The sequence below is a fragment of the Zhongshania aliphaticivorans genome (assembly GCF_902705855.1).
GTDB lineage: Bacteria > Pseudomonadota > Gammaproteobacteria > Pseudomonadales > Spongiibacteraceae > Spongiibacter > Spongiibacter aliphaticivorans_B.
Window position 1 is genome coordinate 1 of the sequence record NZ_CACSIJ010000017.1, and the last position, 57465, is coordinate 57465.

At 47.5% G+C, this 57465-nt stretch carries 55 protein-coding genes and 2 tRNA genes (1 of these 57 only partly in view); 33 read left to right on the forward strand and 24 right to left on the reverse strand.

Translation table 11 applies throughout. The annotated features are described in order from the left end of the window. Positions 1-61 precede the first annotated feature (61 nt). Together GVJ32_RS16775 and GVJ32_RS16780 are read right to left on the reverse strand one after the other, a co-directional pair. The gene (locus GVJ32_RS16775; protein WP_159241236.1) at positions 62-445 is read right to left on the reverse strand and encodes a hypothetical protein; all 384 of its coding nucleotides are present in this window, start codon (positions 443-445) and stop codon (positions 62-64) included. 11 nt (positions 446-456) lie between these two features. Then, complete coding sequence (locus tag GVJ32_RS16780) at positions 457-1842, reverse strand: site-specific integrase (protein WP_159241237.1); 1386 nt, start codon at positions 1840-1842, stop codon at positions 457-459. Between the two features lie 128 nt (positions 1843-1970). Between GVJ32_RS16780 and GVJ32_RS16785 the strand changes: the two genes are divergently transcribed. Together GVJ32_RS16785 and GVJ32_RS16790 are read left to right on the forward strand one after the other, a co-directional pair. Then, positions 1971-2189, forward strand: a complete 219-nt coding sequence (locus GVJ32_RS16785; RefSeq protein WP_435808093.1) for a hypothetical protein — start codon at positions 1971-1973, stop codon at positions 2187-2189. Positions 2190-2199: 10 nt separating this feature from the next. Continuing rightward, complete coding sequence (locus GVJ32_RS16790; RefSeq protein WP_159241238.1) at positions 2200-3057, forward strand: hypothetical protein; 858 nt, start codon at positions 2200-2202, stop codon at positions 3055-3057. A 22-nt stretch (positions 3058-3079) separates the two neighbouring features. Here the strand turns inward: GVJ32_RS16790 and GVJ32_RS16795 are convergent, their stop codons facing one another. The 10 genes from GVJ32_RS16795 to rne form a co-directional block, all read right to left on the reverse strand. Next, positions 3080-3367: a 4a-hydroxytetrahydrobiopterin dehydratase gene (locus GVJ32_RS16795; RefSeq protein WP_159241239.1), complete on the reverse strand. Its 288-nt coding sequence runs from the start codon at positions 3365-3367 to the stop codon at positions 3080-3082. Then, the gene (gene trmA / locus GVJ32_RS16800; protein ID WP_159241240.1) at positions 3364-4464 is read right to left on the reverse strand and encodes a tRNA (uridine(54)-C5)-methyltransferase TrmA; all 1101 of its coding nucleotides are present in this window, start codon (positions 4462-4464) and stop codon (positions 3364-3366) included. The genes GVJ32_RS16795 and trmA overlap by 4 nt, the downstream gene beginning before the upstream one ends. A gap of 24 nt (positions 4465-4488) precedes the next feature. Further along, positions 4489-5481 (reverse strand): glycosyl transferase family protein, encoded by a 993-nt coding sequence (locus GVJ32_RS16805; RefSeq protein ID WP_159241241.1) that lies wholly within the window; start codon positions 5479-5481, stop codon positions 4489-4491. Between the two features lie 17 nt (positions 5482-5498). Next, positions 5499-5834, reverse strand: a complete 336-nt coding sequence (locus GVJ32_RS16810) for a TusE/DsrC/DsvC family sulfur relay protein (RefSeq protein ID WP_159241242.1) — start codon at positions 5832-5834, stop codon at positions 5499-5501. Between the two features lies 1 nt (position 5835). Next, positions 5836-6099, reverse strand: coding sequence for a sulfurtransferase complex subunit TusB (gene tusB / locus GVJ32_RS18515; RefSeq protein WP_159241243.1), 264 nt, complete (start codon positions 6097-6099; stop codon positions 5836-5838). Next, positions 6099-6452: a sulfurtransferase complex subunit TusC gene (gene tusC, locus GVJ32_RS16820; protein WP_159241244.1), complete on the reverse strand. Its 354-nt coding sequence runs from the start codon at positions 6450-6452 to the stop codon at positions 6099-6101. Before tusC ends, tusB begins: the two co-directional genes overlap by 1 nt. After that, entirely contained in the window at positions 6453-6851 is a 399-nt protein-coding gene (tusD, locus tag GVJ32_RS16825) for a sulfurtransferase complex subunit TusD (protein ID WP_159241245.1), read from the reverse strand. Between the two features lie 45 nt (positions 6852-6896). After that, positions 6897-7568 carry a Bax inhibitor-1/YccA family protein gene (locus GVJ32_RS16830; protein ID WP_159241246.1) on the reverse strand — a complete coding sequence of 224 codons (672 nt, stop codon included), beginning with the start codon at positions 7566-7568 and terminating at the stop codon, positions 6897-6899. Positions 7569-7676: 108 nt separating this feature from the next. After that, positions 7677-7766, reverse strand: a tRNA-Ser gene (locus GVJ32_RS16835). Between the two features lie 158 nt (positions 7767-7924). Next, positions 7925-10684, reverse strand: coding sequence for a ribonuclease E (rne, locus tag GVJ32_RS16840; RefSeq protein WP_159241247.1), 2760 nt, complete (start codon positions 10682-10684; stop codon positions 7925-7927). Positions 10685-11217: 533 nt separating this feature from the next. Between rne and rluC the strand changes: the two genes are divergently transcribed. Both rluC and GVJ32_RS16850 read left to right on the forward strand, forming a co-directional pair. Next, the gene (gene rluC / locus GVJ32_RS16845) at positions 11218-12171 is read left to right on the forward strand and encodes a 23S rRNA pseudouridine(955/2504/2580) synthase RluC (protein ID WP_159241248.1); all 954 of its coding nucleotides are present in this window, start codon (positions 11218-11220) and stop codon (positions 12169-12171) included. Further along, on the forward strand, positions 12171-12827 hold the full coding sequence (locus GVJ32_RS16850; protein ID WP_159241249.1) for an HAD-IA family hydrolase: 657 nt from the start codon (positions 12171-12173) through the stop codon (positions 12825-12827). Before rluC ends, GVJ32_RS16850 begins: the two co-directional genes overlap by 1 nt. An 8-nt stretch (positions 12828-12835) precedes the next feature. Here GVJ32_RS16850 and GVJ32_RS16855 read toward each other — a convergent pair whose 3' ends face one another. Then, on the reverse strand, positions 12836-13435 hold the full coding sequence (locus GVJ32_RS16855; RefSeq protein WP_159241250.1) for a Maf family protein: 600 nt from the start codon (positions 13433-13435) through the stop codon (positions 12836-12838). Between the two features lie 172 nt (positions 13436-13607). Here GVJ32_RS16855 and GVJ32_RS16860 point away from each other — a divergent pair, with 172 nt between their 5' ends. From GVJ32_RS16860 to GVJ32_RS16990, 27 genes are all read left to right on the forward strand, one after another. Next, positions 13608-14129: a YceD family protein gene (locus GVJ32_RS16860; protein WP_159241251.1), complete on the forward strand. Its 522-nt coding sequence runs from the start codon at positions 13608-13610 to the stop codon at positions 14127-14129. 26 nt (positions 14130-14155) lie between these two features. Then, complete coding sequence (rpmF, locus tag GVJ32_RS16865; RefSeq protein ID WP_103684678.1) at positions 14156-14335, forward strand: 50S ribosomal protein L32; 180 nt, start codon at positions 14156-14158, stop codon at positions 14333-14335. Between the two features lie 8 nt (positions 14336-14343). After that, complete coding sequence (gene plsX / locus GVJ32_RS16870) at positions 14344-15357, forward strand: phosphate acyltransferase PlsX (RefSeq protein ID WP_286187623.1); 1014 nt, start codon at positions 14344-14346, stop codon at positions 15355-15357. A 27-nt stretch (positions 15358-15384) separates the two neighbouring features. Continuing rightward, positions 15385-16326: an ACP S-malonyltransferase gene (fabD, locus tag GVJ32_RS16875; RefSeq protein ID WP_159241253.1), complete on the forward strand. Its 942-nt coding sequence runs from the start codon at positions 15385-15387 to the stop codon at positions 16324-16326. A 36-nt stretch (positions 16327-16362) separates the two neighbouring features. Then, positions 16363-17100, forward strand: a complete 738-nt coding sequence (fabG, locus tag GVJ32_RS16880) for a 3-oxoacyl-ACP reductase FabG (RefSeq protein WP_159241254.1) — start codon at positions 16363-16365, stop codon at positions 17098-17100. A 212-nt stretch (positions 17101-17312) separates the two neighbouring features. Beyond that, positions 17313-17549 carry an acyl carrier protein gene (acpP, locus tag GVJ32_RS16885; RefSeq protein WP_103684682.1) on the forward strand — a complete coding sequence of 79 codons (237 nt, stop codon included), beginning with the start codon at positions 17313-17315 and terminating at the stop codon, positions 17547-17549. A gap of 135 nt (positions 17550-17684) precedes the next feature. Beyond that, a complete protein-coding gene (gene fabF / locus GVJ32_RS16890) occupies positions 17685-18929 on the forward strand; it encodes a beta-ketoacyl-ACP synthase II (RefSeq protein WP_159241255.1) in 1245 nt (414 codons plus the stop codon). After that, positions 18929-19756, forward strand: a complete 828-nt coding sequence (pabC, locus tag GVJ32_RS16895; protein ID WP_159241256.1) for an aminodeoxychorismate lyase — start codon at positions 18929-18931, stop codon at positions 19754-19756. Before fabF ends, pabC begins: the two co-directional genes overlap by 1 nt. Then, the gene (gene mltG / locus GVJ32_RS16900) at positions 19749-20804 is read left to right on the forward strand and encodes an endolytic transglycosylase MltG (protein WP_159241257.1); all 1056 of its coding nucleotides are present in this window, start codon (positions 19749-19751) and stop codon (positions 20802-20804) included. Before pabC ends, mltG begins: the two co-directional genes overlap by 8 nt. Further along, positions 20805-21461: a dTMP kinase gene (tmk, locus tag GVJ32_RS16905; protein WP_159241258.1), complete on the forward strand. Its 657-nt coding sequence runs from the start codon at positions 20805-20807 to the stop codon at positions 21459-21461. It begins immediately after the preceding gene. Next, positions 21454-22443 carry a DNA polymerase III subunit delta' gene (locus GVJ32_RS16910; protein WP_159241259.1) on the forward strand — a complete coding sequence of 330 codons (990 nt, stop codon included), beginning with the start codon at positions 21454-21456 and terminating at the stop codon, positions 22441-22443. Before tmk ends, GVJ32_RS16910 begins: the two co-directional genes overlap by 8 nt. A 53-nt stretch (positions 22444-22496) precedes the next feature. After that, on the forward strand, positions 22497-22847 hold the full coding sequence (locus GVJ32_RS16915; protein WP_159241260.1) for a PilZ domain-containing protein: 351 nt from the start codon (positions 22497-22499) through the stop codon (positions 22845-22847). Between the two features lie 45 nt (positions 22848-22892). Continuing rightward, positions 22893-23669 (forward strand): TatD family hydrolase, encoded by a 777-nt coding sequence (locus GVJ32_RS16920; RefSeq protein ID WP_159241261.1) that lies wholly within the window; start codon positions 22893-22895, stop codon positions 23667-23669. A 47-nt stretch (positions 23670-23716) separates the two neighbouring features. Next, positions 23717-24835 (forward strand): glycine cleavage system aminomethyltransferase GcvT, encoded by a 1119-nt coding sequence (gcvT, locus tag GVJ32_RS16925; RefSeq protein ID WP_159241262.1) that lies wholly within the window; start codon positions 23717-23719, stop codon positions 24833-24835. 24 nt (positions 24836-24859) lie between these two features. Further along, positions 24860-25927, forward strand: a complete 1068-nt coding sequence (locus GVJ32_RS16930; protein WP_159241263.1) for a beta-N-acetylglucosaminidase domain-containing protein — start codon at positions 24860-24862, stop codon at positions 25925-25927. A gap of 117 nt (positions 25928-26044) precedes the next feature. Beyond that, entirely contained in the window at positions 26045-28192 is a 2148-nt protein-coding gene (gene fadB, locus GVJ32_RS16935) for a fatty acid oxidation complex subunit alpha FadB (protein WP_159241264.1), read from the forward strand. Positions 28193-28210: 18 nt separating this feature from the next. Further along, positions 28211-29386 carry an acetyl-CoA C-acyltransferase FadA gene (gene fadA, locus GVJ32_RS16940; protein WP_159241265.1) on the forward strand — a complete coding sequence of 392 codons (1176 nt, stop codon included), beginning with the start codon at positions 28211-28213 and terminating at the stop codon, positions 29384-29386. Between the two features lie 185 nt (positions 29387-29571). After that, a tRNA-Leu gene (locus tag GVJ32_RS16945) sits at positions 29572-29656 on the forward strand. Between the two features lie 80 nt (positions 29657-29736). After that, positions 29737-31065, forward strand: a complete 1329-nt coding sequence (gene tig, locus GVJ32_RS16950) for a trigger factor (protein WP_159241266.1) — start codon at positions 29737-29739, stop codon at positions 31063-31065. A gap of 118 nt (positions 31066-31183) precedes the next feature. Beyond that, a complete protein-coding gene (clpP, locus tag GVJ32_RS16955; protein ID WP_159241267.1) occupies positions 31184-31813 on the forward strand; it encodes an ATP-dependent Clp endopeptidase proteolytic subunit ClpP in 630 nt (209 codons plus the stop codon). Between the two features lie 128 nt (positions 31814-31941). Beyond that, entirely contained in the window at positions 31942-33222 is a 1281-nt protein-coding gene (gene clpX / locus GVJ32_RS16960; RefSeq protein ID WP_159241268.1) for an ATP-dependent Clp protease ATP-binding subunit ClpX, read from the forward strand. A gap of 182 nt (positions 33223-33404) precedes the next feature. Further along, a complete protein-coding gene (gene lon / locus GVJ32_RS16965) occupies positions 33405-35831 on the forward strand; it encodes an endopeptidase La (RefSeq protein ID WP_159241269.1) in 2427 nt (808 codons plus the stop codon). A gap of 150 nt (positions 35832-35981) precedes the next feature. Then, entirely contained in the window at positions 35982-36254 is a 273-nt protein-coding gene (locus tag GVJ32_RS16970) for an HU family DNA-binding protein (protein WP_103684697.1), read from the forward strand. A gap of 72 nt (positions 36255-36326) precedes the next feature. Then, on the forward strand, positions 36327-38243 hold the full coding sequence (locus GVJ32_RS16975) for a SurA N-terminal domain-containing protein (protein ID WP_159241270.1): 1917 nt from the start codon (positions 36327-36329) through the stop codon (positions 38241-38243). 63 nt (positions 38244-38306) lie between these two features. Then, a complete protein-coding gene (locus GVJ32_RS16980; RefSeq protein WP_159241271.1) occupies positions 38307-39116 on the forward strand; it encodes a 4'-phosphopantetheinyl transferase family protein in 810 nt (269 codons plus the stop codon). Positions 39117-39135: 19 nt separating this feature from the next. Continuing rightward, positions 39136-40308 (forward strand): phosphoglycerate dehydrogenase, encoded by a 1173-nt coding sequence (locus GVJ32_RS16985; protein WP_159241272.1) that lies wholly within the window; start codon positions 39136-39138, stop codon positions 40306-40308. 40 nt (positions 40309-40348) lie between these two features. Then, positions 40349-40888 carry a DUF1285 domain-containing protein gene (locus GVJ32_RS16990; protein ID WP_159241273.1) on the forward strand — a complete coding sequence of 180 codons (540 nt, stop codon included), beginning with the start codon at positions 40349-40351 and terminating at the stop codon, positions 40886-40888. 53 nt (positions 40889-40941) lie between these two features. On the opposite strand, the gene lpxD is transcribed toward GVJ32_RS16990, so the two are convergent. From lpxD to GVJ32_RS17010, 4 genes are all read right to left on the reverse strand, one after another. Beyond that, on the reverse strand, positions 40942-41994 hold the full coding sequence (gene lpxD / locus GVJ32_RS16995) for a UDP-3-O-(3-hydroxymyristoyl)glucosamine N-acyltransferase (protein ID WP_159241274.1): 1053 nt from the start codon (positions 41992-41994) through the stop codon (positions 40942-40944). A 239-nt stretch (positions 41995-42233) separates the two neighbouring features. Then, positions 42234-43139 (reverse strand): DUF808 domain-containing protein, encoded by a 906-nt coding sequence (locus GVJ32_RS17000; protein ID WP_159241275.1) that lies wholly within the window; start codon positions 43137-43139, stop codon positions 42234-42236. A 253-nt stretch (positions 43140-43392) separates the two neighbouring features. Next, entirely contained in the window at positions 43393-45945 is a 2553-nt protein-coding gene (locus GVJ32_RS17005; protein ID WP_159241276.1) for a TonB-dependent receptor, read from the reverse strand. A 63-nt stretch (positions 45946-46008) separates the two neighbouring features. Continuing rightward, positions 46009-47175: an alkane 1-monooxygenase gene (locus GVJ32_RS17010; protein ID WP_159241277.1), complete on the reverse strand. Its 1167-nt coding sequence runs from the start codon at positions 47173-47175 to the stop codon at positions 46009-46011. 176 nt (positions 47176-47351) lie between these two features. On the opposite strand from GVJ32_RS17010, the gene GVJ32_RS17015 reads away from it, so the two are divergent. Beyond that, on the forward strand, positions 47352-47954 hold the full coding sequence (locus tag GVJ32_RS17015; RefSeq protein ID WP_159241278.1) for a TetR family transcriptional regulator: 603 nt from the start codon (positions 47352-47354) through the stop codon (positions 47952-47954). 39 nt (positions 47955-47993) lie between these two features. Here the strand turns inward: GVJ32_RS17015 and GVJ32_RS17020 are convergent, their stop codons facing one another. Next, entirely contained in the window at positions 47994-48737 is a 744-nt protein-coding gene (locus GVJ32_RS17020) for a class I SAM-dependent DNA methyltransferase (protein WP_159241279.1), read from the reverse strand. A gap of 89 nt (positions 48738-48826) precedes the next feature. Continuing rightward, entirely contained in the window at positions 48827-50857 is a 2031-nt protein-coding gene (locus GVJ32_RS17025) for a beta-propeller domain-containing protein (RefSeq protein ID WP_159241280.1), read from the reverse strand. A gap of 196 nt (positions 50858-51053) precedes the next feature. Here GVJ32_RS17025 and GVJ32_RS17030 point away from each other — a divergent pair, with 196 nt between their 5' ends. After that, positions 51054-51371, forward strand: a complete 318-nt coding sequence (locus GVJ32_RS17030) for a Rieske (2Fe-2S) protein (RefSeq protein WP_103684709.1) — start codon at positions 51054-51056, stop codon at positions 51369-51371. Positions 51372-51447: 76 nt separating this feature from the next. On the opposite strand, the gene fusA is transcribed toward GVJ32_RS17030, so the two are convergent. The 5 genes from fusA to hflD all read right to left on the reverse strand — a co-directional run. Then, positions 51448-53538 (reverse strand): elongation factor G, encoded by a 2091-nt coding sequence (fusA, locus tag GVJ32_RS17035; protein WP_159241281.1) that lies wholly within the window; start codon positions 53536-53538, stop codon positions 51448-51450. Positions 53539-53779: 241 nt separating this feature from the next. Then, entirely contained in the window at positions 53780-54685 is a 906-nt protein-coding gene (locus GVJ32_RS17040; RefSeq protein ID WP_159241282.1) for a GNAT family N-acetyltransferase, read from the reverse strand. Then, on the reverse strand, positions 54666-55796 hold the full coding sequence (locus GVJ32_RS17045; RefSeq protein ID WP_159241283.1) for a cupin domain-containing protein: 1131 nt from the start codon (positions 55794-55796) through the stop codon (positions 54666-54668). The genes GVJ32_RS17040 and GVJ32_RS17045 overlap by 20 nt, the downstream gene beginning before the upstream one ends. A 4-nt stretch (positions 55797-55800) precedes the next feature. Next, positions 55801-57165, reverse strand: a complete 1365-nt coding sequence (gene purB, locus GVJ32_RS17050; RefSeq protein WP_159241284.1) for an adenylosuccinate lyase — start codon at positions 57163-57165, stop codon at positions 55801-55803. 59 nt (positions 57166-57224) lie between these two features. Then, a protein-coding gene (gene hflD, locus GVJ32_RS17055; RefSeq protein WP_159241285.1) for a high frequency lysogenization protein HflD crosses the window boundary here: on the reverse strand, positions 57225-57465 show its 3' end. Its footprint extends 425 nt past the window's final position; 241 of the gene's 666 nt are visible here — the last part of the coding sequence; its start codon lies off the right edge, out of view; it ends in the stop codon at positions 57225-57227.

Here is a 57465-nt window from a genome sequence, read left to right on the forward strand (position 1 = left end):
GTCCCATGATGACACTCCAATAATTGACGGCTATTGTCTCTTATTAAAGCGTCCGGTTCATTCAACCAGAACACCGATCCCAATACGCGAGAATTGCGTCAGATGAAATTTGATCTCCATTGATGAAAATAATCCCATCTACTTCCATTTTAATAAGTGCGGAAAAAATGTTTTTTTTGTATATGAGAAAGGTTTCAGGCACTACTTTCATGGCAATTGCAGTCAAAATTGACTTTAGCTTTGATCGCAAATCATGAGAGACGAACGGGATTTCATCGAAGTTGATCTGAAACTCTTCCCATTGCCTTCTTCTAGAGGTAGGCGCGGATTTAAGTCGGTTAGATTTTTCTCGTTCATACCGAACTACCCAGATATCGGCCCCATTCTGCTCGTCTTTGTAAACTTGTGTCTGATAGTCTGAGTGACCATTAAAAATATGCTTCATACTTGAATCCGTCATGTTAAATCAGGCCTGTGAGCAAAAAAGGCATCAATTTTTTTGGCGAAATTGGCGTTCATTCCATCCTGTCTCCACTCGGTAAAGAGGCTGCCGTAGTGCTCTGGCATATCACTTGTAAGCGACCAGCCACCAAAAGATCGCAAGTTAGAAAGAACCATTTGTAGGTCAAATTTTTCTCCTTTACTTTCAGCGTATTCGAAAGCCTCAAATAGGTATAAAGTTGCTCTCGAGTGGCGGAACGTATAAGGAATGAAGTCATGTGTTGCCCCAACTGCTGTTAGCTCTGAAGATGACCTGTCAAGTAAGACGAGAAAGTGTTCTTTTATGCTAGAAAACAGTGTTGAGGGGTAATCTCTAGATCCGAGGGGGGCACCGCTTTCTTTTACAAACAGGAATCCTTTTGAGAGATTGCATCCACTCTTTGAAATAGCGGCCGCGATGGCTATCCGATAGAACCCGTTAAGATACTGCTCTCTCAGGTCGAAAAGTGCTTTTGGAACTGGTACGACTCGATTGTGGCGCCCGACAGATTTGTTTCTGGCGCGCTTACCTGGAGCTACTTCTTCACGGCTAAATTGCTTGTTATCACGGCTATCTTTGAATTCGACATAATAGTGTTCGCCGTCGCTTCGAAAATCCCTCAATCTCAAATTCATAACTTCTGATGGCCGACCGCCTGTCATTGCCAAACACAAAAGGTAGAGGCGATCTCTTTGTGCAGATGTTGAAGGTCTATTAGATTTTGTTTTGAATAAGTCAGCAGGGTCACGCTGGATCAGTTCTTTGACAACTGCCATAAACTGATCAGGTGGCAATGCTTTGACTTGATACTTCGTTTGTATGTTTCTTGCGGGAGGTATTGTGTTGCTTAGGCTTTTTTGGAAGCTAGCAAGCTGGTTATCGTAACTCTGGATCACTTTTAATGGAATTTCACGTCGAACTTTGGATGCCAAAAAGTCTAGGTAGCATGAAATCTGTCGCCAGGATGCATATTGTTCAGCCCTGGATCGTTGCATGAGTTGCTCGCTACCTTTTTGCAGTACTACTTTACTGAATTTCTTGTGCCGCGTAGTGCCTAAAAATAACCTTCCCTGAATGTAAGCCTTTCGAGACTCGGAGCTGAATGATAAGTAATTCTTCAAGTCGATGAGTTCGCTTGGGTCTAAAGGCGGTAATGCAGCCCTGAGCCTATGAAATACCGAGATTTTTTTGCAGTCCAAAAATCTCTCGAAGGCTAGAATTTCCCGCATTGCTTTGAGCTGGGTGTTGTAAGCATGTCTCGTAAGCACCTCCAGCAGATAGAGGTTCGGGTAGGCGTGAGGAAGTCCTGCCACATTAACCGCGAAAGGAGCGGAGCTTCTAGTGTTGATTACATAATCCATACTTTACACAATATTGCTTTCCGACATGTTCATTTTTAAGGTACTATTCATAAAATGCAGTGTAAAGAAAAGTTTTCATATTCCAAATCCTTAGGAGTAATATTATGTGAGGTAATGGGAGGGGTAAAGTGGTCTTATCTTTACAGTTAAAGAATGATCAGGCAGATAACGTGTTAAATTTCTTCCGGCAGGATCATGGTTACAAAGACGGAAGTTATATAAAAATATGGCAGGGCGAGGAGGATAATGTGCATTTAGTCGATATTTTGGCTAAAGCAGATGCTCAATCTAGTCAATTTGCCGACGAGGTGTACCAAGGTTTAGCTGCGCGCTATCCCAAGGCTTAGGTGCTAGGGAATGTCCTCCGACAAAATATCTACGTCTGCGTTAGCTAAACAGGGTGAAATTCCTGTTCAGCAGCTTTTCTCAGTTCTCAAGGATTACGGCTGGATACGCAAAGTTGATGATGGCTGGGCGCTGACTACCAAGGGGGAGTTTGAGGGGGGCAGCTACCTGAGTAGTAAACGATACGGGCGCTATATTGTCTGGCCGCAGGACTTACTTGAGCATCAACTTTTTAAGGCGATGGAAAGCAATAAGCTGCTGTCTGCTACAGCGCTTGGACGCCCTGAAGGTTTTAGTGGTCGTGAATTAAATCGACTATTTGTCGAGCTGGGCTGGTTAAAGCCCAGTCCTCGAGGTTGGGAGCTGACCGCAACAGGCAGTGCGCTTGGCGGTCAGGTATTTGAAAATCAACAAAGCAGTTTAAGCTATGTGCTATGGCCTGAGGATATCCGCGAGCGAGAAGCATTTATCCGCCTAATTCAGGAGTGCAAAATTGAGCCACAGGCCACCGGTGATTTATTTGGGGATAAGTCTTCCTGCTGGACGGCCATAGATGGCGTGGCCTGTAAGTCTCGGGAGCACTGTTGTATCGCGCAGTGGCTCTATTTAGCAGGGGTCCGTTATAGCATTTATCGACCTTTACCCGTCGACGAATTACAAGTCAGTGACTTTTATTTGCCGGATAGTGCAGTGTGTCTTGAATTTTGGGCTGCCACTGAGCATTCAGATGCAATATCAGCGCGGATGCGTCGCGCTGAAATCTGTAAGGAATTGAATTTGTCGGTACTGGATATTCATCCGGATGATATGCCGAGCTTAGATGATTATCTAAGTCGGCATTTACAGCAACTTGGCGTGGTGTTTTATTAACTCCTTTTTGATGCCAAGGCGTTTAACGTCCAAACTCAATTTTTATTGCCTCGGCTAAGGCGAGGTCTTTTGCAGTGAGGCCACCGGCATCATGAGTGGTTAAGGCAATAGTGACGGTTTTGTATACATTGCTCCACTCGGGGTGGTGATCAATTTTCTCAGCGCGAATTGCTACTCTCGTCATAAACGCGAAGGCGCTAATAAAATCGTCAAACTCAAATACACGGTATAGTTTGCCGTCTTTTAATTCCCAGTCTGGTAGATCATTAAGTGCATTGCTAATTTCTAAATCGGTTAGCTTCACTGTCATGGCTGGCCCCTTCTTTTTAAAAATACTCCGCATTCCATATGGTGAGTGTACGGGAACTGGTCGAACAGGGCGAAGGCATCTGCGGTATGAGTTTTGGTTAATATTTGCAAATCGCGATGTAGCGTTTCTGGGTTGCAGGATATATAGACAATATGTTCAAACGTTGAGATGAGCTCTCGAGTATTGTTGTCTAGGCCTGCACGCGGTGGATCGACCAGCACAGTATTTATATTGTAACTGTCTAAATCAATGTGCTCCAAGCGGCGGAAACTACGCTCTTTGTTAAGTGCTGAGGTAAGCTCTTCGCTAGACATGCGCAATACGTCGATATTGTTTACGTTGTTTAATGCAAAATTTTCGTGCGCGGCTTTAACGGAGGTCTTTGATATTTCTGTTGCGAGCACTTTTCTAAATTGCTTAGACAGCGGGATGGTAAAATTTCCGTTACCGCAATAAAGCTCTAATAAATCGCTGTTTGGGTTTTCTTTAACTTGGCTTTTAGCCCAGCTAATCATTGTTGCGTTTAGCACTCCGTTGGGCTGAGTAAAGCCACCTTCATATTGGTTGTAAATATAAAGCTCGCCGTCTACCGGTAATTTTTCGACGACATAATCGCGGTCTAATACTAATTTTTGCTTTTTGCTGCGACCAATAATTTGAATGTTAAGCTCACTCGCCAAAGTCCTTGCTAAAGCTTCCCACTCTTCATCTAGGCGTCGGTGATAAATCAGGCTAACCAGCATATCGCCACTTAAGGTGCTGAGGAACTCTACTTGGAATAGGCGTTTGCTCAATATTGTTTGGCAAATAATTTTATTTAATAGTACCGGCATCAAGTCATCTATGGATTTCGATGCGGTTGGAAATTTGTCGATCCGGACTGGGGTTTTCGGTTCAGCGGGGTCGAACATTGCGTAGTAGGCGTCGCCATTGTCATGCCATAAACGAAACTCTGCCCGTAGTCGGTAGTGCGCGGGATGAGATGGAAAAACAGTAGGTGCTGGCAGTGCTAAGTCCGTAAAAATCGACCCGACCTTCTGCGCTTTGTCTTGCAAAATCGCGGGGTAATTGTCGATGTCGATAGGGTTAATACTCATAGTGTGTCCGTGGTGTGGCGCTTTTCAGCGTGGTGAGAGGCGCGCGCGATTTCGGCTCTGCCAGATGTTAGCTGCCTGGTCTAGGCATTGCTGCTGATCTAGTTCGGGCGAGCGTAGCTGTATGACAATGGCGATAGTGCCAAGAATAGCCAAGCGGCCATATTCGTCGACGGCGTCGTCCCGCCAAGCCTTAATAAGATCGTCGATATTGAGTGTTTCTTGCTTTTCTTGGCGGCCATCGACTAGTTTTGGCCATTCAGATTCCGACAACTCTTTGTTGTGAACCATCTTAACTTTGCATACGGCTTCTGGTTTGCGCTCCGCTTCACCGGCTTCGCCTTTAAAGACCGCTGCATGTGCTTGGCCCAGCAGCGCCGCAGCCCGTTGATGATTTTCAGCATAGGCGGGATGAAAAATACTCTGTAGGGAGTAGGGCGCCGATAACGGATTTAATAAGCGAGATAAGGTGTGAACAGGTGAGCGGAGACCAAAATGACTACGCAAATCTATCATTCGCTGTAGCACGGGTGAAAAATTGGCTAAGGGCAGATAGGCAAAATTTGATTGATCAAGTTTGTCGCTAAGCTCCTGCCAGTTTGATGCTGGTGCCTCACCTAGTGTCGCAAGCACATGCTCACTGTAAATACGATCTTGGGTATGGCCTGCGGCACCGTGCATGAAGACGCGCAAACCGCTATCGGCAAGAGCCAGCGCTGCGAGTAAGTACCACGGCAATTGTCGGCGTTTGCCTGCGTAGCTTGCCCAATCTATATCTACCGCTATTGTGGGCGCTGAAATATCATCTCTCGCCGCTTTTACAAATCCAGCAAGCTCTTCGTGGCTTTCTTCTTTTACGCGGAGCAGCATAAGAAATGCGCCGAGCTGAACGTCTTCGACTTCACCGCGTAAAATCATGCCCATAGCTTGCTGAGCTTCGATTTCGCTCAGAGATCGCGAACCGGTTTTTCCTTTACCTAGAATCCGCACATACTGCGCGAAGGGGTGTTCTACCGACATGATGTACTCATTGAGGTTTAGAGGCAGTTATCGGGCCGAGGTAGGCCCGCAATTTTGCTGAGACTTTTTGCGGGACTGTCAGGAAAGCACGTTAAAAAGTAGAGACTATTTCCTTTCTCAGAACCCAGCTCAAGTTTCGCGTATTTTATCAGCGGGCGCATAGCGGGTGATAGGCCAAACTCTTGATAAAAACGCTGTACCAGCAGAATAAGCTCCCAGTGTTCGTCCGTGAGAGTTATCCCACATTCGCTTGCTAGGGCTTTGGCGACATCGGGGGACCAGTCGCCTAAATTTTTTAAAAAACCGTCGGGGTCGGTGGCAATGTTCTGGCCGAGTACGGTGAGGTCTGCCATTTTACCAGCTTAGACACTGTGCGTGGGCAGCACATAGGTCAACGAATTGGGTAAAGCATATTTCTTTTATACTGTTTGGCGCGCTAATACCTCTGCGCTTGAGATCGTCAGTTAAGGCGTAGACGGTAATATTTTCACTTAATATCTGCGGGATGGATGCTGATAGCACAACGGCGTCTTCAATTAATATTATTGAATCAGTGTCAGAAATACTGCTTTGACATCGGCTCAGGCTAGCTGTGCTATTAAGAATATGTAGGTGCATTAGAAGCTTTGTACCCGATCTGCGGCGGCTATTAATTGCTGTAGCGCTGGGCGTGAAATAGCTCTCGCGTGCACTAATAAATTACTTTCGCTAATGGCGCGACTTTGTCGGTCATCATCTAAGTAATATATATTCTCAATGTCGTATAAGGGCAGCGCGTTTATTACGCCGATGTGTGGTTTAGTCTCAACACTTTGAGCGTCCGTGGCATTGAGGAGTTGATATATGGCGTCTTCTAGAAACACGATGCTTACTTTTTGATCAAACGCTGCTGTCGCCAAAGCCATATCTAGAGCTTCACGTGCAAGACTATGCCCATAGGCTTGTCGGCTAAATAAATAGAGGAAATGCATCTAGCTTCCAAACCGAATGACGCGATCAGCATTGATACAGGCATCTACCCACTGACCTAGTCCGCCGATATTGAAACCTTCCGCCATATTATGGCCAGTTACGTCATAGCGCTGCGCTTCTTTTTGATCGATAACACCGCGACGCAATGCGCTAGAAACACAGATGACTAAATCGAGATCGTGTTCTTTCTGAAGAGCTTGCCATTGCTTTGGAATGGCTTGTTCGTCTTGTGGTGGGGTAATAAAGCTATTTGCGCAATGCACCCCGTCGTTAAAGAAGAAAATTCGGTAAATGCTGTGCTGACGTTCAATAATTGCTTTGCAAAACTGCAGGGCGGTTTTGCTGGATTGATCTGAATAGGGTTGGCCCGTTACCAGAATAGCAAAACAGAGGCTCATAAGAGCCCCTGTTCTACGGTGTTCAAATAGATGTTAAGCGTGTGGCTAGTCGTCACCACTGAAAACACCTAATAAATGCAGCAGATGAACAAATAAATTGTAAATATCAAGGTATAGCGAGACGGTGGCGCGAATGTAGTTGGTTTCGCCGCCGTGAATAATACGGCTGGTATCAAATAAGATCAGCCCAGACATAATAAATACTGCAGCAGCAGAGATAGCCAAAGACGCTGCAGGTACTTGGAAGAACAGATTAGCGATACCAGCAACAACCATTACTAGCAGGCCGATCATCAAAAAGCCGCCAAGGAACGAAAAGTCTTTGCGGGTAGTAAGTACATAGGCAGATAGGCCAAAGAATACTAAGGCGGTGCCACCTAGTGCTTGCATAACCAGCTCGCCACCATTCGGTAGGGCAAGGTACATTTTAAGCATTGGCCCCAAGGCCGCGCCTAATAGGCCGGTGAAAACGAAAATGGCAACGATGCCTTTGCTTGAGTCAGCCGTTTTATTAACGACAAACAACATTACAAAGCCGAGGAGTGAAAGAACAAGTCCCGTGCCATGACCAATATTCATTGCCATAGCTAAGCCAGCACACATTGCGCTAGTTACTAGGGTCATGCCTAGTAGCATATAGGTGTTGCGAAGAACTTTACTAGTTTCCAGTGCGGCTAAGGGCTGCGTATGCGCCTGAAAGACCGATTTGTCTTGCATGTCTTACTCCGTTAATTACTAAACAAAGATAGTGTAAACAGAGCTTATCATACTGGGTGTGGAGTAACTTGGGAAGGAAGTTTGGAAGCTGATAGGTTTTGGATAAAGTGGCGGAGGGGCAGGGATTTGAACCCTGGGTTGGGATAAACCAACGCCGGTTTTCAAGACCGGTGCAATCGACCACTCTGCCACCCCTCCGCAGCAGTTGCGAATTATACATAGCTTGTTTAGCGAAACAAGCAGTATTATAAAAAAGACTTATAAATCAGTTTGATGACGTGCTGATTGGATGAAATTTAGGCAAAAAAAGCCCAGCGTATAAGCTGGGCTTGGGGTTATATAAGAAGAGTGGGGTATTAGTTACGCGGATCGTTTGCTGCCCTAGGCATTTTCGGGCGGTTCGGATTAGGCATAGCTACGATATTTGCGTCTAATGCGGGTGGCCTTGGGCTCGCAGTGCCGATCTGCAAGTTCTGAATCGGTTTTGGTGCGATCCGGGGGTCATTTGTCGCACGCCCGAGTGGTTTTGTATTTTTGACAGCGATTGTGCTGGGCTCATTTGTTTTCGCAGTGGGTTTCTCTGCGATAGGTTTTGCTGGGCTTGGCTTATCGTCACTCTCGACTTTTACTGGTTCTGGGCTTGATTCAGCTTTTGCCTCAGTCGTATTTGCGACTGCTGGCGGCTCTTCTGATTGAGGTTGCACGGGGGCTGGTGCTGAAGTGGGTACTGGAGCTTCACTGCTAAGGGCTTGCTCGCTTGCTGCAGCTTCCGGCTTAGTGGTTTCTTTAGCAGCTGTGTTGAGGTCATTATCTTTAACTGCTTTCGGGGTGATGCTTTTGGTGGTGTGCTCGGCCTGCACGTTTAATTCGGTCGCCGGTAGCTTGGAGCTATCGTTTACTTGGTTAATTGGTGTACCGGCGACAACATCCGCTTTTTCCTGTGCCTTGTTGTCGAAGTCGATAGCTTGCTCTATTTTGTTGTTTATCGGCTCGCTGGAAAGCTGTGCTTCTCCATTAGTAGAGTTTGCGGGCTCTGCAGCGACGTTTTCCTCTACAGTGGGGGCCGGGGTACGTTTGCGCTCTTGCGAGTTGCGTGGTTTGCGATTACCTGGGCGACGCTTGGGCCTGTTGTTGCTCTCATTGCTGGTATTCTGCTCTGTGCTTGCGGCAGTGATATCGACAACGGCGTCATCTTGCTTTGCCTCGTTATCGACTTTGTTGCTGCGATTATCCGTGACTCGTTTGTCGTCACGAGGTGCGCGTTGATCTGGGTTGCGACGGTTGCGTCCGCCTCGGTTGTTGTTGCGGTTTCCCGGACGATTATTGTTGCGCGGATTGTTGTTGCGTGGGCGTGGTGCGGGTGTTGGTTCGGGCTCTGGTTCCGGCTCAGCCGATTTAAACAGACTGCTAAGCGCTTTGCCTAGCTTGCTGAAAAAGCCTTCGCCATTGTCAGCGGAGCTGGATTTTACCTTGGTATTCTCGCTACTGGTTTCCGCGGCGACTGGGGTGGGTTTCTTGGGCGCTAGTGTTCGCACAACGGCCGCAGGTACTGGCGTGCTTGTTGTGACTTCGTCTAAAGCTTCAGCTTGTGCTTCAAGATCAGCAACTATTTTGTAGCTGATTTCTTTTTCGTCACCAATGTCGCTATCCCGCAGGCGCATAACTTCAAAGTGTGGCGTGTCTAGCGCAGGTGTTGGAATGACGACGACACGTACGCCGCTGCGCTGCTCCACATCGTAAATAGCGGTACGCTTTTCGTTTAATAAGTAAGATGCGACATTTACTGGTACTACAACGCGAATTTCAGCGCTTTTCTCTTTGTTGGCTTCTTCTTCAACAAGGCGAAGTATGGATAGCGCGAGTGAGTTCGTGTCACGAATGGTGCCTTGGCCACTGCAGCGTGGGCAGACTTTTGCGCTGGTTTCACCAAGTGACGGACGCAAGCGCTGGCGTGACATTTCCAGCAGGCCGAAGCGTGAGATACGGCCGATTTGAATGCGGGCGCGATCAGGCTCCATGGCGTCGCGGACACGATTTTCCACTTCGCGTTGATTTTTCGCTGCTAGCATGTCGATAAAATCGACAACAATCAGGCCGCCAATATCACGTAATCTTAGCTGGCGGGCGATTTCATCGGCAGCTTCAAGGTTGGTTTGTAGGGCCGTTTCTTCGATATCACCGCCTTTTGTTGCCCGGGCAGAGTTAATATCGATAGATACCAGTGCTTCAGTGGGGTCGATAACAATCGAGCCGCCTGAGGGTAATTGTACTTCACGCTGAAAGGCGGATTCGATTTGGCTTTCAATCTGGTAGCGATTGAATAGCGGGACTTGATCTTTATACAGGCGAATTTTGTTTTTGAAGTGCGGCATTACCTGTTCAACGAAATGCATAGCTTCGTTGTATGATTCTTCGGCATCAATCAGAACCTGGTCGATATCGTCGCGTAAATAGTCGCGAATGGCGCGAATAATAACATTGCTTTCCTGCAGAATCAGGATGGGCGCCTTGCGTTCTTCTGAGGCTTGCTTGATGGCTGACCAGAGGTGGAGAAGGTAATCTAAATCCCATTGCAGTTCTTCGGAGCTGCGGCCCACACCTGCGGTGCGCACAATAACGCCCATCGAGTCTGGAATGTTGATTGAGCTAAGGGCATCTCGTAACTCGCTGCGCTCGTCACCTTCGATTCGGCGCGAAATACCGCCAGCGCGTGGGTTGTTTGGCATTAATACCATGTACCGACCAGCGAGGCTGATAAAGGTAGTTAATGCTGCGCCTTTATTGCCGCGCTCTTCTTTTTCGACCTGAACAATAACTTGAGTGCCTTCTTTGACAAGATCTTTAATCTTGGCGCGGCCACTGACATCGGAAGGGTTGCGGTAGAAGTATTCTTTAGATATTTCTTTGAGGGGGAGGAAGCCGTGACGCTCAGCGCCAAAATCAACAAACGCAGCTTCTAAGCTAGGTTCTACACGGGTAATGGTGCCTTTGTAGACATTGGCTTTCTTCTGTACGCGAGTACGGTTTTCTATATCCAGATCAAATAAGCGCTGGCCGTCTACGAGGGCAACGCGCAACTCTTCTGGTTGAGTTGCGTTAATAAGCATTCTTTTCATGAGCTAAAAATCCCAAAAGCCGGGATTTGTTGCGCCACTCGTGCGATCGAGCATCTTTAAGCGTTCTGATATACGCTGCATTACCTTGTGGGTCCGCAGTAGTTTATGCTGCGCTGCACGGGTACATCAGTGTGGCCTGTAACCTGGCCTTTATATTCCAGTTCGCTGGGGTGTGTGTTTTTACAGTCCCGCGCTGGGCGTCTTTCATCTATTACTGTTGGGCGCTTATTTGCTGCGCCAGTATTGGTAACGTTCTTTACGTCGCTTTCTCAGAGTTCTTTCACAGCCGTGGTGTAAACAAATATCGGCAGTACTATTAATTAATGTACCGACACTGCGTTAGAATGCCGCCGGTACACTGCTATTCACTGATGGAAATAAGGCTGTGCGTCATAATCGCAGTCTTTGCCTTAGTAGATGGCCGGCGGTCTTCCCTCACGTCACAGCCATGCTGTGGCGGGAACCGGACCCGGTAACTACCGGGCGACTATATCAGTATTCAATAACTAACTCAATGAGTTACGGGAGTGTATGTGAGTTCAGAAACTGTCATCAATCCAGTAGTGCGCTTGGTGACTGTCGAAGCTGATTACGCAGGGCAGCGTATCGACAATTTCTTAATGCGAGAATTAAAAGGTGTGCCTAAGTCGCGGATTTATAACCTTTTACGTCGCGGCGAAGTGAGGCTTAATAAGTCTAGGGTTAAGCCTGATCAAAAATTGGCCTTCGGGGATGTGGTGCGTGTTCCGCCGGTAAGAGTGGCGGTCAGGGAGGGCGTGGTGGTTCCTGGTGGCTTAGATAGTAATCTACGCTCAGCGATTTTGTATGAGGATGAAGGTTTAATTGTTATTAACAAGCCTTCAGGCTTGGCGGTGCATGGTGGTAGCGGGATTTCGCTTGGTTTAATTGAGGCCTTGCGGCAAATGTATCCTGAGCAGCGAAGTTTGGAGCTGGTTCACAGGCTAGACCGCGATACTTCGGGTTGCGTTATGGTGGCAAAGAAGCGCGGCGTGTTAAAGCAGTTGCATGAATTGTTAAAAGCCCGCAAAGGCGTCGATAAGCGGTATTTGGCCTTGGTAGTGGGTAGGTGGCCGGTTCGCAAGCAGCAGGTTAATGCGCCATTACAAAAAAATGTGCTCAATTCTGGCGAGCGAATGGTGAGAGTTGAGCTTGAGGGTAAAAAATCACTGACGGAATTTACCGTAGTGAAGCGTATTGCTGGCGCGAGTTTGATCGAGGCGCGGCCGGTAACGGGGCGCACGCACCAGATACGTGTTCATTGCCAATACGCAGGCTACCCTATATTGGGTGATGATAAATATGGTGATGATGAGGCTAATATCAATTTTAAACGGTTAGGTCTTAAGCGCCTTTTTCTTCACGCTCACTCTTTGGCGTTTACCTTGGATGGGCGGCATATTAATGTGAAGGCGCCTCTGCCTGATGAGTTAGAAAAAGTCTTAGAGCTTGGTGGTAGTGAATTGTAATGCTTATAATTTTTGATTGGGACGGTACCATTTTAGATTCGAGCGACAAGATCGTTTTTTGCATGCAACAAGGCGCACGGGATTTTGGTGTAGCGGTTCGTGATGCCGAAGAAATACGCAACATTATTGGTTTAGAGTTGAGCTTGGCGATTGCATTTTTATATCCCGAGTTAAATAGGTTGGCGGTTGAAGAAATGCGAGCCTGCTACGTTCGCTGCTTTATCGAGGCGGACCGCCAACCTTGCCAGTTGTTCCCGGGCGTAGAGGCAACGTTGCAGGCATTAAAGATGGCGGGGCATGATTTATGTGTGGCGACCGGTAAAAGTCGGCGGGGTTTGGATCGTGTATTTGCAGGTTTAGAGATCAGCAAGCTGTTTAGTGGTAGTCGCTGCGCTGATGAAACCGCATCAAAACCCGATCCTTTGATGCTGCACCAATTGTGCGCGGAGCGCTCTGTTGATCCTGGTAAGGCAGTGATGGTGGGGGATACCGAGTACGATTTGGAGATGGCGAGCCGGATTGCTATGCCGCGTGTTGGTGTGTCGTATGGCGCCCACAGTGTTGAGCGCTTAATGCGGTGGGAGCCGCTGTCCGTGCTTGATGAGTTCTCGATGCTGCTGCCGGAAATCGAAAGGCATCAGCGTTCTTTGTTGTAAGGTGGGGGCTAAATTATTACTAGACCCTCGTTTCTAAGAAATTCGCAGAGTTTAATTAGCGGTAGGCCAATCAGAGAATTGGGGTCGTCGCTGTGAATGTGCTTAAACAGGCTGATGCCTAATCCCTCCATCTTGAAGCTGCCGGCGCAATCAAATGCTGGCTCTTTCTTTATATAGTTGTCGATTTCGTTGCCACTCAGATCGCGAAAGTGCACAAGTACGCGCGCGGTGTGGTGTTGTAAATGGTTAGTGGCGGAGTTTAATACGCAGAGCCCTGTGTGAAAGATAATTTCTCGGCCTGAGCATAAGCTTAGTTGCTGCTTTGCGGTTTCTGCATTACCAGGCTTGCCGAGTATGACGCCGCCTGCGTCGCAAACTTGGTCTCCGGCGATAATAATGGCATTGCTATGGGGCTTGGCGATTCTCTGCGCCTTTTCTATGCTTAGTCGCGTCGCGAGAGCATGGGCGCTTTCCTGTGTGCAGGGGGTTTCATTGATGTCGGGCGAAATACATAGTGGATGTAAGCCGATTTGGTTTAGTAGTTTTAGTCGATATTTTGAGCTAGAGGCTAAAATTAAGGGCGGGTGGGGTTGCGTGTTGGCTTGCATGGATTGCTATGTCCTATTTTGAGGCTTGGGGCTTAACGCGTTTAACGGCGGCTGGCGTGGGCGAAATTCTGGCGGAGAACACAAGGTGTTGTGCTTTCTACCCCTAAGCCCCCAATAATACGGGTGTTTTTGCTTTGACAATAGGCTGTGAAGTCCCTATGATTGCGCGCCTATGCAAAGACAGCCCCTGCCCAAGTTTGTTGATGCTCGTAAATTTGTTGTTTCAGGTATGGAAATTCATGCTTATCGACAAGTTGAGGGCCTCGATCTTTTCGTTGCCGGTCTCGCTAATAGCAGCGGTTCGGTAGACGTTGATTTGCGTTTTTTTCGAGACGAGCAGGGGTTTAAGTGCATACAGGGTAGCGCGGTTGCGCAGGTTGAGGTTATTTGTCAGCGCTGTCTAAACCCGATGCCTATATGCATTGAAGCTGAATTTAATTTAGCTATCGTGTGGACGGATGAGCAGGCCAGGGCGCTTCCAAAATCATTGGATCCTTTGATTTTGGAAGAAGAAAGTCTAGTGCTCGCTGATTTGCTGCAAGAAGAGTTAATCATAAATACTCCCTTTGTTAGTTTTCATGACGAAGAGTGTCGCGAATTTATACCTGAGCCAGAACCGGTTGAGGTCGTTTGTGACGTAGAGGAAGGTGATAAGCCGTTTGCTATGTTGGGGCAATTAAAGCCCCGCGATTAATCTTTAGTACGAGGAATTTTTAGGCCATGGCTGTTCAAAAAAGTAAAGTGACCCGTTCACGTCGCGGTCAGCGTCGTTCACATGATGCACTGACTGGTGCAACTCTGTCTGTTGATCAAACTAGTGGTGAAAAGCATCTTCGTCACAATGTGACTGCGGATGGTTTTTTCCGCGGCCGCAAAGTTGTCGCTGGTAAAGACGACTAAATATTTGCGTGGCATCGCAGCTGCGATTAGCCGTTGATGCAATGAGCGGAGACCATGGTCTCCGCTCATCTATTTCTGCCTCGCTCAATGCGCTGAATCAAAATTCAGCTCTTCATATATCATTGGTTGGTGACGAAGCCGCCATTCGATCTGCGCTCGCTAGTAAAAACTACGACACGTCTAGAGTTTTAATTTGTCATAGCCCTGATGTTGTGACGATGGACGATTTGCCGTCTAAAGCCCTGAGATACAAAAAAAAATCCTCTATGTATCGAGCCCTTGAGCTGCTTCGTGATGGTGATGTGGCCGGCGTAATTAGTGCAGGTAACACCGGTGCACTGGTTGCGATGGGTTGCATAATATTGGATCGCTTGCCAGGGGTTCGCCGTCCGGCCATTTGTGCACCGGTTCCCGCTGAAAATGGCTATACACTTATGCTTGATTTGGGCGCGAATATTGATTGTGATGCAGAGCAGTTGTATCAGTTCGCTGTCATGGGTTCGGCGCTATCTAGTGTGTTGGACGGGCGCGATTCGCCGCGTTTGGCATTATTAAATGTTGGGGCTGAGTTAATCAAGGGTACGTCTGTTGTGAAAGAGGCTGCCGAGTTGATATCTGCTGATAGCAGTCTTAACTATATTGGCTTTGCCGAGGGCAATGATATTTTTTCGGAAGAAATAGATGTCATGGTTTGCGATGGCTTCACTGGTAACGTTGCTCTGAAAGTCTGTGAGGGTACGGCCAACTTTATACGTGGCCAATTAAAAGCGACATTTATGCAAAGCCTTTACGGCAAGCTGGCTGCGCTGCTAGTCAAGCCGGTATTAAACGCATTTCAAAAAGATATAAACCCCGAACGCTATAACGGTGCGGCCTTATTAGGTTTAAATGGGGTGGTAATAAAAAGTCATGGTGGTTCTAGCGAAGAAAGTTTTGAGGCGGCAATTCATCAGGCGGCAAGAGCGGTACACCGTGATTTGACGCAAGCAATAGCTAGCCGCTTATGCAGAACAGAATCATAATAATTCGACGTTAATAAGGAATAGATAATGGATACTCAGCAACTTGCACTGGTTTTCCCCGGTCAGGGTTCTCAGAAAGTCGGTATGCTGGCCGAGCTAGGCGAGTCATTTAGTATTATTAAAAACACATTTGCCGAGGCGTCAGACGCGCTTGGCTACGATATGTGGGATTTGATTCAGAACGGTGAACAAGCGCAGCTTAATCTAACTGAAACCACTCAGCCGGTATTGCTAACGGCGAGTGTGGCGGTGTGGCGCTTGTGGTGCGAGCAAGGTGGTTTGCGTCCCTCTTTATTGGCGGGGCATAGTCTTGGTGAGTTTTCTGCACTGGTATGTGCTGGTGCTTTAAATTTTGCTGATGCAGTACGCTTGGTGCGTGCGCGTGGCCAGTATATGCAAACTGCGGTGCCGGTAGGTGAGGGGGCGATGGCCGCGGTGCTGGGTCTAGATGACGCGCAAATAATACAGATTTGCGCAGAGGCGTCTAGCGGCGGTGTGGTAGAAGCAGTGAATTTTAACTCGCCGGGACAAGTAGTTATTGCGGGGCAGGTTGCCGCCGTCGACAAGGCAATTGAGCTGCTTAAGGCCGCTGGCGCGAAGCGCGCAATGCCGCTACCCGTTAGCGCACCATTCCATACCTCATTGATGCGCCCCGCTGGTGAAAAATTAGCACTGGCCCTTACAGATATTGCGGTTCAGCAGCCTAATATTCCCGTTGTACATAACGTGCACGGCAAAACAGAGTCCGATCCAGCGGAAATTAAAGCCCTGTTGGTGGAGCAAATTTACAGTGCGGTTAAGTGGGTTGATTGCGTAGAAACAATGGTTGCTGCCGGTATTACCCACACAATCGAATGTGGCCCAGGTAAAGTGCTTAGCGGCTTAAATAAGCGCATTAATAAATCGTTGAATTGCAGCAATATCGATTCGCCTGAAAGCCTAGCGGCGTCACTGGAATCTATCGCGTAATTTGCGACGAGAGAAAATATTATTAAGGAGTTTGGTATGACTGCAAAAATTGCATTAGTAACTGGCGCTAGCCGTGGAATAGGGCAGGCCATCGCGATTGCTGTTGGAAAGCTGGGTTATACGGTGGTCGGTACGGCGACCTCGCAAGGCGGTGCCGATGCGATTACCGCGCATTTTAAAGAATCTGGCATTGAAGGTATGGGTATGATGCTCAATGTCGCTGATTCTGAGTCGGTCAATAGTGTTGTTAAAGCAATTGGTGAGCAGTACGGTGCGCCATCGGTATTAATTAATAACGCCGGTATTACCAAAGATAACATCATGCTCCGTATGAAGGACGACGAGTGGTTTGATGTTATCGACACCAATTTGAACTCGCTTTATCGATTAAGTAAGGCGTGTTTGCGCGGTATGACCAAAGCGCGCTGGGGTCGGATTGTGAATATCAGCTCTGTCGTTGGCGCAATGGGCAACGCTGGGCAAGCTAATTACGCGGCTGCAAAAGCGGGTATGGATGGATTTACTCGTGCTTTGGCGCGTGAAATTGGTTCTCGTGGTGTTACCGTTAATGGTGTTGCCCCAGGTTTTATCGATACCGATATGACTAAGAAGTTGGGTGATGATCAGCGCGATGCGCTGAAAAATCAGATCCCGCTGCAGCGTCTTGGTAGCCCAGAAGAAATCGCCGGTGTTGTTGCCTTTTTGGTTAGCGACGCTGCAGCCTACGTTACGGGTGAAACTATCCACGTAAATGGCGGCATGTATATGGCGTAAACATATGTTTGGGAAGGAATTTTTCTTCCTGAATGTGAATTTTTCATATTTTGCTATGCACAATCGGCATCAGTCGCGGTAGAATGAGCGCCCAAGTGCTGGCAGTATGAAACACGATTTCGGCGGCTGCGCTTTTTGCATAGGGTTTTGTCACTCAGCAAAATGTATAGCAGGCCCAAAATTTTAATTTTAATTAGGAGTCACCAACGACCATGAGTAGCATTGAAGAGCGCGTCAAGAAGATTGTTGCAGAGCAACTAGGTGTTAAAGAAGAAGATGTGTCAGAGTCTGCATCATTCGTAGAAGACCTGGGCGCGGATTCTCTGGATACTGTTGAGCTGGTAATGGCTCTGGAAGAGGAATTCGAAACTGAGATTCCTGATGAAGAAGCAGAGAAAATTACGACTGTGCGTTTAGCTATTGATTACATCAAAGAAAACCTACAGTAAGCAGTAATATAACGGCCTAGCCGTTTAAAAAGCCGTTTCTATGTAATGTAGGGCGGCTTTTTTTATGCCTGAACGTGCAACATCCGTATAGTAAATCTTGCGTATAATGCATGTGATACGACTAGGGAGGGGGTTATGGCTAAAAGAAGAGTTGTCGTCACTGGCATGGGTATGATTAGCCCGCTAGGAAATTCAGTGGCAGAGACATGGCGAAATATTTTGGCAGCTAAGAGCGGGATCGCAATGATAGACCGCTTTGATGTGTCTGAGTTTGCCACCCGTATCGGTGGCGCAATTAAGAACTTCGATATCGCTGAGTATATGTCTGCGAAAGAGGCGAAGCGTTTTGATCCATTCATACATTATGGCGTTGCGGCGGCAGAACAAGCCTTAACGGATTCTGGTATTGAGGTAACCGAGGCGAATGCGCATCGAATTGGCACCGCTATTGGTTCGGGTATTGGCGGCATTGGCTTAATTGAAAATAGTCGCGCTATTATCGATAAAAGTGGTCCTCGTAAGTTGTCTCCCTTCACTGTGCCTGGCGCCATTATCAATATGGTGGCTGGTATTCTAGCCATTAAGCATAATTTACAAGGTCCTAGTATTGCGATAGCCACTGCGTGCACCACCGGCACCCATAATATTGGTATGGCGGCGCGTATGATCGCCTATGGTGACGCAGACGCGATGTTGGCTGGCGGAGCTGAAATGGCGACAACGCCAGTTGGGCTTGGTGGTTTTGCGGCAGCGCGGGCAATGTCTACGCGCAATGATGACCCAGCGTCAGCAAGTCGCCCTTGGGACAAGCACCGTGACGGTTTTGTATTGGGTGATGGTGCTGGGATGCTGGTCTTGGAAGAATATGAGTTTGCCAAGCGCCGTGGCGCACATATTCACGCAGAATTATTGGGTTTTGGGATGAGTTGCGACGCCTTTCATATGACCTCGCCACCAGAAGACGGTCGCGGCGCACGTGCTGCGATGGACAATGCATTACATGATGCATCAGTAAATGCCGAGCAGTTGGATTACATTAATGCTCACGGCACCTCGACCATGGCGGGTGATTTGGCGGAAAGTAAGGCTATTGAGCAATTGTTGGGTTCAGCAGCTGCCAAGGTGGCGGTAAGCTCAACGAAGTCGATGATTGGTCATTTGCTCGGTGCAGCTGGGGCCGTTGAGGCGATATTTTCTATATTGGCTCTAAAGGACCAAGTGGCACCGCCAACGATTAATTTGGGCGAGCCTGACGACGGCTGTAACTTGAATTACGTTCCCAATGCCGCCCAGCAACGTAAAATCGCTTATGTTCTGTCTAATTCTTTTGGCTTTGGCGGCACTAATGGCAGTTTGTTGTTTGGTCAATTACAAAACTAATGGCAGGGGCGCTGGGCTTAACGCTGATTAACGGTCAGTTTCAAGAGCACATCTCAGCAGATAACCGTGGTTTAGCTTACGGTGACGGCCTGTTTGAGACGATACTTGTCCGAGACTCTCGGCCGTTGTGGCTGGAAGATCATTTGCGCCGGCTGGTTGAGGCTGCAAAGCAGTTAACTATTCCCTGCGACCTCGCAAAATTAAAGCAGGATTGCGCCTTATTATTGACGCGTATTGACCACCCATTCGCAGTTTTAAAAATCGTGCTTACACGTGGCTATGTTTCGCGTGGCTATACGCCCCATCATGCGCCATCAGAACGAATTGTGAGTGTGTCTATTTACACGCAAAATCGTATGGCGTGGGAGCAGGGAGTCAACTTGGCGCTATGTCAGATCCAGCTTTCAGAGCAGCGTCACTTGGCGGGGTTAAAGCACTTAAATCGCTTAGAGCAAGTGCTGGCCGCTGAAGAATTGGCGCGACGTGGCTACCAAGAAGGTCTGATGATGCAGCGGGGCTTGATTATAGAAGGCAGTCGCAGCAATGTATTTTGTGTTGTTGATGGCGTGTTGTTAACTCCGTCCTTGAGTCAGTGCGGTGTACGCGGCATTATGCGGCAGCATATTATAAAACACGCAACCAAGCTGGGAATCGACACTAGTGTTAGAGATATTGGCGTATCTTTACTGCAGCGCGCTGATGAGGTCTTTATCTGCAATAGCGTTTTTGGACTTTGGCCAGTGAAAAAAATAGAGTGTATGCATAAATCCATAGGCCCAATAAGCCGACTATTGCAGCGGGAATTCGATACTTATTTCTATGTTTAAACTATTTAGGGTTGCCGTGGCGGTCATTTTTCCGCTGATTCTTACGCTACTTGCCGCAGTTTGGTATCTCAATGCTAATCTAGACAAAGAGTTGCCGCTAGTCGAGCCAAGCGAGGTGTTTGTTCTCGCGCCTGGTACCGGGTTTTCGGCGATGGTTAACCAGCTTCATAAGCGTGATTGGATAAGTAATCCACAAGTCCTGAAACTCTATGGGCGCTTAAACCCTGCGATTGCAGAAATTAAGGCCGGTGAATACCGCTTTGAACAAGGTATTAGCTTGGCAGAAAGCTTGGCGATGATGAGAGCGGGAGATGTTGTTCGCCATCAGCTGACCTTGTTGGAAGGCTGGACGGTTGCTCAGGTGTTCATTCATTTAACTAATCAGAATCTATTAAAACAACAAGAGCTGATAAATGATGAAAGCATTTGGGCGCTCCTTGGTGTTGAGGAGCCCTTGTCTCCAAAACCCGAAGGTTTGTTCTTTCCTGACACCTACGACTACCACCTCGGCGATGAGCCTAGCGCGATTTTGCTAAGGGCTTATAAGCGCATGCAGCGGGTGCTAAATGATGAATGGCAGGCTCGTGATGCTGATCTTCCCTATAGCAGCGCCTATGAAGCGCTAATCATGGCGTCGATTATTGAAAAGGAAACCGGTGTGCCAGAAGAGCGCGCTGAGATCGCCGGTGTCTTTGTACGCAGATTAAGGCTAGGGATGCGTTTGCAAACAGACCCCACCGTTATTTACGGCTTGGGCGCCACGTTTGACGGGAATTTGCGCGGCTCACATTTACGTGATGAAAGTAATATTTACAATACTTATCGCCAAGTCGGATTGCCACCTACGCCTATTGCGTTAGCGGGGCGAGAGGCTATTCATGCGGCCTTACACCCAGCTGATGGCGATGCAATTTTCTTTGTAGCAAAGGGCGACGGTACGCACTCTTTTTCGGCAACATTGAAAGAGCATGAGGCGGCGGTGAGGCGTTACCAGCTGAGTCAGCGCAAGGCTAATTATCGTTCCGCACCACCTGCCCCGGAGAAGTAAATGAGCGAGCAAGTGAGAGGACGTTTTATCACGGTTGAAGGCACCGAAGGCGTTGGTAAGTCTACCAATATTGCTTTTATTCAAAAGCTATTGGACGACGCTAATATTCCGCATATTGTTAGTAGAGAACCCGGTGGTACGCCGTTGGCGGAAGAAATTCGCAATGTATTGGTGGTGCCTCGTGAGGAGTCAATGTGCGAGCTCACTGAGTTACTATTGGTGTTTGCTGCACGCGCGCAACATTTGAAAAGTCTGATCGAGCCGGCTCTAGCGAAGGGCGTATGGGTGTTGTGCGATCGATTTACCGACGCCACATTTGCCTACCAAGGCGGCGGTCGCGGCTTGTCGGAGACGGTTATCGAGCAGCTACAAGATTTAGTTCAAGGTAGTTTGCGGCCAGATTGCACGCTCTTGTTAGATGCGCCTGTTGCTGTCGGCATGGCAAGAGCCGGAGCTCGAGGCGAGCTAGATCGTTTTGAGCAGGAAAAACAGGTGTTTTTCGATAAGGTTCGCAGCGCCTATCTGCAGCGCGTTGCAAAGGAGCCAACGCGGTTTGCTGTTGTTGATGCCAGTGCCGGGCTGGATATTGTACAGCGTGAAATCGCTCTGGCTTTAAAACCGCAAATAGAACGGTACACCGGCGGTCATCATGGCTGAACCGCTGGTAGCCTATTCTTGGCAAATGAATCAATGGCAGGATTTACAGCGTTTAATTGAATCTGGCCGCTTGCCCCACGCGCTATTGTTGGCGGGGCCTGACTCAATTGGCAAGCTGCGATTTGCAAAGGCGTTGGCGGGTTTTTTACTATGTGAGTCGCCCAGTAAATTAGCGGCCTGTGGTCAGTGTCGCAGTTGCCACTTCCAAATAGATGCCAATCATCCAGATTACCGTGAAATTTGTCCAGACGAAGGCAAACGCCAAATAGGCATCGATCAAGTGCGGAGCTTGCAGAATTTCTCTGCTCAGCACGCCCATCGTGACGCCGGCAAGAAAGTCGTCGTTATTCATCCTGCAGAGGCGATGAATGTGTTTACCGCTAATGCCTTGCTTAAGACTTTAGAAGAGCCTAGCGCTGGAACGCTGTTAATACTGGTAAGTCATAGTAGCAGCCAGCTTTTGCCGACAATTCGCTCACGCTGTGTTCAGCTGCGTTTTGGTATACCCAACGCGGGACTGGCTGAATCTTGGTTGCGTGATTATGTTGGTGATCAGGTTCTGGCCAGCAAGTTATTAATGGAGACCGGTGGTCGCCCTTTGGCTGCTCGGCAAACCTTTGAAAATGACGGTTTAGCACTTAGGGGCAGTTATGATGCTGGCTTACTAGGAATGTATGAAGGGCGTAAAACCGCACTGCAACTCGCTGATGAGCTACTTGATCAGGATATTGTGCAGTTATTTGATTGGTGGTGCGCTCGCTTAATGGAGTTGTCGCGGTATCAACTTGCTTCGCAGCCATTGCAAGCAGACGCATGGCTTTGTTTTAAATCTCTACCAAGCGTACAAGTAATGCATACGCTCCAGCGGGGTTTAGAGTTGCGCTCTAGCTTTGGTCGCGGAGTGGCTTTGAATAAGCGCCTAATTCTAGAAACGCTCTTTCTAGAATGGATGGCCTTATGCCAAAGTCGTGCGGCATCGTAAGCATATTGGTATAGTGTCAGCAGAACGGCAATGGGCTTAATGAGGTTAGATGTATGAGCGGCGCGCAAGGTGCACGTAACGGTATTTTATCTCTCACCATAAGAGACAAGGCTGTTCTCTATGCTGCGTATATGCCATTTATTCGTGACGGCGGTTTATTTGTACCGACCACGAAGCCATATCGAGTAGGTGATGAGGTGTTTATGCTACTTACCTTGATGGATGAGCCAGAAAAGCTGCCCATCGCCGGTAAAGTTGTATGGATTACACCGCGCGGAGCTCAAAGTAATCGCGCAGCGGGAATTGGCGTGCAATTCGTAGGTGGCGACGGCGTCGCGCATAAAAAGATTGAATCCTACCTTGCCGGCATACTTGAGTCAGATAAACCCACGCACACAATGTAAATTCGTCGCTGACCGGTTCCGGTCAACAATTCAATTGGATATTTCATGCTTGTAGACAGTCATTGTCATCTCGACCGTATTGATTTGAAACCCTATGGCGGTGATCTTAACTTAGCCGTTCAGGCCGCAACTGAGCGCGGTGTTTCTAAAATGCTGTGCATTGGGATTGATTTAAATAATGCGCCGACAGTGGTTGGGATTGCTGAGCGTTTCCCACATATTTATGCTTCGGTTGGAGTGCACCCCCTCGATATTAGTGATGAGGTTTGTTCGGTACAAACCCTGAGCGAGCTGGCAGATCACCCAAAAGTCGTAGCCATCGGTGAGACAGGTCTGGATTATTATTACAGCAGTGATCGTAAAGAAGACCAGCAGCGCAGCTTTGCCCAGCATCTTCAGGTTTCTGCTGCCTGCGGAAAACCCACTATCGTCCATACCCGCGAAGCGCGTGAAGATACCTTGGCTATTATTGCCGAGCACGGATCACCTCAGGTTGGCGGAGTTTTACACTGCTTTACTGAATCATGGGAAATGGCCGAAGCAGCAATGGCGATGGGTTATTACATTTCCTTTTCCGGCATTATCACATTTAAAAACGCTGACGAACTCCGTGAGGTCGTACGGCGTGTTCCTATAGAACGCTTACTGGTTGAAACAGATTCGCCTTATCTTGCTCCGGTGCCATATCGCGGTAAGAAAAACGAGCCAAAATACGTGGTAGAAGTTGCCGAATGCGTGGCTGAGCTAAAGGGCTTGTCTTACCAGGATGTATTACGTCATACCACTCAAAATTTTGAACGGCTATTCCCCCTAGCAAAATAAGCTCACGCTTTAAATTAGCGGTCAGCCCAGATTTAGGAGAAAGTGCATTGAGCACAGAAAATTTATTGATCACTCCCTTGAATGCGCTTCATCGCGAGTTATCTGCCAAGATGGTGCCGTTTGCAGGTTATGACATGCCAGTGCAATACCCCTTGGGTGTGCTTAAAGAACACCTGCATGTGCGCAACGCAGCGGGCCTGTTTGACGTGTCGCATATGGGGCAAATTCGGGTGAGCGGCCCAGATGTGGCAGCTGAACTCGAAAAACTAATGCCTCAAGACGTTATTGGTTTGCCACTTAACCGCCAACGCTACGGTCTGCTGACGAATGAGCAGGGCGGTATTCTGGATGATTTGATGTTTGCTAATTGTGGCGACTACTTTTTGCTGATAGTAAACGCCGCCTGTAAAACGCAGGACTTTGCGTGGCTGCGGGAGCATCTTCCAGCCGAAATCGAAATGGAAATGCTGGAAGATCAAGGTTTGCTGGCCCTGCAGGGACCACTGGCGAGACAAGTTCTATCACGTTTGGCGCCGGCAACGGCAAATATGGTCTTTATGGATACCGCAGATTGCAATATCGGCGATATCCCTTGTTGGTTGAGTTGCTCTGGCTACACCGGCGAAGACGGTTATGAAATTTCTGTAGCTCCTGAGCATGCCGACACATTGGCGCGGGTGCTTCTCGCGCAGCCGGAAGTCGAATTCATTGGGCTGGGTGCTAGAGATTCGCTGCGCTTAGAGGCGGGCTTATGCCTTTACGGCCATGATATGGACGACACCATAAGTCCGGTTGGCGCCAATTTACTGTGGTCTATTTCAAAAGTGAGGCGCCCAGATGGCGTCCGCAGTGGCGGCTACCCCGGTGCGACAGTCATTGCCACACAGCTAGCTGACGGCAGCGCTGAAAAGCGCGTGCTAATTGATGTTGAGGGTAAGGCGCCTGTGCGTGAAGGCGCGGAGATTGTTACCGCAAATGGCGAGGTGGTCGGGCGGGTGACGAGCGGCGGTTTTGGTCCCAGCGTTGCGCGGCCAGTTGCTATGGCTTATGTATCTACTGCAGCGCTCAAGGCTGCTGATCCTTTGTTTGCCAGCGTGCGGGGCAAGCAATTGCCAGTAGCGTTAAGGCAGTCATCATTTGTAGAGCAGCGTTATTATCGCGGCTAAGCTAACTTAAATAAGAGAGGCGCTGTGAGTAAACCTTTTACGACATCAATCATTGAAGGTTTTTATGGTCGGCAGTGGACGTGGGCGCAGCGGTTTGCATTGCCTGAGCTACTCAAAAAATGGCAGTACAGCAGTTACGTCTATGCGCCAAAAGGTGATGCTAGCTTAAGAAATAAATGGTCGCAGCCCTTTGCTGATGATCATCGAGCTAATTTGGCGCGGCTTGGCGAGGAGTGTCACGCTTCCGGCATAAGCTGGGGCTTGGGTTTATCGCCGGTCGGCCTGCAGGCTAGTTATGGCGCAGTAGAAAAGAGTATTTTAAAAAGTAAAATAAAAGAAATTCAATTGCTTAGGCCTGATATCTTATGGGTTTTGTTCGATGACTTGCCTGCAGGGAATGCTCAGTTAGCACATAATCAAGCTGCGGTAGTAAACGATATTCAGAAGCAGCTTCCCGATGTTCAGCTTGCGATGTGTCCTAGTTATTACAGTTTTGATCCCATCTTAGAAGAGCTATTTGGGACCTGTCCTGCAGATTATTTCCGCGATTTAAATACCGGCCTTGATCAAGGCATTGATCTTTTGTGGACCGGCAATCGGGTTGTCAGCGACGGCTACACCGCCGAGGATTGCCGGCGCGCAACTGAATTACTGGGGAGAAAACCACTGATTTGGGATAATTACCCAGTAAATGACGGACGAAAAATCAGTCGGTTTTTGCATCTGTCCCCGTTCACCGGCCGATCACCAGAAATGGCCAAGTGGTGTAGTGGCCACGCCGTCAATCCTATGAATCAATTTCATTTGTCGATGTTAGTCTTGCCAACGCTGGCAGACGTCTATACTTGCAAAGCCAGTTACGATCCGGCAACGGCATTTGCTGCGGCGATAGCTGAGTTACCGGACCAATTGGCGCATTTAATTGCACGAGATGCAGCCATGTTTCAGCAGTCCGGTTTAGATGGTATGGATGATGAGCAGAAGGCGAGCCTTGCAAAAGTCTACGGCAAAATTGCGCATCCGCTGGCTACTGAAGTTTGCGATTGGCTGAACGAGGGCTATCGTTTTGATCCCGCGTGTTTGACTGATTAAATTGCGGTGGTGCTTGCCAATATTTTTGGAATACGGTAGTTTTAGCACCCAATGTTTACATGGTAAACATAAAAGTATGGCAAATGCCGCCGCCACAACTCAATCTGAGGAACAAAAATGATTTATCAAGGCAAGGCGTTAACTGCAAAGTACCTGGAAGAAGGCATTGCGGAACTCTGTTTCGACCTAGAAGGCGACTCAGTCAATAAATTTAATCGTCTAACTCTTGAAGAGCTAGGCGAGGCGACAGCGGCTTTGGCCTCTGAAGCAAGTCTGAAGGGTGTGCTCGTAACAAGCGGGAAGTCAGTATTTATCGTCGGCGCTGATATCACCGAGTTTACGGAACTCTTTAAGCTACCAGATGCTGATTTGCGTGAGTGGACGTCTAAAGCGAACGATATCTTCAATGCGTTTGAAGACCTGCCAGTGCCCACCGTTGTTGCGATAAATGGTGTTGCTCTTGGTGGCGGTTTTGAGATGTGTCTGGCTTGTGACTTCCGTGTAATGTCATCTGCGGCGATAGTGGGTTTGCCAGAAGTGAAGTTGGGTATTAACCCAGGCTTTGGCGGCACAGTAAGATTGCCACGTGTTATCGGCTGCGATAATGCGATGTTGTGGGTTGCGACCGGTAATCAGCAAAAGCCAGATGCCGCGCTTAAAGATGGCGGTGTGGATGCGGTAGTCGCACCAGATGCACTTCGCGACGCATCACTAGACTTGCTTAAAAACACCATTGCTGGCGAGTTTGATTATCAAGCGCGCCGCACTGAAAAAACTTCGCCTGTTAAATTAAATGATATCGAACGCATGATGTCATTCACCACCGGTAAGGCAATGGTTGCGCAGCAAGCCGGGCGTCACATGCCTGCGCCGTTGACGGCAGCTAAATCAATGGAGCGCAATGCCGGTTTAAGCCGAGCTGAGGCCATTGAGGTTGAAATTGACCATTTTATTAAATTGGTGCGTACCCCGCAGTCTGCGGCATTGGTTGGTTTGTTCCTAAGCGAACAGGCGGTGAGTAAAGCAGCCCGCGGCTTTGCAAAAACAGGTGGCGATATTAAGCAAGCTGCTGTTTTGGGTGCCGGTATTATGGGCGGTGGTATTGCTTACCAGTCGGCTTATAAGGGCACGCCAATTCTCATGAAAGACATTGCCGAGGCTGGTCTTGCTCTTGGCATGAAGGAGGCGGGTAAATTGCTTGCTAAGCGCGTGTCGCGTGGGCGCATGACCGCCGACAAAATGTCTGCCGTATTAAATAGCATTCGCCCATCGTTGAATTATGACGGTTTTGATAAAGCCGATGTCATTGTTGAGGCTGTGGTTGAAAATGCCAAGGTTAAGCAGGCTGTGCTGTCTGAAACCGAGAAACACATCCGTAACGACGCAGTACTGGCATCAAATACATCGACTATTTCAATTACTCACCTCGCAGAAGCGCTAGAAAGGCCAGAGAATTTCTGTGGCATGCACTTTTTTAATCCCGTGCATGCAATGCCTTTGGTAGAGGTCATTCGCGGCGAAAAGACCAGCGATGACACCGTTGCCAAGGTTGTGAAGTACGCCCTACAGATGGGTAAAACACCGATTGTGGTTAATGACTGCCCTGGCTTCTATGTTAACCGCGTACTGTTCCCGTATTTTGCTGGTTTTGACATGCTGATACGCGACGGTGGCGACTTCCGTAAGATCGACAAGGTGATGGAAGGCTTTGGTATGCCAATGGGGCCGGCTTATCTAATGGACGTGGTCGGCATCGATACTGGTTACCATGCAGCAGAAGTCATGGCGGAAGGTTTCCCGGATCGGATGCGTCACGGCTTCACCGGCATTTCTCAGCTGATGTTTGAAGCGAAGCGCTTTGGCCAGAAAAACGGCATCGGTTTTTACCGCTACGAAGAGGATGCCAAAGGTAAGCCTAAGAAGTGTGAAGATGAGACTGCGCTAGCAATGGCAGAGTCCGCTAAACAAGCGTCGGTAGAGTTGTCAGACGACGATATCGTCGCACGCATGATGATTCCTATGTGTATCGAAACCGTCCGTTGCATCGATGAAAACATAGTCCGTGACCCCGCTGATGCGGACATGGGTTTAATTATGGGTATCGGCTTCCCGGTATTCCGTGGCGGCGCTCTGCGTTACATCGATCAAATGGGCGTGAAAGCCTTTTGTGAAATGGCAGATCGCTATGCGGATCTTGGTCCGCTCTATCAGCCAACTGAAAGCCTTCGCCAAATGGCGGCCAACGGCGAATCATTTTTTAAATAATCGGGCGGAGATATAACCATGACTTACAAAGCAAATGATGTAGTAATCGTCGATTGCGCCCGTACTCCTATGGGGCGTTCAAAAAACGGCGTATTTAGAAATGTGCGGGCTGAAAATATGTCGGCATCGTTAATCGATGCTTTATTAGTGCGCAATCCAGGTATTGACCCTGCCTTGTTTGAAGATGTGATTTGGGGTTGTGTAAACCAAACCAATGAGCAGGGCTGGAATATAGCGCGAATGATCTCTGTAATGACCAAGCTACCGCATGAGGTTGCAGGTCAAACGGTGAGCCGCCTTTGTGGTTCGTCTATGTCAGCATTGCACACCGCTGCGCAGGCTATTATGAGTGGGTATGGCGACACCTTTATGGTCGGTGGGGTTGAGCATATGGGTCATCTGGCGATGAACCACGGTGTTGATCCCAATCCTCAGGCCAGTAAATATGTTGCTCGTGCAGCGGGAATGATGGGAATGACTGCTGAAGCGCTGGCAATGATGCATGGCATTGGTCGCGAGCAGCAGGATGAGCTCGGTTTGCGATCTCATATGCTGGCGGCTGATGCCCGCGCCAACGGCCGTTTTGATAATGAAATAATCGCTATTGAAGGTCATGGCGATGATGGCCGTAAGGTTTTGGTTAAGGCAGACACCACTATCCGTCCTGAAACTACACTAGAGAGCCTTGCTCAGTTGCGCCCTGCATTTGATCCGCGCAACGGTACCGTAACGGCGGGCACCAGCTCGCAAATCGCCGACGGCGCTTCTGCGATGATCATGATGTCTGGTCAGCGGGCAATGGACCTCGGTCTCACGCCGCGTGCAAAAGTGGTTGGCATGGCAGTGGCGGGGGTTGATCCGTCTATCATGGGTTATGGGCCAGTGCCCTCAACGCATAAAGCCTTGAAGCGTCTTGGTATGACCATGGATGACATTCAAACTGTCGAGCTTAATGAAGCTTTTGCAGCGCAAGCCTTACCAGTACTGAAAGATCTCAAGTTGCTGGATAAAATGGACGATAAAGTAAACCTCAATGGTGGCGCTATCGCCTTAGGTCATCCGTTTGGTTGTTCGGGTACGCGTATCGTCACCACTTTGATCAACGTGATGGAGCAGCGTGATACCTCAGTGGGTCTTGCAACCATGTGTATTGGTATGGGGCAGGGCATTAGTACAATTATTGAGCGGGTATAATCCTGTTTCAAGGGTCGTTATTGTTTGAATTCTGAGCAATAGCGGCCTTTGATGATAAATGTTTGCAGGTCTGCTTGATCACGCTCATGGCCTGTGGCACAATCTCGTTCCTCGCGGAGCCAAGGCTTTGCGATATCATTTGTAAACCGTGATAATTCAATACCTTAAGGCGGTTTTACAAGTATGCGGATGTGGTGAAATTGGTATACACGCCAGATTTAGGTTCTGGTGCCGCAAGGCGTGAGAGTTCGAGTCTCTCCATCCGCACCATTTCATAGAATTCTTTTAAATGGCCGCTTTGAAATCATAGTGGCCATTTGTGTTTAACAGCCCTGTTTTGAGGACCCCCCATGCAAGTCTCAGTTGAAACGACTTCTGGCCTAGAACGTCGCCTGATAGTAGGCGTTCCTGCTGCGCGCATAGATAGTGCAGTTGATTCACGCCTGCAAAATGCTGCTCGCACTGTCAAATTAGACGGTTTCCGTCCTGGCAAAGTACCAATGCGTGTTGTTCGTCAGCGTTTCGGCGAGTCCGTACGCATGGAAGTGCTTGGCGAAGTCATGAACGAAAGTTTTTACGAGGCCATTCAGCAGCAAGGTTTAAAGCCCGCTGGTCGTCCAAATATTGAGCCAAAAAGCTTAGAAGCTGGTAAAGATGTAGAGTTTGTTGCGACTTTTGAGGTGTTTCCAGAAGTTGAAGCAAAAGACTACAGCTCTATCGAAGTTAAAAAGCCAGTAACAGAAATTACTGCTGCTGATATCGATAAAATGATCGAAAATCTTCGTCAGCAACGTGCCGAATGGCAGGTGGTTGAACGTGCCGCCGCAGACGGTGATAAAGCGAATATCGATTATCTCGGTACTAAAGACGGTGTTGCATTTGACGGTGGCAAGGCTGAAGGTAGCGATTTAGAGCTTGGTTCTGGTCGGATGATACCTGGTTTTGAAGATGGCGTGATCGGCATGACTGCCGGCGAAGAAAAAGTTGTTGCGTTGTCTTTTCCTGATGATTACCACAGCGAAGACCTTAAAGGCGCCGCTGTTGAGTTCAAGATTACCTTAAACAGCGTTAGTGAGAAAAAACTTCCAGAGATGGATGACACACTGTTTGAAGCCTTTGGTGTTAAAGAAGGTGGCGAAGACGCTTTTCGCGCTGAAGTAGAAAAAAATATGGCGCGGGAGTTGAAAAACGCGACTAAGTCCCGCATTAAGAATCAAGTGATGGAAGGTGTTCTTGCTATCCACGCTGACCTACAAGTACCAAAAGCCTTGGTTTCTCAAGAAATTGATGCTTTACGCAACCAGCAAATGCAGCAATTTGGCGCAATGGCAGAAAAACTGAATGCCGCTGACATTCTGCCTGATGAGCTGTTTCGTGAGAATGCGGAGCGTCGCGTTAAGCTGGGCCTAGTGCTAAATGAGTTAATTAGCGTTGAAGGTATTAAAGCTGATGAAGGCAAGGTGCGCGCTGCCTTGGAAGAAATGGCTGCCAGTTATGAAGATAAAGAAGAAATCATTAATTGGTATATGAGCAATCCACAACAGCTTCAACAAATCGAAGGTATGGTTATTGAAGAAGAAGTGGTTGAAAAATTGCTTGAAAAATCGAAGCTTAGCGAAGAAACTTTAAGCTACGAAGAAGTTATGTCGCCACCAGCGAAAGAGGCAGAAGAATCCTAATCTGAAAAGGATACTCTGGTTTTTTCCGGTCAAGCGACTGAACGAAAGTTCCGTCGCTTGATTTTTTTCCGCTGGCCGTAAATTTAGAATGTTAATTACGTACGGAAGAGTATTCAATATGTCGCGCAATTCGATTGATGGTTTTAACAATAATACTGTAACCAATCTGGGCTTGGTGCCTATGGTTGTAGAGCAAACGGCCCGTGGTGAGCGTTCCTACGATATTTATTCTCGTTTGCTAAAAGAGCGCGTTATTTTTTGCGTGGGTCAAGTTGAAGATCATATGGCCAATCTCATTGTGGCCCAGTTACTTTTCCTTGAATCAGAAAACCCTGATAAAGATATCCACCTCTACATTAACTCCCCTGGTGGATCGGTGACGGCGGGCTTGTCAATTTACGATACTATGAAGTTTATCAAGCCTGATGTGAGCACTATGTGTATCGGTCAAGCGGCTAGTATGGGCGCGTTTTTGCTAAGTGGCGGCGCTAAGGGTAAGCGTTTTATCGTGCCTAATGCGCGCACCATGATTCATCAGCCTAGCGGCGGTGCTCAGGGGCAGGCAACGGATATCGATATTCAGGCCCGCGAAATCTTGATTATCCGCGAAAAGCTTAATCATTTAATGGCTGAGCACACTGGGCAAACATACGAGACTATTGCGCGGGATACCGAACGCGATAACTTCATGAATGCGCAGCAATCCTGCGATTACGGTCTAGTCGATGAGGTTTTAACTTCTCGCTGATAGGGCATTTAGCGGTGTTGTTCGCATTTGATTGCGGATGATGCAAACTTGCAAAAGTGGGTAAAAGGCGTCATCTTTAGCCCAAGGTGCTTCGAACACCCTGCAAAATCAGAACAAGGTAGGTATGAATGAGTAGTAAAGACGGCACAGATGATAACGGCAAGCTGCTGTACTGTTCCTTCTGTGGTAAAAGTCAGCACGAAGTCCGCAAATTAATTGCTGGGCCGTCTGTCTTTATCTGTGATGAGTGTGTCGATCTTTGTAATGACATCATTCGCGAAGAAGTTCAGGAAGCTGCCAGCGAAGCGGGGCGCGATAAGCTGCCGACGCCGCAGGAAATTAATAACACGCTAGATCAGTATGTCATTGGGCAAAGGCGAGCGAAGCGAGTTTTGGCTGTCGCGGTGTATAACCATTACAAGCGTTTGCGTTATGGCGATAAGCACAAAGATGAAGTCGAGCTGGGCAAGAGTAATATTTTGCTGGTTGGGCCAACGGGTAGCGGTAAAACACTGCTAGCTGAAACTTTGGCGCGTCTGCTTGATGTACCATTTACGATTGCAGATGCAACGACGCTAACTGAAGCGGGCTATGTAGGTGAGGATGTTGAAAATATCATCCAAAAACTACTGCAAAAATGCGATTACGATGTAGAAAAAGCCCAGATGGGTATTGTCTATATCGATGAAATCGACAAAATTTCGCGTAAATCAGACAATCCATCGATTACTCGTGACGTATCGGGTGAGGGTGTTCAGCAGGCGCTTCTTAAGCTGATAGAGGGTACTGTAGCTTCTGTTCCTCCTCAGGGCGGGCGCAAGCATCCGCAGCAGGAGTTTTTGCAGGTAGATACCTCAAATATACTGTTTATCTGTGGCGGTGCGTTTGCCGGGCTGGATCGCGTTATTCGCGATCGTTCTGAAAAAGGCGGTATCGGCTTTGGCGCTGAGGTGAAAAGTAAAAACGAGGCGCGCAACGTGGGCGAGATTCTTGCTGATGTTGAGCCGGATGATTTGGTGCGCTACGGCCTGATTCCTGAGTTTGTCGGCCGCTTACCTGTTATCGCGACCTTGGAAGAGCTGGATGTAGATGCCTTGGTCAGTATTTTGACTGAGCCTAAAAATGCCTTAACCAAGCAATACGCCAAGCTATTCGATATGGAAGGTGTAGAAGTAGACTTCCGTGAAGACGGCTTGCGTTCAGTGGCTGAAAAAGCCATGACTCGCAAGACGGGGGCTCGTGGTCTGCGCTCAATTCTTGAGTCTGTACTACTCGATACTATGTACGATCTGCCCTCTATGGATAACGTCAGTAAGGTCGTTATCGATGATTCGGTCATTAAAGGCGACTCAACGCCGATACTGGTTTATCACAATAGTGAGCAGCGCAAAGCCGCTCCTAAAGAATAAGCCCCCGCTAGTCAAAACGCCGCAAAAGTCTTTTTTTGCGGCGTTTTTCTTTTTTGTCAGTTTCTTTACAGTCAAGTCTTGTTTTTAACACCGCAAATCCCCATCTTAGAACTATGCTGTCTATAACACAGACAAATATCCGCTGTGGGCGGATTGAACCGAATTAACTAAGAGGAAACGTAATGGCTGATACAAACGAGTTACTGGAATTGCCACTGCTTCCTTTGCGCGATGTGGTCGTTTATCCCCATATGGTTATCCCGCTATTCGTGGGGCGGGATAAATCAATTAGAGCGCTTGAACTGGCCATGGCTAGTAATAAAGAAATCGTGCTAGCTGCTCAGCGCAATCCTGATTTAGACGAGCCGGGCACCGATGATCTTTACGATATAGGGACTGTCGCCAATATTCTCCAGTTACTGAAGCTTCCAGATGGCACCGTCAAAGTGTTGGTGGAAGGGAGTTATCGTGCGCAACTTAATGCTGTAACTGCGGAAGAAGATTACTTTAGTGCTGAAATAACCGCTTTGGAGGGGGAGCGTATCGCCGCAGAGGAATCTGAAGTGATGCTACGCTCTGCTATTTCGCAATTTGAAAAATACATCAATTTAAGTAAAAAAATTCCCGCTGAAGTTCTGACTTCCTTGTCTGGCATTGATGACCCTGGCCGTTTGGGTGACACCATTGCGGCACATATGACAATGGAGCTGGAGCAAAAGCAAGCTGTGCTTGAAATGGTAAGTGAGCGTGAGCGCCTTGAGCATTTGATGGGTTTGATGGAATCAGAAATCGACCTTTTTCAAGTAGAGAAACGCATTCGTGGTCGCGTTAAAAAGCAGATGGAGAAAAGCCAGCGCGAATACTATTTAAATGAGCAAATGAAAGCGATTCAACGTGAGCTTGGTGAGTCTGAAGAAGGCGTTAATGAGCTTGAAGAACTGGAAAATCGCGTTCAAAAGGCCGGAATGAGCAAAGAGGCGCTAGAAAAGGCCAAGGCTGAGTTGGCAAAATTGAAAATGATGTCACCGATGTCTGCTGAGGCATCCGTTGTTCGTGGTTATATTGATTGGCTAGTGAATATCCCCTGGCAAAAACGGTCGCGAGTGAAGCATGACTTACAGCGTGCGCAAGAAATTTTGGATGAAGATCACTACGGTTTAGAGGAAGTTAAAGACCGTATACTAGAATACCTTGCAGTACAGAAGCGTGTTAAGAAAGTTAAAGGCCCCGTGCTTTGCCTCGTCGGGCCACCGGGTGTGGGTAAAACCTCGCTAGGTGAATCTATAGCTCGAGCGACCAATCGTAAGTTTGTTCGTATGGCCTTAGGTGGCGTTCGGGATGAGGCAGAAATTCGCGGGCATCGCAGAACCTATATCGGCTCGATGCCTGGTAAAGTGATTCAGAAAATGTCTAAAACGGCAGTGCGCAATCCTTTATTTTTGTTGGATGAGATCGACAAAATGGGTATGGATCATCGAGGTGATCCGGCATCGGCACTGTTAGAGGTATTAGATCCAGAGCAAAATCACGCCTTTAACGATCACTATCTTGAGGTTGATTACGACCTGTCAGATATTATGTTTATCTGTACGTCTAATTCTTTGAATATTCCGCCAGCATTAATGGATCGAATGGAAGTTATTCGTATACCTGGTTATACGGAAGACGAAAAAATCAATATTGCTCGCCGCTACCTCATCCCTAAACAGCTGAAAAACAATGGCTTAAAAGTCACTGAGGCTGAAATTGATGACGAGGCCTTACAAGATATCGTGCGCTATTACACTCGTGAAGCTGGTGTGCGTGGCTTGGAGCGCCAAGTTGCTAAAGTTTGTCGCAAGGTCGTTAAAAGTGTGGCTTTGCATGGCGACAGCGGCATTATTTCCGTCACTAGTGCGAATTTAGAAGATTACCTTGGCGTGCGCCGCTATACCTTTGGTAAAGCTGAGGAAGAAAATAAGGTCGGTCAAGTTACCGGTTTGGCCTGGACGCAGGTTGGCGGTGAGTTACTTACAATCGAGGCGGTTTCGGTGGTTGGTAAAGGTCGGCATATTAAAACTGGCTCGCTTGGCGATGTTATGCAGGAATCTATTCAGGCGGCTACTACTGTAGTGCGAAGTCGTTCTAAGCGTTTAGGTATTCCCGCCCGCTATCACGACCGACACGACATCCACATCCACATGCCAGAGGGGGCAACGCCGAAAGACGGGCCATCTGCAGGCATTGGTATGTGCACCGCATTGGTTTCGGTCATAACGGGGATACCGGTGCGTTCTGACGTCGCCATGACGGGGGAGATTACACTCCGTGGCCAGGTTTTGGCGATTGGTGGCTTAAAAGAAAAACTGCTTGCAGCTCACCGTGGCGGTATAAAAACCGTTATAATCCCCATGGAAAATGAAAGGGATCTAAAAGAAATTCCGGAAAACATAAAAGCGGATTTAGAAATTCGTCCGGTCAAGTGGATTGACGAGGTTCTAGATATAGCGCTCGAAAGTCTTCCTGAAGAAATTTCTGAAGAAGCTTACCTTGCGGGTATTGACGACAGCCATAAAAACGTGGATGCGAATGGTGATATTCTCGGTGGGTCGCGTGCAAACGCACACTAGACGCAGAGATATCTTGACCATATAGGGCGCAGTTGGTATAAATCCCACTCTTTACGCATACGGCTTTTCGAGCTGATGCGTATGTTTGTGACGGTCACCAGTCAGTTAATGTAAAAATATTTTTTATAACAATTTGAAGGGGAAGAATAAGTGAATAAATCTGAGCTAATCGACGCTATTGCAGAATCTGCAGATTTGTCTAAAGCAGCGGCAGGACGTGCACTAGATGCGGCCGTAGAAGCAATTACTAATGCACTGAAGTCAGACGATTCAGTATCTTTGGTAGGCTTTGGTACTTTCAGTGTTAAAGACCGCGCAGCTCGCACTGGTCGCAACCCGCAAACCGGCGCGCCCATTGAAATTTCAGCAGCTAAAATTCCAAGCTTTAAAGCTGGTAAAGCGCTGAAGGATGCCTGTAACTAAGGTATAGACCGCCATTCCCGTTTTAACGGGGGGCCGTAGGGGTAAAACCTCTTACAGAAGGCGCATCGAGAGGTGCGCTTTTTTTTTGATTCAGAATCAGGTTTAGCATCAATGCTGCAAAATATTCGCAATAATATCCAAGGAACAGCGGCCAAAGTTATCATCGCGATAATTGTAGTGCCGTTTGCTCTATTCGGGATCGATAGTTTATTTACTAGCTCAGGGCCAGCTGCGGCGGCGGTCGTGAACGGTGAGAAGATTTCAGAGGCGGAGTTACAGCAGGCGATTACGCTGCAAAAACGCCGTCTATTAAGCATGATGGGCGATCAAATAGATCCCGCGATGCTAGATGACGCGATTCTGCGTAAGCCAGCACTTAATACCTTGATCAAGCAGCAATTGTTATTGCAGGCAGCGAAAGACGAAGGGATTGAGGTATCAGTACCGCAGTTGAACGCGACTATAGCGGCTATGCCTCAGTTTCAAGAGGATGGCCGATTCTCTCAGGAGCGCTATCAGCAAGTTCTACGTTTGCAGGGTTATAGCAGCAGCTTTTTTAAACAACTGCTTAAATCAGATTTAACCATCCAACAATTATCTACCGCAGTCGCTGGCTCGGCATTTGTCAGTGGGGCAGAGCTGTCTCGTAGTGTTGGCCTACTGTATGAATCGCGCGATTATCATTACATAAATATTCCGCTTGCTAACTACAGCAAAAATGTCAGTGTTAGCGAGAAAGAAATTGCCGACTATTACGCCGATAATGCTGAATCATTTTTAACTGATGAGCAGGTTCGCTTTTCATATATTGAGTTAACAGAAGAGCAATTTTTCGAACCCGTTTCAGAGGATCAGGTGCTTGCAGAATATCAGCGTATGGTTGATACCAATAATGCGCAGATTGAGCGTGAGGCCGCGCATATTCTGCTAGATATCACTGATGACAGAAGCAGGGAGCAAGCGCTAGAGCAGCTAGAAAAAATACGTGCGGATATAGCTGCGGGCTCTGATTTTGCTGATGAAGCAACGCAGTTCTCTGTAGATGCTGGCTCTGCTGCAAACGGCGGATCATTAGGGTTTACAAGCGGTGACAGCTTTCCTGCTGAATTTGAAGAAGCGCTGTCTGGTTTAAATGTTGGAGACGTGTCGTCAGTCGTTGAAACAGAAGCCGGTTTACACTTAATCAAGTTGCTTAGTATTCGTAAACCAGAGTTACCCAGTCTCGATGAGGCTCGCTTACAAATTACCGAACAGCTGCGTGCACAAAAAGCACAACCTCGCTTGGTTGGTGCTGTCGATACGCTAAAAGATCTCGTGTTCAATGCAGAAAGTCTTGCAATGCCAGCAGAAGAGATGACACTTGAGGTAAAGCAGGGGAATTGGCTTAGCAAAACCTCAGAAGAGGGTTTATTTTCTTACCCAGCCGTTAAAGAGGCTGCATTTAATGCCGAGTTACGTAGTCAAGGTTTGAATAGCGACGTCATCGAGCTTGAATCGGATCGTTACGTTGTTATTCATATTGAAGAGCACAAAGCTCCCCAAGTTCAAGGGTTGGAAAATGTGCGGAATGATATTCAATTAATCTTGTCAGAGAATAAGGCGGAATCTGCTGCTTTATCCAAGGCTGAAGAACTGCAACTTGCGCTCATGTCTGGCGAACGCGTTGAAGATGCGGCGAAAAAGCAGGAGTTAAAGTGGAATGCCATCGTAGACGGCAAACGGAGCGATATTGGCGTTGAAGCCGCAATACGGAATCAGGCATTTGCCATGCCTCGACCGGCCTCTAGCGCATCAGTGAGTACGCTTCGTAAAAACAATGGCGATCGCGTCGTGGTGCAGTTATTTGATGTTCGCTACGGTAATCTCGCAGCTTTGAAAGCAGATCTTGTGCAAGAAGCCGAAAAGAGTGCTTATAGAAATAAATCATCCCAGGAATTTTCTGCTTACTTTAATAGTTTGTGGGAAAGCGCTGAGATTAAAATTAATTGATATTATGCACTTACTCCTCGGTACTTTGGGGCCGAGGAGTGAATGCTTGGATAAATAAAAATAATGATTTCTGCTGTAGAAAAAAGACAGTCGGTAGCGGGCCACGTTGATGTTTGGTATTGCTTTACCGACGATCACCGTCTGAATAGCCGACTCGATCAATACGAAACCATGTTGTCATCTGCTGAATTGCAGCAGTATCAACAACTGATGCATGGTAGCAATGGTAGAGATTACCTTATCAGCAGGGCGTTGTTACGCACAGTACTGTCGGAATATTGTGGTTTTTCTCCTGAAAAAATCAGTTTTTGCGTCAATGCATATGGCAAGCCTGAACTTATCAATGATGAGGGGCAAGGCCAAATTCAATTTAATACCGCCCATACCAGCGGCCTTACCGTGTGCGTTGTTACCCGCGACAATGATGTTGGCGTGGACGTTGAAAGCCGAGCTGAAAACCGCGGTGTTTTAAATATGGCAGATGATTATTTCTCTGCGCTTGAGCTGCAAGCTCTGAATGCACGGGCAGATGATCAGCAGCTAGATTATTTTTATCGATACTGGACCTTGAAAGAAGCTTATATCAAGGCGCGGGGAGAGGGGCTTTCCATCCCCCTACACGATTTTTCTGTGGTATTGGATGACGAGGGCGTCTTTAGCGGGTTTGTTGGCCCAGAGGCCGATCGTTGGGATTTCAGTATTTTGTGTAAAAATCCTAATTACACCGCTGCATTAGCAATGGGCGGCAAAATAAATAGCATAGCGTATTTTCACAGTGTCCCGCTTGGGCAGGAAGTTGAGTTGAGTGCTGAAGACGCATTTAATCATTTCCCTAATAATGTCAGCGGACAACGTAACCGAATGATTGGATGAAAAATTCGAGGATTAATTTGTGTATAAAGTATTAACCTTAAATCAAATCTCTACAAAAGGTTTAGAGCGTTTACCGCGTGAAAGCTACGAAATTGCGAGTGAATTTACCTCGCCAGATGCTATCTTGCTGCGCAGCCACAAACTACAAGCTGACGATATTGCAGCGTCAGTAAAGGCGATTGGTCGCGCTGGCGCGGGAACCAATAATATTCCAGTTAGTGCCTGTACCGAGCGCGGCATTCCTGTTTTTAATAGTCCTGGTGCAAACGCAAACGCGGTAAAAGAGTTGGTGATTGCTGGTCTTGCACTTGGATCGCGGGGCATCTTACCCGGTATTGCGTATGTTAACTCGCTAGGACATATGAACGATCCCAGCGAAATGGCAAAATTGCTTGAGAAAGAAAAGAAGCGTTTTAAAGGAAATGAATTAGCGGGAAGAACCTTAGGCGTTGTCGGCTTGGGTGCAATCGGTTCGATGATCGCTAACGCCGCTCTTAATTTGGGCATGGAGGTCGTAGGCTATGATCCCGCGCTTTCTGTTGACGCAGCGTGGCGTTTACCAAGTTCTGTTAAAAAGATGGAAAATATCAATAGTCTTTTTGCAAAAGCTGATTACATCACCTTACATCTACCGGTTTTAGACTCTACCCGTGGCATGGTTAACGCCGACTTGTTATCTGGCTGTAAACCGGGTTGTTGCTTATTGAATTTTGCTCGCGAAGAAATTGTGAATGTTGATGCGGTTATCGCTGCACTTGATAAAGGACAGCTTCGGCAATTTATTACTGATTTCCCAGTGCCATCGTTGATTGGTCGTAGCGACGTAGTACTGATGCCGCATATTGGCGCAAGCACGGATGAAGCAGAAGATAATTGCGCAGTTATGGCTGCTGAGCAGATTGATGACTTTTTGAGAAACGGCAATATTAATAATTCCGTTAATTTCCCTAATCTTCAACTCGAGCGAAGCGGGCATTGTCGTTTAGCCATCGCTAATCACAATGTACCTAAGATCCTTGGTAGCATTTTAGGTATTTTGGCTGAGGCCAATATTAATATTCTCGATATGTTAAACAAAAGCCGTAATGAAATTGCATATAACCTGATTGATTTGGGCGGCGACGTCAGTTCGGACTTATTGGATTCGCTGGCTGCACTCGAAGGTGTAATCAACGTGAGAGTGATTCATTAGGTTTTTTACACAAGCTCTTCAATACGCTGGGAGGTAATTAATGGCGACATTAACAGATATTGAAGGCTTGCTCGTAAATCAGCGCGGCTCGCCACCCATTGAAAACTGGCACCCCGATCTTAGTGGCGATATAGATATCGTCATTACCAGTGATGGTCGCTGGATTCATGAAGGCGGCGAAATAAAGCGCCATAAACTGGTTAAATTATTCGCTTCGATACTCCGTCGTGAAGACGATGGCGAATATTATTTAGTGACACCGGTCGAGAAATGGCGTGTTACTGTCGAAGATTTACCTCTTCAGATTGTCGATTTTGAACTAAGTAACGTCGGCACAACGCAGCGAATTGCTGTTAAAACCAATGTCGATACTTGGCTAGAGCTTGGTAAAGATCATCCTCTTCAGGTTGAAACTGACAATCTTAGCCAAGAACCTAAGCCATCGGTATTGCTTAAGCATGGCTTAGAGGCGCGGGTTAATCGAGCGAGTTTTTATAAGTTGGTGGAATTGGCTGAGTGCCATGGCAATCAGATGATATTGCATGCCGGCGGTGAGGAATTTGTGCTTGGTGCGATATAATCATCACTCAAATAAAAAGGGCAGCTATTATCAGCAGCCCTTTTTATTTGAGGTTATTTTTCTTCCGTATTAGACGGCAATAAGGTTTTTAATTGTTTTTCTAGTTGTTTAATTCGGCTTGCCATGTCGTCTAGCTGTGTGTATCTCACCGAGTTTCTGCGCCATTTTTTTACATCTTGCATAGGCGGTGTAGAGGCAAATACACCGGCCTCGGTGTTGCCTTTGGTGACGATGGTGCCGCCGTGGAAGTGGCTATTATCAGCAATGCTAATATGACCATTTATGGCCACGGCGCCTGCAACGGTGCAGTTTTCACCGATGTTTGCACTGCCAGCTATACCCACACAACCTGCAATAGCAGAGCGTTTACCAATTTTGACGTTGTGGGCAATATGAACAAGATTGTCGATGATCACGCCGTCGTGGATAACGGTATTGCCTAGGGCGCCACGGTCTATCGAACAGTTAGAGCCGATTTCTACATTATCGCCAACTACCACGGCACCTAATTGATGAATTTTCTTCCAGCCGTCGCGGCTAGGTGCGAAGCCAAAGCCGTCAGAGCCAATTACGGTGCCGCTGTGAATAACGCAGTTTTTGCCAAGGCTAACACCGTGGTAAATCACTACATTGGGGTGGACTAGGGTGTTGTCGTCAACACTGGCCCGATCTCCGACAGAAACACCTGAATAAAGTCGCGCACCACTACCAATACGAGCGTGTTCGCCGATGACGCAATTGGCACCAATGGCCGCATTGGGGGCTACGTTTGCGCTTGCCGCTACAACGGCCGACGGATGTATACCGACAGTTAGTTCTGATAGCGATTCAAATAACGCTGATACTTTTGCGTAAGCCAAATAGGTATTGGCGACGATAAGTTTATTACCGGCGTATTTGTCAGCGAAGTCGGCGTTTAGGATGACCGCACCGGTCGTAGACTGGGGTAAATATTGTAAATAGGACTCTTGGTTAATGAACGACAGCTCAGATGCTGAGGCGCACTGTAGATCGGCAATACCTGAAATTCGATGATCGGCATTACCAACTAATTCTGCGTCGAGATATTCCGCCAGCTCCGACAAACTTCTTTCGGTGTTACCCATAGGGCTTTCTCCGTTGCTACCCTGCTAGGGCGTAAATGAATTTCATGCCGAATACGGAATATAAAACTGCATGTTGAGTAGGTTTCTGCTTAGTTGGGTAAATACGCTGTTCGCTATATTGAAAATCTTCGCGGTATTGTACTCATCAATAGTTAGCTGCACTGTGTTAATTTACTGAAAATATCTATTTGCCGCCAATATAGCGTTTTGCCGGCACGGTAAGAGTAAGCAAACGCATTTTAATGCTTATTTCCATTTTTTGCGCTAACGACGCTGACGATAATTGCTCCGGCAAGGACGCCAATGAGGCCGTTAAACAGTGTTTGGGCTAGGGTATCCGCTAAGGCATTATTGAACATGTGTAGGTGAGAGAGGGCGAAAGCGATTTCTATGTAGTGATCTGCGCCGTGGGTTAAAATACCACCGCCGACTAAAAACATCGCTAAAGTCCCTACGATGGTAAGCGTTTTCATTAGTGCAGGTGCTAGCCAAAGTAAGAAGCTGCCAATGGTATGTATTGCCGAGGTGCTAGACTTATGCAAATAGAGCCCTAGATCATCGATCTTCACAATTAATGCCACCAAACCATACACCGCGAAGGTAATTCCCACGGCGACAATCGACAGTACCAAAGCCTGTTTGGCAAATGGAGCTGCTTGCATAGTGCTTAGCGCAATAACGATAATCTCTAGACTTAAAATAAAATCAGTGCGAATTGCGCCCTTAACTCGTTCTGCTTCTAAGGCCATTAAATCTGCTTCGTTATCTGCAATAAGCGCCTTTGCCTGTGAGTGATCTTTATTGTTGCGATGGGTAAGGCTATGCCAGACTTTTTCTGCGCCTTCAAAGCATAAATATAACCCCCCGACTATTAGCACCGGCGTAATTAGCCATGGCATGAATAGGCTGGCTAACAATACAATAGGCACAATAATAACTTTATTGATTAAAGAGCCTTTAGTTACTTCCCAAACAACGGGTAACTCGCGCTCAGCACGGATATTCCCAACTTGCTCTGCGTTTACAGCCAAATCGTCGCCGAGCACCCCTGCGGTTTTCTTTACCGCGAGCTTGGACATGACAGAAATGTCGTCTAATAAGGTGGCAATATCGTCAAAGAGGGCTAAAAGAGAACCTGCGGCCATTGAGAATATACCTTTGAAAGAGTGTCGTTATATCAATATTCGTAAAGCATACTACATCAGGCGACGTATCATCACTTGAAGCAATATAGATAGCTAGATTTGCCAGCTAGCATCGTTATAGATTTAACGGGGGCGTGAAGGGTAAAGTAATTAGCTCGGTGTCGGTGTTAAGAGCTTTAATGCTACTTAAAGCTAAAAAGGCCGATTTTGAGCGTCCAAACTCAAAATCGACAAGCAGATATTATTCGTTGTGTTACCAGCGATATGAGGCTTGTAGCGCAAAGGTTCGAGGAGGGTTGGTGAAGCCGTGATGCGTGGTGGTACCTGCAATAACTTTTTTAGCTACAGGGGTATCGACGGCATATAAAATAATGAGTTCGTCGCTAAGATTTTTTCCAAGTAGTGCGAGTTCCCACTCGCCGTCATTAGATGATAATGAAATACGGCCGTTGAATTGAATAAATGCATCTTGCTTTACGCGATCATCTAAGTTTGGCGAGGGATGGTATTCGTCGCTAAAAATAGCATCTAGGTTGGCGCGTAAAATTAATGTATTACCAATTTCGCGCTCATAACCGAGTAATATATTGCCAGAATAGTCAGCTGCGTACTGGTTGGTTTTGCCGCTGTAGTCACAGTTTATGCCGTTAGGGTTATCTGGCAATTGGTCTTGAATACAGGTGCCAAATTTATGATCCTGAAATTCAAAATCTAAAAACGCTAAGCCGGCACCTAAGATAACATGTTCGCTTAAGGCTACACGTCCATCAAACTCTATACCTTGGGTTACTGCACCTGCCGCATTGCCTACGTTGAAGCCCAATGTGCCATCAAACACACTCACCTGGAGATTATCGAACTGGGTATAGAATAGAGCAGAGTTTAATTCAGCGACGCCATCGAATAGTGTTGTTTTTAACCCTAGCTCATAGGAGGTGGCACGCTCTTCTTCAAATTCGAAACTCCCAATTAACACTCGCGGGTTGGCAGATGTTGCCGTGGGGTTTGTGGGAGTGGGGGCTGCACTTGGCGAGGCATTGGAGCGTGCATCGTAACCGCCAGACTTAAAGCCACGTCGTGCGGAGAAATACGCCATTGCCTCATCGCTCACATCCCATTGTAAGTTTAATAGTGGTGCAAATTGCGATTCGGTACGTTTGCCTGCCAAGTCGTGTCGTTCCGCTGCAAACGTTACCGCTGCAGCGGTATCGGTTTCACCAATAGGCAAGATTGATCCATCGGGTAGGCCGAATTCTAGTTTGCGACTACCACTCTTCTTTTCGTAGGTGTACCTGCCGCCAAGTGTTAGGCGCAGAGTGTCGGTCATTATCCAAGTGCCTTGTATAAACGCAGAAGCAATAATGGAGTCGCTTTTAAAATCCCGTGGCGATCGAATATCTATAAGTGAATTCCCAGCATCACCAATACCTAGTAGTTCAAAACCAGTGCTACCGTTTGCACCGGGATCAATATCCCCACGAGCACCTCCTTCTAGTATGTCGGCGGCGTTGATTAGCTGCGGTATAAGGGTAGATGGCAAAACAATAGAGTCAAAAAAGTAGAGCTCATTGTATTGAAAATAAGCCCCTGCGATTAAGTCAAAGTTTTCACCAGGCGCAGATACCCAACGAAATTCTTGACTATATTGTTCGTACTCTTCTTCAAAGACCACTTGGAATAATGGTGCGCCGGTAAAGTCACAGTCACATTCTTCGTCATATTGATATGCCATGTAACCGGTAATCGATGTGAATGTATTACCATTGGAATACCAATTCATATTGACGGTAATATTTTGAGTGTCGTTATTACTGAAGTCGCCATTAGAAGAGCGCTTACGATCTGCTTTGCTATCCAGTACCGAGTCGTCGGCCTGCATATTAAGAATAGAACCGTTTGGTTGCAGCTGAATTAGATTTCGAATACCTGCGGGTAAAGAGCCTAACAATCCGCCAACGGCGCCCAGATCTGGAAAGACGGTGTCGTTTAATATTTCACCGTAGGTTCGACCCGTGAACAAAAAAATGTCGGAATCGGAGGCGTAGTCGGTCAAAATTTCAGACTGTCTACCAACTACATCAAAGCTACCCATTTCAAGTTTTAACTTTGCATCGAAATCACTGCCTGCATCCCAGGAAAATTTTAATCGGTAGGTCGCTTCATTCCGCTCTGCCTCGTCACGGTTTAAGACTTGGTTTTTAACAAAGCCGTCGGTATGCCTTTGACGCATGGCAAAGCGTGCGGTGAGTTCGTCGTTTATTGGGCCAGAGGCCACGAAATCGATTACTTGCTCGTTTAGATCGGGTTCGTATGTACCTTGTACAAAGAATTCTGCTTCATTGCTTGGCGATGCGGTCCCGATATTTATTGCACCGGCAATACTGTTTTTACCAAGCAAAATATTTTGCGGGCCGCGTAGTATTTCAACGCGCTCAAGATCCAAGAAAGGTGCGCGGGCGAGCTGGGCGCGACCATAGTAAATACCGTCTACGTACATACCAACAGATTGCTCAAACCCTTGGTTTTCACCCGAGCCAATCCCCCGTATATAGATATCAGTGCCGATACTTGATTCTGTCATTGTAAAATTAGGGACGTAAGCTTGTAGATCCTCAATTTTAGAGAGACCAGCCTCCATCATCTTTTCGCCGCTAATAGCACTAACCGACACCGGCACATCTTGGAGGCTCTGCGCCCTTATTTGAGCGGTAACAATCACCTCCTCAAGCTGGGGTGCGGCATTGACCAGCGCACTTTGCATTGCAGTGATAGAAATTGTGCTTAGCAATGTAATTTTTTTTATCATTATGTTACCTCTACGGTAAGGCATGACGCGCTTACCTCGATCTCGTTATTGGATTGTTTACACCTAAGTACTGAGGCCTTGATTAAAGCTGTTGAAATAGGGTTTTAAAGTTTTAACCTTACGAGGGTGAATATTTGCTTTATTAAAGTCTCCACAATGATGCTCCACAACAAGCGGGTCCATGACCTTAAACCAAAGTGGCGGGAAGTACGCTAACATCATCATCGAGGCGTAACCCGAAGGTAATTGTGGGCTGTCCTCGAAATGCCGTAGCGCTTGAAAGGCACGATTTGGGTGTGCATGATGATCTGAGTGGCGCTGCAATTGATACAGAACTAGGTTAGTTACGATGTGATTACTATTCCACGAATGCTTAGGTAAGCATCGTTCGTAGCGCCCGTGGGCATCTTTCTGTCGTAACAAGCCGTAATGCTCAACATAGTTAATTACCTCAAGTAACGATGCGCCGAGTACCGCTTGTATTAGGAGGAAGGCTAGTGCTGACCAACCCAGTATAATTGTGCATGCGCTATACATAGCGACCGTCATAGCCCAGGCTTGTAGAACGTCATTTCGCCACGTCCAAAATTCCATACCTTTACGGTAAAGTCGTTGGCGCTCAATCTCGCAGGCGGATTTAATACTTCCCACTACTGTGCGAGGCAGGAATTGCCAAAAATTCTCTCCCATTTTTGAGCTTGCGGGATCTTCCGGTGTCGCGACTCTGCGGTGGTGTCCAAAGTTATGCTCCACGTAGAAATGCCCATAGGCGACGGGTGCAAGTGCTATTTTTGCCAAGAATTGGCTTAAGGCGTCGCGTTTATGGCCAAGTTCATGCCCAGTATTAATGCCGATTCCGTTTACGTAAGCGCAGCTGAATAGGCCGGCGATAATTCCTAGTGGGCCAAGCTCAGTGCAGGCAAACCATAAGGTAATTAACGTGCCTGCATACTGAAGTGGAATGTAGGCGTAGACGATATAGCGGTAATAATTGTCGTTTTCTAATTGTTTAACAGCAGATTCTGGTGGGTTAGAGCGATCTGTTCCGATTAAAAAATCTAAGGCAGGGATGATTGCATACACGATGACGGGTGTTAGCCACCAACCCCAAATTTGTCCGGTCTGCATATAAATTATGGCGCCGAAGATTGGGAATAGAGGCACTAAAAGCCCCAGTGACCATAAATAGCGTTTCGGATCGTGCCATTGTAGTTCAGCGCTAGTATCCACTTTTTAACCCCTTTATTATGTTTACAAGTGTTAAGTTGTAATTTATGGCATAACTTTACGGGTGTCAAGTTGGGGTTTGTGTTATTTTCTGCGCTCAGAAATATTATTGATTTGCCGTAAATTCGGCGCATCGTCATACTATTCAACGCAAATGCTGTATTGATATTGAGGAAGGTATGAGTTCGAGTAAGACCAAGCAGAGTCGAAAGGGTAATCGCGAAAAGTTAATGAATGCGGCTCTAGAGTTATTATTAGAGGATCAGAGTGGCTTGTCTGGTATCAGCCTGCGTCGTATTACTAAAGCTTGTGACTTGAGTCCACCAGCGTTTTACAGCCATTTTTCATCAATGGAAGAATTGGGTTTAGCGCTTGTTAACGAGGTTGGTAGTACGCTTAGAAGTATCTTAAAGGGTGTGAGAGATGCTGATACAGAGGCATTAGTTATTGCTGCGTCTGTTGATGCCGCATTTGGGTATATTCGCGGCAATGAGTCTTTGTTTATATTAATTGCACGAGAAAGAGCAGGGAGTTCTGCTCTAATTCGCGGTGCAATTCGAAATGAAGTTCGCCAGATAGTTGAAGAGATGGCTAGTGACTTTCACTCGAGGGGACTCTTCGCTCAATTTAGTTTGCCAGAAAAGCAGGCGGCAGTAGCTGCGATAGTGTCTTTAGGTTTAGGCTTAATTCCAGATCTATTAGACTTGTCCCGAGAATCCGCTGCTGAGGGCGACGCGCTTTTGTCGCAATTTGAATCTCAAGTGCAGTTTATTTTGTCTTAATGGGCGAATAGTTGGTGTTTGAAACCCTATAAGCTCTGATTAGATTTTTACACAAACGAAAAGCGCATTCCCTGATTCGCCATTCCAAAGTAGTAATTTTTCGTAATCGTGCTCAAAAATATGAACGTCGAAGTAGGGCGAGAGAAGATCTTGAAGTTGAGCAAAACTTATCGCGACCATTGTATGTTCATCCTGCCATACCTGCTGGGTAGCTTGCGTGGTTTTATGAATACTGAGTTTTAGCGATTGCTGTTCGCCTTCGCCGCAGTAATACCATCTAGAGCTAAATATGAATTGGCTGCCGTCTTGTTCAGCGCTGTGACGCGTAAATGAGTTATTGTCAATTTTATTTTTATCAACAGCGTTAAAGCAAAGCATACCATCCGGTTTTAGTGCTTTGTATGCACTGAGAATACAGCTTTTTAGATTGTCTATGCTGCCGCTGTAATGAATGGAATATAGAAAGCAGCTAATGACATCGACGGGGCCAGAAACTGTGAAGTCGCACATGTTTTGGCGACTGAGCTGGGCTTCTGGGCAGCGTCGTCTCGCGATATCTAGCATTTCTTGGTTTAAATCAAGCCCTTGGCAGTGATAGCCAAGATCAATGAAATGCCTAATATGAGGCCCAGTACCGCAGCCCAAATCTAAAAGGTTTTTCCCTTTGTTTCCAAAAATGTGTTGCAGCCTGTGGGCGGTATTGCTTTGTGCAAGGTAGTCGATATCTGCACACATTAGGTCGTAATACGCCGAAAGGTCGGAGTAGAGAATAGTGTCAGTCATGAGTATTTGCGCGGCGGTGTAGATGGGGCCGCGCAGTATAGCAATTGCGCTAATGAAGGGAAGAAAAAATGGGCCGCCTTATTGGGTGCTTACTGCGGCCCTGTTTGTTGGCTGGGGGCAGTCCATAAGGCTGACCAAATATAATCTCCAGATAAAAAGTAAACGGCGTCGTCGTGAATAACTGAACGATGCTGTCCACCGTACCAATTTTCATTGGGAGCAGGGCTGGCGATAATATCGCCGATCAAGTCGAGGCTGGCGGCGGCAGCGTTTTCTTTGCCGTTAATTTCCATGAGATATAAGCGGTTCTCGTTTACGTAGCCGTTTTCTTCGCTGTTGTACGAGGACTGAACAGGCACGGTAAGACGGTCGCTGCCATCGGTTTGTTGAATATAGGTAAACGCGTGGCGGTTGTACTGAGCCTCTGAGTAATTCCAGCCATCTTCCTTGCCTAATAACAGGGTAGCGAGTTCGCTTGGATTACTAATATCAGTCACGTTGAATAGGCTGAGTTTTACTAAACCTTGATTCTGGGCAGATTGACCAACGCCGAGTAAAAGATTGTTATTTACTGGGTGTAAGAAATCTGAAAAGCCGGGAATTTCTAGCTCGCCTGCGATATATGGATCCGCTGGGTTAGTGAGGTCGAGTACGTATAAAGGGTCAATCTGCTCAAAGCTCACAAGATAGAGGCGGTCGTCTAAAAACCTCACGCCATATAGATCTTCATTTGGTTTGCCGATTTCAGCAGGTCTATTGTTATTGGGTAAAACAGATATTTGTTCTAGGCGTAAATCGTTCGACGCTTCTTGTAAGATCGTTAATTGGTGGTCGCGAATATCGCTGCTGTCGCCTGTGTAGAGGGTGGTGACCACGCGTAACATATCGTCTTTTTCGGACAATCTAAAGTCGACTTGACCGCGATTCCATAAATACCCCATTAAATCTGCGGAGCCGCGATAGGCAGGTTTGCCGCTTCCCAGTGCAAATTTATGGATACGGGTTTGGCCCGCGCTATTTCCATACCTAGCCTGACTTAGATAAAGAGCTTCGGCAGACATATAAACGCCGCTGGCGTCTTCGTTGTAACAGGTAGTTTGGGCGTTACTGGGGTTGCTTAATGGGACCGCAGTAATGCTAGTAATAACGGGGTATACATATTCGTCGCTGGGGTCGTCGCGGGTAATTAAACAGTCTTTTGCCGCAAATAGTGGCCGAGTCTGCTCGTTGACGGTGATATTGGGAATAATGTCTGCTGGCGTAGTATTGGCTAAGGTCTCTTTGTTTGCGTCAGCTTCTTGTTTATTTGCTGGATAGTAATAAATATTATCCCAGTGGGGGGTGTGACGGCTGATAAGATATAGCGTGTCGCCAATGCGGCGACTATCTACAAAGCCCCCTTCAATCCTCAGGTCCCAAGTTTTTTCGATATTGTCTATATTTGCCGTGTCGTAAATTTTGACGGCAAGCGCCTGCTGTCCCCAGGGGGCGATTTGTTGCCAAACATCACCGTAGGTACCGTAATATTGGCTGGTAGCGATACTGATTAGGCTGTCGTTTTGGATGAATAAGCCCTGTACATACTCACCATCTTCCAGTGGTATTGTCGCTACCTGTTGCGCTGTTGCGGCGTCCGGATTGGTACTTAAAATCCGAATGCTACCGGGGTTCTGTGGGTTTTGTGGCGGCACTAGGGCATCACTGGCAAAAGCCGCATCGGTGACAAAACAACAGCTGTGCTGGATGGTCGGTACGATATATAGATAGTCGCCGTCGTATTTGAGTACATCAAATTCGTCAACATCAGCTTCTAATGTGTAAGTGCTTGAATATCCGCCGGAGGATGCGTCATCAGCGGTGGCACCCCCTGCGGGTTGCAGCATAGGCAGTCCTTGTTCATAGCGATTTGTTTGGGTGTATGCGGCTTTAAAGCGCGTGACGAATTCCTCTTCGCTATTTACCGCACGCAATAAGCTGTTTGATTGATCGCCGTTATTATCAGGAGGGGTGCTAGAGCCACCACCAGAACCTCCTCCACAGGACGCGATGCTTATGGAAAGTATTGCTAGGTATAGGTATGCCGCTTTGCTTCTAAGGTGTGTGATGGCATTGTTATTCATGGTGATACCCTATGCATTCTATGGTGTATGGATTGTGTGCTGCTGGTGTGCCTACCATCAGTTTAGCGCTCCTGTCGCCCATGTAAATTGGTAGAAGCACTTAATTTGTTGGAAATGAGAGGGAGTACACTGAAATACGTAACCTTGTTTCAGCGTATACGTTAAGCTTTGAAAACACTTACGACACTCGAAAACTATGCGTTACTACAGCTTAGAAAAATACATCAATTTATTTGATGGTTACCGAAAGGTTTTTAAAATCGATAGCCATAATTTAATGCTGTTGCAAACAGACGGCGCCCGCTATTTGATTGAGAGCAGTTGTCCGCACCGAGAGTATCCCTTGAGCAGCTCGGATGTTGAGGGTTTAGAATTGGTTTGCCCCCAACATGGCTACCGCTTTGATATACAGAGCGGTGCTCTAAAACACTATAGCGAAGAGTTATGTCGCAATTTGCGGTGTTATGAGCTGGTTGATCGAGATACTGAGGTGGGGGTTATGCTTGAGTATTAAACTGTAAAACCGATACAAACAAAAAAGCCCTGACAAGGTTTGTTGTCAGGGCTTTTTTAGGGCTTAGCTAAGTGTATTACTTAGCGGCAGCCGCTTTCTTTTCTTTCTCTTTGGCAATAACTGCTTCAGCTACGTTAGCAGGACAAGCTGCGTAGTGAGAGAATTCCATTGAGAACTGACCGCGACCAGAAGTCATGGTGCGCAGAGTGCTGATGTAACCAAACATTTCTGACAGCGGTACGTCTGACTTGATACGCACGCCAGTAGTGTTTGGCTCTTGACCAGAAATCATGCCGCGACGACGGTTCAAGTCACCAATAACATCACCGACGTGATCTTCTGGGCTGTACACGTCAACTTTCATGATTGGCTCAAGCATTTGTGGGCCAGCTTTAGGCATAGATTGACGGAAAGCGCCTTTTGCAGCGATTTCGAAGGCAACTGCCGAAGAGTCAACAGCGTGGAAGCCACCATCAACCAAGGTTACTTCAACATCCAGCACAGGGAAGCCAGCTAAAGGACCAACGCCCATCATTGAGCGGAAGCCTTTTTCGATGGCTGGGAAGAATTCCTTAGGAACGTTACCACCAACAACTTTCGAGGTAAAAGTGAAACCGGTGTTCGGCTCGCCCGGTTTGATAAAGTAGTCGATCTTACCAAACTGACCAGAACCACCAGATTGCTTCTTGTGGGTATAGCTGTCTTCGATTTCCTGAGAAATTGTCTCGCGGTAAGCAACCTGTGGTTGACCTACAACAAGATCAACGCCATATGTGCGTCGAAGGATGTCTACTTTAATATCAAGGTGCAATTCACCCATTCCCTTAAGGATGGTTTCGCCTGAGTCGATATCGGTTTCAACACGGAACGTTGGATCTTCTGCAACCATTTTACCGATCGCGATACCCATTTTCTCAGTAGAGCCTTTGTCTTTTGGCGTAACAGAGATAGAGATAACTGGTTCTGGGAAAACCATAGCTTCAAGTGTACATGGGTGCTTAGGATCACAAAGGGTGTGACCGGTTTGCACGTTTTTCATGCCCACGATGGCAATGATGTCACCGGCTTGCGCAAAGCTTAATTCGTTACGCTCATCAGCTTGCATCTCAACCATACGGCCAACACGCTCAGACTTACCGGTGAATGAGTTAAGAATGGTGTCGCCTTTGTTCAATTTACCTGAGTAAATACGAACGAAGGTTAGGGCGCCGAAACGGTCGTCCATGATTTTGAATGCTAGAGCGCGGAAAGGCTCGTCAGCAGATACGATTGCGTATTTGCCGTTGGCATTACCTTCTTCGTCTGTTAACGGCTGTGGGTTAACTTCTGTAGGGGATGGTAAATAGTCAACAACAGCATCAAGTAGCAGCTGCATACCTTTGTTTTTAAAGGCAGAACCACAATATGTTGGGAAGAACGCTAGCTCCAAGGTACCTTTACGAATGCAGCGCTTGATATCGTCATCAGAAGGTTGCTCACCTTCCATGTACGCCATCATGACGTCATCATCCATTTCAACCGCGTTTTCAACTAATTGTTCACGGTACATTTCAACGTCATCAACCATGTCGGCCGGAACGTCTTCGATGGTGTAGTTTTCTGGTTGCCCAGTTTCATCCCAAATGTAAGCTTTACGGCTTAACAGGTCGACAACACCTTTGAATGTGTCTTCACGACCAATTGGCAGGGTCATGATTAATGGGGTGGCACCTAGAACTTTTTTAACTTGATCGGTTACACGGATGAAATCGGCGCCGATACGGTCAAGTTTATTTACGAATATAAGGCGCGATACTTTTGAGTCGTTCGCGTAACGCCAGTTGGTTTCTGATTGTGGCTCAACGCCGCCAGAACCACAGAAAACACCAACACCGCCATCAAGAACTTTCAGCGAGCGATATACTTCTACTGTGAAGTCAACGTGGCCCGGGGTGTCGATAACGTTGAAACGATGCCCTTTCCAGAAGCAGCTAACAGCTGCTGATTGGATGGTTATACCGCGCTCAGCTTCTTGTTCCATGAAGTCAGTCGTTGATTCACCTTCGTGAACCTCACCCAGCTTATGAATTTTACCGGTCAGCTTAAGGATACGCTCGGTAGTCGTGGTTTTACCGGCATCAACGTGGGCGAAAATACCAATATTTCTGTAAAGGGATAGATCAGTCATAGCGCTCTCTAGATAAGCTGGGTTGAAAATTAGGCGGGTAATGTACAGCAAATTAGCAAATTTTGCTCGCAGAAAAATCAATAAGAGGGGCTTTCAGCAAGTTTTTTTGCGTAAAAATGCCTCTACAGCGCAAAAAGTTACAATTCTGCCTCTTTTCGCAATGATTAGATCCTGAATATGCAACGTTTTCAGCAGCTTGGCTTTGCGGACGTCGTCTGTATTTAAACGCCGTCAGCAGCATTTAATAGAGCTTGCGTAAGTAGCGTGGCCGTTCGGCACGTTCCCACATTCGATCGAAGCGTTCTTGGTAGTCATTTACCTGGGGTGGTAGATGATAACTGCCCCAATTGGCTTGATGCTTTCCATCGGTATAGACAAAGATGCCGCTGCGGTCGACAAGCATAAAAAATTCGTCTACTTCTGCCCGATAATCAGCTGAAAGTAAGCGCAGGGACATCGCGGAGGGTAATCGTTGACTCAGCTCAATTATCGGGTTGCGGTTTTCTCTCAAGGATGTTTCGTCAGAGATCAATAAGCGTATTTTGTTTTGACGATGGCCTCGGGCAAGTCCTGACAAGGCGTGAGCCATCGCGTCGCTGGCATAAAGATCAGGTTCGAGCGCGTGGCTAAATATACTGATTGTTCGGCGTGCTTGGCTGCACATATCTAAAATCGTTGCAGCGTTGTCGTTGGGTTTGAATTTTTGGCTGTCTTGCCCAAGCCTGCGCTGCTCACGCAAGAGTAGTCGCATGGATTGGTGGGGAATGCCGGCGTCCATAAACATGTCGCCGTAGGGCATAAACCCCGCTGCGGCGTAAAAACCGATAGCGTGGTCTTGAGCGCCGAGGGTAAGTTCACGCCAGTCTTGATTCTTGGCATATTCCATAGCAGCTTGTAACAGTGCTTTGCCGATACCGCGCTTGCGAAAGTCTTTACGTACCGCCATACGGCCAATACTGCCGTTATTTAGCATTCTTACTGTGCCGACTGCTTCATCGTTTAGCAATGCGAGCCAGTGATGGCAGTAGGGATCGTGCTCGTCCAGCTCTAGCTCGATCGGGACAGCTTGTTCGTCTACGAACACCTCGTGACGTATGCCAGTGAGTATCGCCTTGTCGGTTTGCCAGTCAGTCTTGCGTATCGTCATAAAAGCACAAGGTGCCGTTGCAGAATAGGGCGTAAATCATGTCTGGGCTAAGACGGTGGGCAGTATCAATGGTGATACCGCTCTCTATCTCACACAGAGATTTAACATCGTCGCGCTGCTCAGGTGGGTAAGGGAAGGCCAATCCGTCGGCAAACAGGTATTGTTCGTCAAAGGCCAGCCTAGCGCCTAGCCGCAACTGTAGTACCGCGCCTTCGGCTAATTCCAGTAGGAATTCCTCTGGGTTTAGTGAGTCGTCGATCATGCTTTCTTGGTCGGGTATTCGGGTCATCATCTCGCCGAACCAGCGCGCCAAATGGTCGTCATCATTTATATGGCGCAGCATTAGTGACTTTACATGTTCACGAACACCCGCCGAAATTTCTGCGGGATGCGCATTAGCATCCAGTTGCGGGTCTTGATAGCGCAGAGATTCATCAAGAAAGCTGGCAATATCGTCGCTGTAATCGCTTAGTAATGCCGCTTCAGATGGAGCTCTAAATCCTACAGAGAGTGTGATGCAGTCATCACCTTCGGCGATACCCCAGTGGGCGACGCCCGGCGGTACATAAAGCACGTCGCCGGCTTCCAGCAGGTATTCTTGCTCGACGCTAAAATCTTGTAATAAGCGCAAACCGGCTTGGCTAGCTAATGGCGTTTGCGCTGAGCAGTGACCTCCGACCTTCCAGCGCCGGCGGCCGCTGCCTTGCACTAAAAACACGTCATATTGGTCGTAGTGGGGGCCGACATTACCGCCGTCGCAGGCATAGCTCACCATGACATCTTCGGTGCGCCAGCGGGGAATAAAACGGAAGTGGGCGAGTAGGTCGGCAAGCTCTGGCAGATAGTGATCTACACTTTGCACCAATAGCGTCCAGTTGGATGCTGGTAAGGAGCCGAAATCTTCTTCTTTGAAGGGGCCGTTGCGTAATTCCCAGCCACCGTCTTTTTCAATAATAATGCGACTGTCAACGTCGTCTTCACAGGCCAAGCCTGCGAGATCGTTGCCGTCTAGCGGGCACTCATAGTTAGGCAGTGCCGCTTTTAATAGCAGGGCTTCGCGCTGCCAAACCTGATCTAAAAACCACTGTGGATCAAAATTTTGCAGCGCCACGGGGTTAAATCCGCTTTGCTTGGGCAACGGCGTTGCCGATGTAGCGCGCCGGGGTTAGCTCGCGCAGTTCAGCTTTAGCGGCATCTGGCATATCTAAATCATCTACAAATGCCTTTAATATGTCTGCGGTAATACGCTGGCCACGCGTCAGTGCTTTTAATTTTTCATACGGTTCTTCAATGCCGTAACGGCGCATGACGGTTTGGATTGGCTCGGCAAGAACTTCCCAGCTGTCATCTAGGTCTGCGGCGATGCGCGAAACATTAATTTGAAGCTTGCTCAGTCCCTTCATCGTTGCTTGGTAGGCCATAACGCTGTAAGCAATACCGACGCCCATGTTGCGCAATACCGTTGAGTCAGTGAGGTCACGCTGCCAGCGCGAAATTGGCAGCTTTACGGCGAGATGATGCAGAACCGCGTTAGCGATGCCCAAGTTGCCTTCTGAGTTTTCAAAATCAATGGGGTTAACTTTGTGCGGCATAGTCGATGAGCCAACTTCGCCGGCGATGGTGCGCTGCTTGAAGTAACCTAAAGAAATATAGCCCCAAATATCACGATCTAAGTCGATCAAAATGGTGTTGAAGCGGGCTATGGCATCGAATAATTCGGCGATGTAATCGTGGGGTTCAATTTGGGTTGTATAGCGATTCCAATTGATGCCGAGCTTGCCGATAAATTCTTCGGCATTGGCTTCCCAGTCGATGTCTGGATACGCCGAGATATGGGCGTTGTAGTTGCCCACGGCGCCATTAATTTTACCCAGTAATTCTACTTCAGCGATCACTTGACGTTGACGACGAAGGCGTGCCACTACATTGGCGAATTCTTTGCCCATTGTTGTTGGGCTGGCAGTTTGGCCGTGGGTGCGCGACAGCATGGCCACTTCGGCAAATTCATGGGCCTGCTCGGTGAGTTTGGCGACAATGGCGTCACACTCAACTAGCAGCAATTCGCGGCCTTCACGCAGCATTAAAGCGTGAGATAGGTTGTTGATGTCTTCTGAGGTGCAGGCAAAGTGTACAAATTCGGAAATGGCCGCCAACTCCGCATTACTACTGATGGCTTCCTTTATGAAGTACTCAATGGCTTTTACGTCGTGATTGGTGGTGGCTTCAATGTCTTTTACTTTTTGCGCGCCAGCCTCATCGAAATCGCTGATTAGCGCCTCTAAAACGGCGTTGGCTTCGTCGCTCAAGCTGGGTACTTCAGTGATGGCAGAATTTGCCGCAAGCTGCTGGAGCCAGCGCACTTCCACAATAAGACGATACTTGATCAGCCCAAATTCACTGAAAACAGGGCGCAGGCTAGCAGTTTTGCTGCCATAACGGCCATCGACGGGTGAGATGGCAGAAAGCGCGGATAAGTCCATATTGAATACCTTTTCTAGAGCGGGGCGGGCAGTTCGGAAAGCGCGCAATAATACACGAATTAACGACGGATTTCAGTTGCCAGCAGTTGTTTGGTTTGGGTGAAAATACGGTTTCTTTGCAACACTAATTTCCAGCGGCTTCCACCAGCTTGGTGCCACAAAAAACCAGCGCGTATGGCGGCTAATAACAGGGTCCGAATGCGGGCGGCATTGTTAGCATTTTGAAGTTCCTGCGCGCTGCCAGTGATTTGAATTCGGAAGTTGTATTTGGAAATAGTATCTTGATAAATCGCTGAAAGA

What these genes read in the sequence shown, in the direction of transcription:
- GVJ32_RS16775 (WP_159241236.1), bottom strand. Translation starts at nt 445, where the DNA reads ATGAAGCATATTTTTAATGGTCACTCAGACTATCAGACACAAGTTTAC.
- GVJ32_RS16780 (WP_159241237.1), bottom strand. Translation starts at nt 1,842, where the DNA reads ATGGATTATGTAATCAACACTAGAAGCTCCGCTCCTTTCGCGGTTAAT.
- GVJ32_RS16790 (WP_159241238.1), top strand. Translation starts at nt 2,200, where the DNA reads ATGTCCTCCGACAAAATATCTACGTCTGCGTTAGCTAAACAGGGTGAA.
- GVJ32_RS16795 (WP_159241239.1), bottom strand. Translation starts at nt 3,367, where the DNA reads ATGACAGTGAAGCTAACCGATTTAGAAATTAGCAATGCACTTAATGAT.
- trmA (WP_159241240.1), bottom strand. Translation starts at nt 4,464, where the DNA reads ATGAGTATTAACCCTATCGACATCGACAATTACCCCGCGATTTTGCAA.
- GVJ32_RS16805 (WP_159241241.1), bottom strand. Translation starts at nt 5,481, where the DNA reads ATGTCGGTAGAACACCCCTTCGCGCAGTATGTGCGGATTCTAGGTAAA.
- GVJ32_RS16810 (WP_159241242.1), bottom strand. Translation starts at nt 5,834, where the DNA reads ATGGCAGACCTCACCGTACTCGGCCAGAACATTGCCACCGACCCCGAC.
- tusB (WP_159241243.1), bottom strand. Translation starts at nt 6,099, where the DNA reads ATGCACCTACATATTCTTAATAGCACAGCTAGCCTGAGCCGATGTCAA.
- tusC (WP_159241244.1), bottom strand. Translation starts at nt 6,452, where the DNA reads ATGCATTTCCTCTATTTATTTAGCCGACAAGCCTATGGGCATAGTCTT.
- tusD (WP_159241245.1), bottom strand. Translation starts at nt 6,851, where the DNA reads ATGAGCCTCTGTTTTGCTATTCTGGTAACGGGCCAACCCTATTCAGAT.
- GVJ32_RS16830 (WP_159241246.1), bottom strand. Translation starts at nt 7,568, where the DNA reads ATGCAAGACAAATCGGTCTTTCAGGCGCATACGCAGCCCTTAGCCGCA.
- rne (WP_159241247.1), bottom strand. Translation starts at nt 10,684, where the DNA reads ATGAAAAGAATGCTTATTAACGCAACTCAACCAGAAGAGTTGCGCGTT.
- GVJ32_RS16850 (WP_159241249.1), top strand. Translation starts at nt 12,171, where the DNA reads ATGCTTATAATTTTTGATTGGGACGGTACCATTTTAGATTCGAGCGAC.
- GVJ32_RS16855 (WP_159241250.1), bottom strand. Translation starts at nt 13,435, where the DNA reads ATGCAAGCCAACACGCAACCCCACCCGCCCTTAATTTTAGCCTCTAGC.
- GVJ32_RS16860 (WP_159241251.1), top strand. Translation starts at nt 13,608, where the DNA reads ATGCAAAGACAGCCCCTGCCCAAGTTTGTTGATGCTCGTAAATTTGTT.
- rpmF (WP_103684678.1), top strand. Translation starts at nt 14,156, where the DNA reads ATGGCTGTTCAAAAAAGTAAAGTGACCCGTTCACGTCGCGGTCAGCGT.
- fabD (WP_159241253.1), top strand. Translation starts at nt 15,385, where the DNA reads ATGGATACTCAGCAACTTGCACTGGTTTTCCCCGGTCAGGGTTCTCAG.
- fabG (WP_159241254.1), top strand. Translation starts at nt 16,363, where the DNA reads ATGACTGCAAAAATTGCATTAGTAACTGGCGCTAGCCGTGGAATAGGG.
- acpP (WP_103684682.1), top strand. Translation starts at nt 17,313, where the DNA reads ATGAGTAGCATTGAAGAGCGCGTCAAGAAGATTGTTGCAGAGCAACTA.
- fabF (WP_159241255.1), top strand. Translation starts at nt 17,685, where the DNA reads ATGGCTAAAAGAAGAGTTGTCGTCACTGGCATGGGTATGATTAGCCCG.
- pabC (WP_159241256.1), top strand. Translation starts at nt 18,929, where the DNA reads ATGGCAGGGGCGCTGGGCTTAACGCTGATTAACGGTCAGTTTCAAGAG.
- mltG (WP_159241257.1), top strand. Translation starts at nt 19,749, where the DNA reads ATGTTTAAACTATTTAGGGTTGCCGTGGCGGTCATTTTTCCGCTGATT.
- tmk (WP_159241258.1), top strand. Translation starts at nt 20,805, where the DNA reads ATGAGCGAGCAAGTGAGAGGACGTTTTATCACGGTTGAAGGCACCGAA.
- GVJ32_RS16910 (WP_159241259.1), top strand. Translation starts at nt 21,454, where the DNA reads ATGGCTGAACCGCTGGTAGCCTATTCTTGGCAAATGAATCAATGGCAG.
- GVJ32_RS16915 (WP_159241260.1), top strand. Translation starts at nt 22,497, where the DNA reads ATGAGCGGCGCGCAAGGTGCACGTAACGGTATTTTATCTCTCACCATA.
- GVJ32_RS16920 (WP_159241261.1), top strand. Translation starts at nt 22,893, where the DNA reads ATGCTTGTAGACAGTCATTGTCATCTCGACCGTATTGATTTGAAACCC.
- fadB (WP_159241264.1), top strand. Translation starts at nt 26,045, where the DNA reads ATGATTTATCAAGGCAAGGCGTTAACTGCAAAGTACCTGGAAGAAGGC.
- fadA (WP_159241265.1), top strand. Translation starts at nt 28,211, where the DNA reads ATGACTTACAAAGCAAATGATGTAGTAATCGTCGATTGCGCCCGTACT.
- tig (WP_159241266.1), top strand. Translation starts at nt 29,737, where the DNA reads ATGCAAGTCTCAGTTGAAACGACTTCTGGCCTAGAACGTCGCCTGATA.
- clpP (WP_159241267.1), top strand. Translation starts at nt 31,184, where the DNA reads ATGTCGCGCAATTCGATTGATGGTTTTAACAATAATACTGTAACCAAT.
- clpX (WP_159241268.1), top strand. Translation starts at nt 31,942, where the DNA reads ATGAGTAGTAAAGACGGCACAGATGATAACGGCAAGCTGCTGTACTGT.
- lon (WP_159241269.1), top strand. Translation starts at nt 33,405, where the DNA reads ATGGCTGATACAAACGAGTTACTGGAATTGCCACTGCTTCCTTTGCGC.
- GVJ32_RS16980 (WP_159241271.1), top strand. Translation starts at nt 38,307, where the DNA reads ATGATTTCTGCTGTAGAAAAAAGACAGTCGGTAGCGGGCCACGTTGAT.
- GVJ32_RS16990 (WP_159241273.1), top strand. Translation starts at nt 40,349, where the DNA reads ATGGCGACATTAACAGATATTGAAGGCTTGCTCGTAAATCAGCGCGGC.
- lpxD (WP_159241274.1), bottom strand. Translation starts at nt 41,994, where the DNA reads ATGGGTAACACCGAAAGAAGTTTGTCGGAGCTGGCGGAATATCTCGAC.
- GVJ32_RS17000 (WP_159241275.1), bottom strand. Translation starts at nt 43,139, where the DNA reads ATGGCCGCAGGTTCTCTTTTAGCCCTCTTTGACGATATTGCCACCTTA.
- GVJ32_RS17005 (WP_159241276.1), bottom strand. Translation starts at nt 45,945, where the DNA reads ATGATAAAAAAAATTACATTGCTAAGCACAATTTCTATCACTGCAATG.
- GVJ32_RS17015 (WP_159241278.1), top strand. Translation starts at nt 47,352, where the DNA reads ATGAGTTCGAGTAAGACCAAGCAGAGTCGAAAGGGTAATCGCGAAAAG.
- GVJ32_RS17020 (WP_159241279.1), bottom strand. Translation starts at nt 48,737, where the DNA reads ATGACTGACACTATTCTCTACTCCGACCTTTCGGCGTATTACGACCTA.
- GVJ32_RS17025 (WP_159241280.1), bottom strand. Translation starts at nt 50,857, where the DNA reads ATGAATAACAATGCCATCACACACCTTAGAAGCAAAGCGGCATACCTA.
- GVJ32_RS17030 (WP_103684709.1), top strand. Translation starts at nt 51,054, where the DNA reads ATGCGTTACTACAGCTTAGAAAAATACATCAATTTATTTGATGGTTAC.
- fusA (WP_159241281.1), bottom strand. Translation starts at nt 53,538, where the DNA reads ATGACTGATCTATCCCTTTACAGAAATATTGGTATTTTCGCCCACGTT.
- GVJ32_RS17040 (WP_159241282.1), bottom strand. Translation starts at nt 54,685, where the DNA reads ATGACGATACGCAAGACTGACTGGCAAACCGACAAGGCGATACTCACT.
- purB (WP_159241284.1), bottom strand. Translation starts at nt 57,165, where the DNA reads ATGGACTTATCCGCGCTTTCTGCCATCTCACCCGTCGATGGCCGTTAT.